Source organism: Pseudomonas putida NBRC 14164 (genome assembly GCF_000412675.1).
GTDB classification, from domain to species: Bacteria; Pseudomonadota; Gammaproteobacteria; order Pseudomonadales; family Pseudomonadaceae; genus Aquipseudomonas; species Aquipseudomonas putida.
Genome location: NC_021505.1, coordinates 455251 through 512921, shown reverse-complemented (window position 1 = coordinate 512921; position 57671 = coordinate 455251). Strand labels below are relative to the sequence as shown.

Below are 57671 nucleotides of genomic sequence, written 5' to 3'. Positions count from 1 at the left end.
CGGGCAGCCTGTACGTGTGGGATACCCCTCTTGCAGCCCCGGTAGTGCCAGGCCAGCTCGACAAAGCCAACGCGGCGTTCGTGCTGGAAACCCTGACCCGCGCCGGGCAAGGCTGCCTGGATGGGCATTTTGCCGGGATGATCACCGCCCCGGTGCACAAGGGCGTGATCAACGAAAGCGGTATCGCCTTCTCCGGGCATACCGAGTTCCTTGCCGAACTGACCCACACCGCGCAAGTGGTAATGATGCTGGCCACCCGCGGCCTGCGTGTGGCCCTGGTGACCACGCACCTGCCGCTGCGTGATATTGCCGACGCAATCACTGCCGAGCGCGTCGAACGTGTAACCCGTATCCTGCATGCCGACATGCGCGACAAGTTCGGCATTGCCAACCCGCGCATACTGGTGTGTGGCCTGAACCCGCACGCGGGCGAGGGTGGCCACCTGGGCCGCGAAGAAATCGACATCATCGAGCCGACCTTGGCCCGCCTGCGCACCGAAGGCATGGACCTGCGCGGGCCGCTGCCGGCCGATACCCTGTTTACCCCCAAATATCTGGAGCACTGCGACGCAGTGCTGGCGATGTACCACGACCAAGGCCTGCCTGTACTCAAGTACAAAGGCTTCGGCGCTGCAGTCAACGTGACCCTGGGCCTGCCGATCATCCGCACGTCGGTCGATCACGGCACCGCCCTGGACCTCGCCGGCACCGGCAACGTCGACACCGGCAGCCTGCGCGTCGCGCTGGAAACCGCCTACCAGATGGCCGAGAACCGACCATGAACGAGCAATACCAACACCGGGCGCGCAAGCGCTTCGGCCAGAACTTCCTGCACGACGCCGGCATCATCGACCGCATCCTGCGTGCCATCAACGCCAAGGCCGGCGAACACCTGCTGGAAATCGGCCCGGGCCAGGGCGCCCTGACCGAAGGCCTGCTGGGCAGCGGCGCACAACTGGACGTGGTGGAGCTGGACAAGGACCTGGTGCCGATCCTGCAGCACAAGTTCGGTAACCGCAGCAACTTCCGGCTGCACCAGGGCGACGCCCTGAAGTTCGACTTCAACCAGCTGGGCGTGCCACCGCGCAGCCTCAAGGTGGTGGGCAACCTGCCCTACAACATCTCCACCCCGCTGATCTTCCACCTGCTCAGCCATGCCGGCCTGATCCGCGACATGCACTTCATGCTGCAAAAGGAAGTGGTCGAGCGCATGGCCGCCGGCCCTGGCGGTGGTGACTGGGGGCGCTTGTCGATCATGGTGCAGTACCACTGCCGCGTCGAACACCTGTTCAATGTGGGCCCTGGCGCCTTCAACCCGCCGCCGAAAGTGGACTCGGCCATCGTCCGCCTGGTACCGCACGAAGTGCTGCCGTTCCCGGCCAAGGACCACCTGCTGCTGGAGCGCGTCGTTCGTGAAGCCTTCAACCAGCGTCGCAAGACACTGCGCAACACCCTGAAAGGCCTGCTCGACAGCGCAGCCATCGAGGCAGCCGGCGTGGATGGCAGCCTGCGCCCCGAACAGCTGGACCTGGCCGCCTTTGTGCGCCTGGCTGACCAGCTGGCTGATCAGCAACAAGCCTGATCCAGCCTGTACTGGCCTCTTCGCGGGTTCACCCGCGAACAGGCCGGCGCTGACAACAAAGACCACAAGCCCCACACCGCTGGCCCTCCCCCCTCCCAATGGCCTAGACTGCATTATTGCGTCAGCTCGCCCAAGGCCATTGCATGTCCGATCCTCGCTATCTGATCGACGTCAGCGTCGTGACCCGCTACCTGAAAGAACAATCCGACCCCGAAAACAGTCGTTTCGCCTTCGCCTACACCATCACCGTGCACAACAGCGGCTCGCTCAAGGCCAAGCTGCTGTCACGCCACTGGCTGATCACCAATGGTGACGGCGAGGTCGAGGAAGTGCGTGGCTCCGGCGTGGTCGGCCAACAACCCAACATCGATCCGGGCCAGAGCCACACCTATAGCAGCGGTGCGGTAATCACCACCCGTGTGGGTACCATGCAGGGCAGTTACCAGATGTTCGCCGAAGACGGTAAGCGCTTCGACGCCGAGATCGCCCCCTTCCGCCTCGCGGTGCCCGGGGCACTGCACTGATGGCAACCTACGCCGTCGGTGACGTGCAGGGCTGCCTGCAGCCCCTCAAGTGCCTGCTCGAACGTGTCAGCTTCAACCCGGCCGTCGACCGCCTGTGGCTGGTCGGTGACCTGGTAAACCGCGGCCCCGAATCACTGGAAACCCTGCGCTTCCTGTATTCGATCCGTCAGTCGCTGGTCTGCGTGCTGGGCAACCATGACCTGCACCTGCTGGCCGCCTGGCACAACGTCGAGCGTCTGAAAAAAAGCGACACGCTGCGCGAGATCATCGAAGCACCGGACGCCGACCTGCTGTTCCACTGGCTGCGCCAGCAAAAACTGCTGCATTACGACGAGGCACGCGGCATTGCCATGGCGCACGCGGGCATCCCGCCACAGTGGACGCTCGGCCAGGCCCTTGATCTTGCGGCTGAGGTGGAAGAGGTACTGCGCGACGATGGCCGCCTGAAGCTGTACCTCGACGGCATGTACGGCAACGAGCCGAACAAGTGGAGCAAGCGCCTCACCGGCATCGAACGCCTGCGGGTCATTACCAACTACTTCACACGCATGCGCTTCTGCACCGCCGAGGGCAAGCTCGACCTCAAGAGCAAGGAAGGCCTGGGCACCGCGCCCAAGGGTTACAAGCCCTGGTTTGCACACAAGGACCGCCGCTCGCGGCATGTGAAGATCATCTTCGGCCATTGGGCCGCCCTCGAAGGCCGCGTCGACGAGCCGGGCGTCGTCGCCCTGGACACCGGCTGCGTGTGGGGCGGCGCCATGACCCTGTACAACGTCGACAGCGGCGAATACCACCGTTGCGACTGCGCCGACGACGGCACCCTGCGCCAGCCGGCACAACCCACTACACTCAACGACCACACCTGAAGGAAGTAGTACCCATGAGCGAATTCAAGCGCATCCCTCCCGAGCAGGCCTTGGAGCTTCGCAAGCAAGAAGGTGCGGTCGTCGTCGACATTCGTGACTCGCAAGCCTTCGCCGCAGGCCACATCACCGGCGCCCGGCACCTGGATAACCATTCGGTTGCAGACTTCATCCGCAACGCCGACCTCGACGCCCCGACCCTGGTGGTCTGCTACCACGGCAACTCCAGCCAGAGCGCTGCCGCCTACCTGGTAGGCCAGGGCTTTTCCGACGTGTACAGCGTGGACGGCGGCTTTGAGCTGTGGCGCGCTACCTACCCGGCCGAGACCGCCCAAGGCACCGCCGAATAAATATTTTCATTTTTACTGCAGCCCGCGCCACGTGCGGGCTTGCGGCTTATCTGACGAACGGTCGTTCGCAACTTCTCCGCCCCCCGCCCTTGAACTTACCGATAACCAACTATTCTTAAGCGCAGGCCATCCAGAAAAAGGGGAGAGCCGGTACACCGGCGTGCGGGTCATCGGTAGCGTTACAGGGTGTTCTGGGGGGTATACAGCAGTCGGCCAAAACCGGTTGCATGCCAGCATCAGCTGACTGATCCGGCGTCGTCTCCACGTATCGAGCGAGGTGACGTCATGAGTATTTTTAGCCACTTCCAACAACGTTTCGAGTCCACGCGCCAGGAAGAACTCTCGCTGCAGGAGTACCTCGAGCTGTGCAAAGGGGATCGCAGTGCCTACGCATCGGCGGCCGAACGGCTGTTGCTGGCCATCGGTGAGCCAGAGCTGATCGACACCTCTACCAACTCCAGGCTGTCGCGCATCTTCTCCAACAAGGTTATCCGCCGCTATCCGGCCTTTGCCGACTTCCATGGCATGGAAGAGTGCATCGACCAGATCGTGTCTTATTTCCGCCACGCCGCCCAAGGCCTGGAAGAAAAGAAACAGATCCTCTATCTGCTGGGCCCGGTGGGGGGCGGTAAATCGTCGCTGGCCGAAAAACTCAAGCAGCTGATGGAAAAGGTACCGTTCTATGCCATCAAGGGCTCGCCGGTATTCGAGTCGCCCCTGGGGCTTTTCAACGCCACCGAAGACGGGGCCATCCTCGAGGAAGAGTACGGCATCTCGCGGCGCTACCTGAACACCATCATGTCGCCTTGGGCCACCAAGCGCCTGCAGGAGTTCGGCGGCGACATCAGCAAGTTCAAAGTGGTCAAGCTGTACCCGTCGATCCTCAACCAGATCGCCATCGCCAAGACCGAACCGGGCGACGAGAACAACCAGGACATTTCCGCCCTGGTCGGCAAGGTCGATATCCGCAAGCTCGAAGAATTCCCGCAGAACGACGCCGATGCCTACAGCTATTCGGGCGCGCTGTGCCGGGCCAACCAGGGCCTGATGGAATTCGTCGAGATGTTCAAGGCGCCGATCAAGGTCCTGCACCCACTGCTCACGGCCACCCAGGAAGGTAACTACAACAGTACCGAAGGGCTGGGTGCCATTCCCTACACCGGTATCCTGTTGGCCCACTCCAACGAATCGGAGTGGCACACCTTCCGCAACAACAAGAACAACGAGGCGTTCATCGACCGGATCTACATCGTCAAGGTGCCGTACTGCCTGCGCGTCAGCGATGAGATCAAGATCTACGACAAGTTGCTGATCAACAGCTCGCTGGCCAAGGCCCATTGCGCGCCAGACACCCTCAAGATGCTCGCCCAGTTCACTGTACTCTCGCGCCTCAAGGAGCCAGAGAACTCCAACATCTACTCGAAGATGCGCGTCTACGACGGCGAGAACCTCAAGGACACCGATCCGAAGGCCAAGTCGATCCAGGAGTACCGGGACTCGGCAGGCGTCGACGAGGGCATGAACGGCCTGTCGACCCGCTTCGCCTTCAAGATCCTTTCCAAAGTCTTCAACTTCGACCCACACGAGATTGCGGCCAACCCGGTTCACCTGCTGTACGTGCTCGAACAGCAGATCGAACAGGAACAGTTCCCGGCCGAAGTGCGCGAACGCTACCTGCGCTACCTGAAGGAGTACCTGGCACCGCGCTATATCGAGTTCATCGGCAAGGAAATCCAGACTGCCTACCTGGAGTCCTACAGCGAATACGGCCAGAACATTTTCGACCGCTACGTGCTGTACGCCGACTTCTGGATCCAGGACCAGGAATACCGCGACCCGGAAACCGGCGAAATCCTCAACCGCATCGCCCTGAACGAAGAACTGGAGAAGATCGAGAAACCGGCCGGCATCAGCAACCCGAAAGATTTCCGCAACGAAATCGTCAACTTCGTGCTGCGTGCCCGTGCCAACAACAACGGCAAGAACCCGAGCTGGCTCAGCTATGAAAAGCTGCGGGTGGTGATCGAGAAGAAAATGTTCTCCAACACCGAGGACCTGCTGCCGGTCATCAGCTTCAACGCCAAGGCCAGCAAGGAGGACCAACAGAAGCACAACGACTTCGTCACGCGCATGGTGGAGCGTGGCTACACCGACAAACAGGTTCGTCTGCTGTCGGAATGGTACCTGCGGGTCAGGAAATCGCAATAAAGCGACAAGCTACACACTGCGCGCCCAAGGCTGGCAAGCCAGCCTTGGGCGGCAGCAACTGCCTTGCTGCCATTAGGTGCAGCGAGCCCGTAGCTTGAAGCGTGCAGCTGTTCCCAGCTACCGGAGGGACCATGAGCTACGTTATAGACCGACGCCTGAACGGCAAGAACAAGAGCACGGTCAACCGTCAGCGCTTTCTGCGACGGTACCGTGAACACATCAAGAAAGCCGTCGAAGAGGCGGTAAGCCGCCGTTCCATCATGGATATGGAACATGGCGAACAAATCAGCATTCCGGGGCGCGACATCGACGAACCCGTGCTCCACCACGGTCGCGGCGGCAAACAGACTGTCGTACACCCGGGCAACAAGGAATTCACTGCCGGCGAACATATCCCCAGGCCACAAGGTGGCGGCGGGGGTGGCGGCGGCCGCGGCAAAGCGGGCAATTCCGGCGACGGCATGGACGACTTCGTCTTCCAGATCACCCAGGAAGAATTCCTCGAATTCATGTTCGAGGATCTCGAACTGCCCAACCTGGTCAAACGTCACCTGACCGGGACCGACACCTTCAAGACCGTGCGTGCGGGCATCGCCAACGAGGGCAACCCGTCACGCATCAATATCGTGCGCACCCTGCGCTCGGCCCATGCCCGGCGTATCGCCCTGACCGGCAGCAGCCGCGCACTGCTGCGCGAAGCACAAAAGGAACTCGACCGCCTGCGGGTCGAGGAGCCGGACAACTTCACCGATATCCAGGAAGTCGAACAGGAAATCGAACGCCTGAAGGCACGCATCAACCGCTTGCCCTTCCTCGACACCTTCGACCTCAAGTACAACCTGCTGGTCAAGCAGCCCAACCCCAGCTCCAAGGCAGTGATGTTCTGCCTGATGGACGTGTCCGGCTCCATGACCCAGGCCACCAAGGACATCGCCAAGCGCTTCTTCATCCTGTTGTACCTGTTCCTCAAGCGTAACTACGACCGCATCGAAGTGGTGTTCATCCGCCACCACACCAGCGCCCGGGAAGTCGACGAGGAAGAGTTCTTCTACTCGCGGGAAACCGGCGGCACCATCGTCTCCAGCGCGCTCAAGCTGATGCAGGAGATCATGGCCGAACGCTACCCGGCCAGCGACTGGAACATCTACGCCGCTCAGGCTTCTGACGGCGATAACTGGAACGACGACTCGCCGATCTGCCGCGAGATCCTGTCCAAGCAGATCATGCCGCACGTGCAGTACTACACTTACGTCGAGATCACCCCCCGTGAGCACCAGGCGCTGTGGTACGAATACGAACGCATCGGCGAAGCCTTCCCCGACACGTTCGCCCAGCAGCAGTTGGTATCGGCCGGCGACATCTACCCGGTCTTCCGTGAACTCTTCCAGCGCAGGTTAGCCACATGACCGCCAGAGCACAGAGACGCCAACCCATTTCCACCGGGTCCGAGTGGACGTTCGAGCTGATCCAGACCTACGACCGGGAAATCGGCCGCCTGGCCGAACGGTACGCCCTGGACACTTACCCCAACCAGATCGAGGTGATCACGGCCGAGCAGATGATGGACGCCTATGCCTCGGTCGGCATGCCTCTGGGTTACCACCACTGGTCCTACGGCAAACAGTTCCTCAGCACAGAAAAGTCCTACAGCCGTGGCCAGATGGGCCTGGCCTACGAAATCGTGATCAACTCCGACCCCTGCATCGCCTACCTGATGGAAGAAAACACCATGTGCATGCAGGCACTGGTGATTGCCCACGCCTGCTATGGCCATAACAGCTTCTTCAAAGGCAACTACCTGTTCCGCACCTGGACCGACGCCAGCTCCATCATCGATTACCTGGTGTTTGCCAAGCAGTACATCGCCCAGTGCGAAGAGCGCCACGGCATCGACGCCGTGGAAGACCTGATCGACTCCTGCCATGCCCTGATGAACTACGGCGTGGACCGCTACAAACGCCCCTACCCCATCTCCGCAGAAGAGGAACGGCGGCGCCAGAAGGAGCGTGAGGAGCACCTGCAGCGCCAGATCAACGACCTGTGGCGCACCATCCCGAAAAGCGCCGAAAGGGGCAACGAACGCGATGAGGGGCGCTTCCCCGCCGAACCACAGGAGAACATCCTGTATTTCATCGAGAAGAATGCTCCGCTGCTCGAACCCTGGCAGCGTGAAGTGGTGCGCATCGTGCGCAAGATCGCCCAGTACTTCTACCCGCAGCGCCAGACCCAAGTCATGAACGAAGGCTGGGCAACCTTCTGGCACTACACGCTCATGAACGACCTGTACGACGAGGGGCTGATCACTGAAGGCTTCATGATGGAGTTCTTGACCTCGCACACCAGCGTGGTGTTCCAGCCCGGCTTCGACAGCCCCTACTACAGCGGCATCAACCCCTACGCACTGGGCTTTGCGATGTACACCGACATCCGCCGCATGTGCGAAAACCCGACCGATGAAGATCGCCACTGGTTCCCCGACATTGCTGGCAGTGACTGGCTTTCTACCATCAAGTTTGCCATGAGCAGCTTCAAGGACGAGAGCTTCATCCTGCAATACCTTTCGCCCAAGGTAATGCGCGACCTCAAGCTGTTCAGCATCCTCGACGACGACCAGCGCGACGACCTGCTGGTGCCCGCCATCCACGATGAAGCCGGCTACCGGGTGATTCGTGAAATGCTGGCCGCGCAGTACAACCTGGGTAACCGTGAACCGAACGTGCAGATCTGGAGCGTTGACCGTCGCGGTGACCGCTCGCTGACGCTGCGCCACCAGCAACACAACCGCAAACCGCTGGGCGACTCAACCGATGAAGTGCTCAAGCACCTGCATCGCCTGTGGGGCTTCGATATCCACCTGGAGACCGTACAGGGCGAGCAAGTGATGAAAACCCACCACATGCCACCCCGTGGCGAGCACGGCGAAAGCGCCGACTACGGGCGCATGGACCTGGCTGTCATTCACCACCTCTAGTGCTACGCCATAACTGCCGACGGGTTATCCTGTCGGCAGTTATGGAGAGCTGCACATGCACATCTACAAAGTCGGCGGCGCCGTGCGCGACCGCTTGCTCGGCCTTCCTGTCAGCGATATCGACTGGCTGGTGGTAGGCGCCACCGTTGAAGAAATGCACGCCAAGGGTTATCGGCCGGTGGGCGCTGATTTTCCGGTATTCCTGCACCCGAAAACCGGCGAGGAATATGCCTTGGCGCGCACCGAGCGCAAGAGCGGGCGCGGTTATGGCGGATTCACTTTTCACGCCAGCCCTGACGTGACACTGGAGGAAGACCTGATTCGCCGTGATTTGACCATCAACGCGATGGCCGAGGACGAGGCAGGTACGGTGTACGACCCCCACCACGGCAAAGACGATCTCGAAAGACGAATTTTACGCCACGTTTCCCCGGCATTCACCGAAGATCCCTTGCGCGTGCTGCGCGTCGCGCGCTTTGCTGCCCGCTATGCACCGCTAGGTTTCCGGGTTGCCGAAGAGACGCTTGAGCTGATGCGCCAGATCAGCGCCTCTGGCGAGCTGCAGGCGCTGACTGCAGAGCGCAGCTGGAAGGAAATCGAGCGGGCGCTGATGGAGGCACAGCCCCAGGTGTTCTTCCAGGTGCTGCGCGATTGCGACGCCCTGCAGGCCCTGCTGCCTGAGCTTGTTGACGATGCCATGGCCCTGGCGGCTCTGGAACAGGCAGCGGCGCATGAACAGCCTCTGCACGTGCGCTGGGCGTGCCTGTTGCGCGGGCTGGCACCGGCATCGATCAAAGCCGTCAACCAGCGCCTGAAGGCGCCACGGGAATGCCAGGAACTGGCCCTGCTGACAGGCGAATGCCTGGCGCAGGCCAATCAGGCGCTGGAACTGCCTGCCAAGGCACTGCTGGAGCTGTTGCAAAAGTTCGATGTTTACCGACGGCCGCAACGGTTCGAGGATTTTGTGGTGGTTTGCCAGATGACATCGCTTGGCGAGGGCAAGCAGGGTTATCCACAGGCCGATTACCTGCGCGGCGCAGCAACAGCGGCGCGAGCGGTGGATGTGAAGCCGTTGGTGCAGGCCGGGCTGACGGGCCAGGCACTGGGCGAAGCGCTCAAGGCCGAGCGGCTGAAAGCGCTAGAGGCTTACCACCTCGACTGACCATACCGGCCCCTTCGCGGCTAGAGCCGCTCCCACAGGTACAGCGTGAGTCCGATGTTGGCACAGCACCTGTGGGAGCGGGCGCGCCCGCGAATGCCCAAACCCGCTGTATGGCACCGGCTTCGCCGGTGTTCGCGGGCATGCCCGCTTCCACAAGTACAGCGTGGGCGCGAAACCTGCGCGGTACCTGTGGGAGCGGCTTTAGCCGCGAAAGGGCCGGAACAGCCTTAAGCGGGTGTCAGCTGCAACCCACGCCACTCGAAGGCGACCGGGGCCAGTACCTGGTCAATCTGTGCCTCTTGCCACAACCGGGCCATGCTCTTGCCTGCCCCCGGATGCACCAGCTCAGGCGCCAGCAACGACAGCGGCCACAGCACAAACGCGTTCTTCAGGATCTCGGCCCGGGGCAGGACCAGCCCGTCGAAGGTGCCGTGCAGATCGTCATACATCAGCACATCGATATCCAGCGGCAGCCCTTTGCGGTCCGGCGCGTAACGGCCATTTTCGGCCTCGATGAACTTCAGCCGACGGTCCAGTTCGATCAGCGGCAGTGCGGTTTGCCCGGTCACTACGAAATTGATGAACGGCCCGCTCTTGATCCCCACCGGCTGGCTTTCGAACACCGGCGAGCAGCGCATGTCGGTGAGGATGCCCGCCAACGCATCGAGCCCGGCGCACAAGTGCGCCTCACGGTCGATGTTGCTGCCAAGGCCAAGGTAAACCGTGCTCAGAGACATCCGCGCTCGATCTCCACGCCAACACCGCCACGGGCCGCCGGTACCGCACCCGGCTTGGTCAGTTTCAACCGCACCCAGGGGATATGGAATTCTTCCATCAAGGTTGCCACCAGGCGCTCGGCAAAGGTTTCCACCAACTCGAAACGGGCCTGCTCGGCAAACGCCTGGATGCGTGCCGAGACACTGGCGTAGTCCAGCGCCAGGTTCAGGTCGTCACCCGCTGCGGCCGGGCGGTTGTCCCAGGCAAAGCTCAGGTCCAGGCGCAAGCACTGGCGAATATCCCGCTCCCAGTCATAGGCACCGATGACGGTATCGACTTCCAGGCCTTCGATGAACACTCTGTCCAAGCACTTCTCTCCACAGCACGACAAGGGCGACTGGCGCCGTTAGAATCAGGGCGTCCTCGCCCGGAATAGTTAGCATGTTTTGGTTACTGGCGTTGCTCGCCTACCTGCTCGGCTCACTGTCCTTCGCCATTCTCCTCAGCCGCCTTTCGGGCAGCCCGGACCCGCGTTCCAGTGGTTCAGGCAATGCCGGCGCTACCAACATGCTACGCCTGGCAGGCCGTAAACTGGCGATCCTGACCCTGCTTGGCGACCTGTGCAAGGGCCTTTTGCCGGTATTGCTCGCCCGCGTTGCCGGGCTGGACCTGCACGCGCAAGCCTGGGTGGGCGTGTGCGCGGTGCTGGGCCACCTGTTCCCCCTGTACTTCCGCTTCCGGGGTGGCAAGGGCGTGGCCACGGCTGCCGGCATGCTCATGGGCCTGTATTTCCCGGCCGCGCTGCTGGCCATCGGCGCCTGGCTGCTGACGTTCTACCTCACCCGCACCAGCTCGCTGGCGGCGCTGATTGCCACGCCGCTGACCTTGCCATTGCTGGCCTGGCGCGAGCCCGAAGCACTGCTGCCGATCACCGTGCTGACCGTGATGATCGTGTGGCGCCACCGCAACAACCTGCGCGACCTGTTCGCCGGACGCGAACGGCACTTCTGAGCGTTCGGCTTCACACGTTACAGCGGCGGCAACTGCTCCATCGGCCAGCGCGCCTGCACGCTGATCGCCAGGTCCTGGTGCTGCCCCGCCAACAGGCGCTGGCAACCGGCGTAGGCGATCATCGCGCCGTTGTCGGTACAGAACTGCGGGCGCGCGTAGTACACGTTGCCCTTGATGCTGCCGAGCATGTCTTCGAGGGACGCTCGCAAAGCCTTGTTGGCACTCACACCACCGGCGATGACCAGGCGCTTGAGGCCGGTCTGCTTGAGCGCCCGCTTGCACTTGATGGTCAAAGTCTCCACCACCGCCTGCTGGAATGCCAGGGACAGGTCGCAACGGGTTTGCTCACTGTCGTCGCCAGCGTTCTTGCATTGCTGCCAGGTGTTGAGGGCGAAGGTCTTGAGGCCACTGAAGCTGAATTCCAGGCCCGGGCGGTCGGTCATCGGCCGCGGGAACACGAAGCGACCAGGTACACCCTGCTCGGCCAGGCGCGCGATTTCCGGGCCGCCGGGGTAGTTGAGGCCGATCAGCTTTGCGGTCTTGTCGAACGCTTCGCCGGCGGCATCGTCCAGGCTTTCGCCCAGCAGTTCGTACTGACCGATGCCATCGACGCGTACCAGCTGGGTGTGTCCGCCTGAAACCAACAAAGCGACGAACGGAAACTCAGGTGGGTTTTCTTCCAGCATGGGCGCCAGCAAGTGGCCTTCCATGTGGTGCACGCCAATCGCCGGAATGTCCCAGGCAAAGGCCAGCGCCTGTGCGCAGGAGGCGCCCACCAGCAATGCGCCGACCAGGCCAGGACCCGCGGTGTAGGCAATGGCGTCGATCTCGGTGGCGACGCAGCCCGCCTCCTCCAGCACCTGGCGAATGAGCGGCAACATGCGCTTCACGTGGTCACGCGAGGCAAGCTCGGGAACAACACCGCCAAACACGCGATGCAGGTCGATCTGGCTGAACAGTGCGTCGGCCAACAAGCCGCGCTCACTGTCGTATAATGCGACGCCAGTTTCGTCGCAGGATGTTTCCAATCCCAGTACTAGCATGGGTTCGTCCCTTGTGGGGGCTGAATTCGAAGGCGCGCATGATAGTCCCCGTGTCGGATGCCGACCAGCGGTTTTCGATCAGAGGCTTTGCATTCCGGCTTGCTAAGGGTTAACATCCGCAACCCTTGAAAACCGACGTTCTCCAGCACACCTTTGTTTTGCCAGGAGCACGTCTACCCCGGTAATGAATTAAGGTAGCCCTGGATGCCAGCCGTCAAAGTTAAAGAGAACGAACCCTTCGACGTAGCTCTGCGTCGTTTCAAGCGCTCCTGCGAAAAAGCCGGTGTACTGGCTGAAGTTCGTAGCCGCGAGTTTTACGAGAAGCCGACCGCCGAGCGTAAGCGCAAAGCAGCTGCTGCTGTTAAGCGTCACGCCAAGAAAGTACAGCGCGAACAGCGCCGCGCCGTTCGTCTGTACTAATACAGACGTTCTACGCAAAGCTTCTGCCCTGCCCGGCTAACCGCCGGGTGATGGCAGCGGTCGTTTCAAACTTGAGCAGCTAGCTCAAGGCCCCGCACAAGCTTCACGCGAAGTGCACAGGGGCAACCTGCCTGAAACGTCAGAGCTGGTCTTTCTTGCTGTATGACCAGACGTGCACGTCCGACTGACGGGCCCTTAGGGGCTGGCGACGAGCACACATTCCCTCGCACTTCCCCAAGCATCACCTGCCCCATTCGGCGCGTGAGCGATTAGACTTGCCAGTTGCCAGATGACGAGACTGCCATGGCCGGGCTGATTCCCCAGAGTTTCATTGACGACCTGATCAACCGCCTCGACATCGTCGACGTGGTGAGTTCGCGCGTCCAGCTGAAAAAAACCGGCAAAAACTACTCGGCCTGCTGCCCGTTCCACAAAGAGAAGACACCGTCCTTCACGGTCAGCCCCGACAAGCAGTTCTACTACTGCTTCGGCTGCGGCGCCGGCGGCAACGCCCTGGGCTTCGTCATGGACCACGACAACCTGGACTTCCCCCAGGCTGTCGAAGAACTGGCCCGCGCCGCTGGCATGGAAGTGCCCCGCGAGCAAGGCCGCCGCGACCAGAAGCCTCGCCAGCCAACCGACTCGCCGCTGTACCCGCTGCTGGACGCCGCCTCGGAGTTCTACCGCCAGGCCCTGCGCAGCCACCCGACCCGCAAGGCCGCAGTGGACTATCTTAAGGGCCGCGGCCTGTCCGGGGAGATCGCTCGCGATTTCTGCCTGGGCTTCGCCCCGCCCGGCTGGGACAACCTGCTCAAGCACCTGGGTGCTGACGCCCTGCAGCAAAAGGTGATGATCGATGCCGGCCTGCTGATCGAAAACGCCGAAAGCGGCAAGCGCTACGACCGTTTCCGCGACCGGGTGATGTTCCCCATTCGCGACAGCCGCGGGCGCATCATCGCCTTCGGCGGCCGGGTACTGGGCGACGACAAGCCCAAGTACCTGAACTCCCCGGAAACCCCGGTGTTCCACAAGGGCCAGGAACTGTACGGGCTGTACGAGGCGCGCAAGCATAACCGCAACCTCGACGAAATCATCGTCGTCGAGGGCTACATGGACGTCATCGCCCTGGCTCAACAGGGCCTGCGCAATGCCGTGGCTACCCTTGGCACCGCCACCAGCGAAGAGCACCTCAAGCGCCTGTTCCGGGTAGTGCCCAGCGTGCTGTTCTGCTTCGACGGCGACCAGGCCGGGCGCAAGGCCGCCTGGCGTGCGCTGGAGTCGACCCTGTCGAACCTGCAGGACGGCCGCCGCGCGCGCTTCCTGTTCCTGCCCGAAGGCGAAGACCCGGACAGCCTGGTGCGCGCCGAAGGCACCGATGCCTTCAGGGCCCGCATCAACCAGCACGCCCAGCCGCTGGCCGACTACTTCTTCGAGCAACTGGGCGTTGAAGCCGACCCGCGATCGCTGGAAGGCAAGGCGCACATGGCGACCCTGGCCACACCGTTGATCGAAAAGATCCCTGGCGCCAACCTGCGCCAACTGATGCGCAACCGCCTGAAGGAAATCACCGGCCTGGACCCGCAGCAGGTCGAGCAACTGGCCCAACAAGCGCCAGCAGCCAGCAGTGTGCCGGACTACGACCCTGGCTACGACTACGACGCCATGGCCAGCTACACCCCTGACTACGGCGACATGCCGCAGCACGACTTCGTCCCCGCTCAGCAGGAGCAGGCGTGGAAGCCGAACAAGGGCGGAGGCAAAAAGCAGTGGAGCGACAAACCCTGGGACAAGAACCGCAAAGGCGGCAAGCCCTGGCAGCAACGAGATGAAGCGCCACCGCGCGTGCCTGCCCCGGTCGAGCCGCCTACCCTGGCCGCCCTGCGCACCCTGCTGCACCACCCGCTGCTGGCCGGCAAGGTGGAAGATGCCAGCCACTTTGCCGACGAAGAACACTTGTACAGCCAGCTGCTGGTGTCATTGATCGAAGCCGCACAGAAAAATCCTGGGCTAAGCTCAATGCAGTTGATCGCGCGCTGGCATGGCACCGAACAGGGCCGCCTGCTGCGGGCCCTGGCGGAAAAGGAATGGCTGATCGTAGCCGACAACCTTGAACAACAGTTTTTCGACACTATAACTAGCTTGTCCGCCCGCCAACGCGAGCGCAGCCTGGAACAACTGCTCAGGAAATCACGTCAAAGTGAGTTGACCAGCGAGGAAAAAACCCAGCTCCTCGCCCTGCTGAGCCGGAATGTTCCCGCACAAACGCCGACCTCATCTGGCGCGTGAGGCCCATGCTCGGGTATAATCCTCGGCTTGTTTTTTGCCCGCCAAGACCTTCAGTGGATAGGGTGTTATGTCCGGAAAAGCGCAACAGCAGTCTCGTATCAAAGAGTTGATCACCCGCGGTCGTGAGCAGGGCTACCTGACTTACGCGGAGGTCAACGACCACCTGCCTGAGGATATTTCAGATCCTGAACAGGTGGAAGACATCATCCGCATGATCAACGACATGGGGATCAACGTATTCGAGAGTGCTCCGGATGCGGATGCCCTTCTGTTGGCGGAAGCCGACACCGACGAAGCCGCGGCCGAAGAAGCCGCTGCTGCGTTGGCGGCAGTTGAAACCGATATCGGCCGCACGACCGACCCGGTGCGCATGTACATGCGTGAAATGGGTACCGTCGAGCTTCTGACCCGCGAAGGCGAGATCGAAATCGCCAAGCGTATCGAGGAAGGCATCCGTGAAGTCATGGGCGCCATCGCTCACTTCCCGGGCACTGTCGATTACATTCTCGGCGAATATGACCGCGTCACCACCGAGGGCGGCCGACTGTCGGACGTGCTCAGCGGTTACATCGACCCTGACGACAACATCGCCGCGCCGACCGAAGAGGTGCCGATCCCTGGCGCCAAGGCCGCAGCTGCGAAGGAAGAGTCTGACGACGAAGAGGAAGAAGCCGAGAGCAGTGACGACGAGGAAGAGACCGAGAGCGGTCCGGACCCGGTAGTCGCAGCCCAACGTTTCGGTGCGGTATCCGACCAGCTTCAAGCGACCTTCAAGGTCGTGAAGAAGCACGGTCGTGCCCACAAGGAAAGCATCGCGGCCCTGCAAGCCCTCGCCGACCTGTTCATGCCGATCAAGCTGGTACCCAAGCAGTTCGAGGTCCTGGTAGAGCGTGTTCGTGATGCCCTGAACCGTCTGCGTCAGCAAGAGCGCGCCATCATGCAGCTGTGCGTGCGTGATGCCCGCATGCCGCGTGCCGACTTCCTGCGCATGTTCCCGAGCAACGAAACCGACCAGACCTGGAGCGGTGACCTGGCCAAGCGCAACACCAAATGGGCTGCTGCCCTGGGTGAAAAGGACGCCGCCATCGTCGCTTGCCAGCAGAAGCTGATCGACCTTGAGACCGAAACCGGCCTGACCGTTGCCGAGATCAAGGACATCAACCGTCGCATGTCGATCGGTGAAGCGAAGGCCCGTCGCGCCAAGAAAGAAATGGTCGAGGCGAACCTGCGTCTGGTGATCTCCATCGCCAAGAAGTACACCAACCGTGGCCTGCAGTTCCTCGACCTGATCCAGGAAGGCAACATCGGCTTGATGAAAGCGGTGGACAAGTTCGAATACCGTCGCGGCTACAAGTTCTCGACCTACGCCACCTGGTGGATCCGCCAGGCGATCACCCGTTCGATCGCCGATCAGGCACGCACCATCCGTATTCCGGTGCACATGATCGAGACGATCAACAAGCTCAACCGTATTTCCCGCCAGATGCTGCAGGAAATGGGTCGCGAACCGACCCCGGAAGAGCTGGGCGAGCGCATGGAAATGCCTGAGGACAAGATCCGCAAGGTACTGAAGATCGCCAAAGAGCCGATCTCCATGGAAACCCCGATCGGTGACGACGAAGATTCGCACCTGGGCGACTTCATCGAGGACTCGACCATGCAGTCCCCGATCGACGTGGCCACGGTCGAAAGCCTCAAGGAAGCCACCCGTGACGTGCTCTCGGGCCTGACTGCACGCGAAGCCAAGGTGCTGCGCATGCGCTTCGGTATCGACATGAACACCGACCACACCCTCGAAGAGGTGGGTAAGCAGTTTGACGTAACGCGTGAGCGGATCCGTCAGATCGAAGCGAAGGCGTTGCGCAAACTGCGCCACCCGACTCGCAGCGAGCATCTGCGCTCCTTCCTCGACGAGTGATGACAAAACCCCGGCCCAGGCCGGGGTTTTTCTTTTCTGTCTTTTGAAACACTCGCGGTCCCTGTAGGGCAGCCTTGTGCTGCGAAGAGGCCATCCGGGTCACCGTACACCTGCGCCCATACCGGCCCATTCGCAGCACAAAGCTGCTCCTACACGTATCTCGCTTACCCCACGCTTGCGCAATGCCCGTCTACACTCGACGTCAGACCCCAAAAATGCGAGGCCGCTATGCCGCTCATGCCGGCCATTCTGCTGCTGCTCCTGATTTTGTGGAACACAACGGCCGGCGCCCTGACCCTGACAGACGAGGAGAAAGCCTGGCTGGCTGCCCACCAACAGCTGAGCCTGGGCGTAGACGCCTCTTGGCCACCGTTCGAGTTTCGCGACCAGGAGGGCCGGTACCAGGGATTGGCCGCCGATTACATCGCCGCGATCCAGCAACGCCTGGGCGTGACGCTCAAACCGGTCGAGCCCAGCAGCTGGACCGAGGTATTGGCGCAAGCGCGGGAAAACCGCATCGACCTGCTGCCCGGTATCATGTCCACCCCCGAACGCCAAGGCTACCTGGCCTTCACCCGCCCGTACCTCGACTTCCCCATCGTCATCCTCGCCCACAAAGGCGGCGCACAACCGCGCAAACTGGACGACCTGTACGGCCTGAAGATAGCCGTGGTCGAAAACTACGCCCCGCACGAACTGCTGCGTACGCATCACCCCGACCTCAACCTGGTGGCACTGCCCAATGTGAGCTCCACCTTGCAGGCCTTGGCCACCGATCAGGTGGACGCCGTGGTCGGCGACCTCGCTTCAAGCATCTGGAGCCTGCGCCAGCTCAAGCTCGATGGGCTCTACGTCAGTGGCGAAACGCCCTACCGCTACCAGTTGGCCATGGCCGCACCACGCGACAACAAAGTGCTGGTGGGCATTCTGGACAAAGTCATGGCCGACATGAGCAGCGGCGAAGTCAGCCAGATCCAGCAGCGCTGGGTGGGTAATGTGGTCGACCAACGGATGTTCTGGTCTGACCTGCTGGTGTATGGCCTGCCAACGGTGCTGTTGCTGATGGCCGTGCTGGCCGTGGTGATCCGTATCAATCGTCGGCTCAGCTCGGAAATTTCCCGGCGTATCGCACTGGAGCAGGAGCTGCGCAGCAGCGAGTACCACTACCGCGGCCTGGTCGAGAGCCTGTCCGCCATCGCCTGGGAAGCCGATGCCAACGACTTCACCTACAGCTACGTCTCCCCACATGCCGAAGACTTGCTTGGCTACCCGCTGAGCGACTGGCTCAGGCCGGGCTTCTGGCGCAGCATCCTGCACCCGGAGGACGCCCTCTGGGCCCAGGCCTACTGCGACAGCGAAACCGCAGCCGGACGCGACCATAGCCTGGACTATCGGGTAATCCGGGCTGACGGCCAGCCCCTGTGGGTACGCAATATCGTCAGCATGATCGAACACGGGCACCAGCCAGTGATGCGCGGGCTGATGATCGACATCAGCGAAACCAAGCGTACCGAGGACGCCCTGCGCCTTTCCGAACAAAAGTTTGCCTCGGTGTTCCAGCAGTGCCCCGACATTCTGCTGATCGCCCGCCACAGCGACGGCTGCCTGCTGGAGGTGAACGAAGCCTTCGAAGAGCAGATCGGCCTGACCGCGGGACAGGTGCTTGGCCGCAGCGCTACGGATCTGCACCTGTGGGGTGTCGAAGGCTCCGGCCCCCCGCTGCTTGAGCGCCTGCACCAAGGCGGTATCCGCAACCTGGAAATGAGCTTCCGGCGCAGCAATGGCCAACTGTTCACCGGCCTCACCTCGGCCGAAACCTTCGAACTCGACGGCACCCCGGCACTGGTGGTGGCGGTGCGCGACATCAGCCAGCTCAAGGAAACCCAGGGGCAGTTGCAAACCTCGGAAGAGAAATTCGCCAAGGCCTTCCACGCTTCGCCCGACGGCCTGCTGCTGTCGCGCCAGAGCGACGGTTTGCTGCTCGAGGTGAACGAAGGCTTCTGCCGCCTCACAGGCTACGACCTCAACCCGACCATCGACCAGACCTCGCTTGACCTGGGTATCTGGGTCGACCTCAACGAACGCAAACGCATGGTCGACCAGCTCAACCGCGACGGCTTCGTGCGCGATTTCACCTGCCACATCCGCCGCAGCGACGGGCAGATCCGCCTGTGCGAGCTGTCCGCCAGGCCCCTGCCGATTGGCGGCGTCGATTGCATGCTGACCATCGCCCGCGACATCACCGAGCGCCACCTGATGCAGGAAAAACTGCAGCTGGCCGCCACCGTGTTCGAGAACACCGCCGAAGGCGTGCTGATCACCGACATCGACCAACGCATCAGTGCCGTCAACCGCGCCTTCAGCGAAATCACCGGCTACAGCGAGATCGAAGCCCTCGGCCAGACCCCTCGCCTGCTTGCCTCCGGCCAGCATGACAGCGCCTTCTATGCCGCCATGTGGCACCAGCTTACTGCCGAGGGCCACTGGCAAGGTGAGATCTACAACAAGCGCAAGAACGGCGAACTGTACCCCGGCTGGCTGACCATCAGTGCGGTGCGCAACAGCGAACGCGAGATCACCCACTTCGTTGCCGTGTTCGCCGACATTTCCAGCCTCAAGCACGCCCAGGCCAAGCTCGACTACCAGGCCCACCACGACCCGCTGACCGGCCTGCCGAACCGTGCCTTGTTCGAGAACCGCCTGCAGGCCGTGCTCACTTGCGCTCAGGTGTCCAACCGCCAGGGCGCGGTGCTGTTCCTTGACCTCGACCGCTTCAAGCACATCAACGACAGCCTTGGCCACCCGGTCGGCGACCTGCTGCTCAAGGGCATTGCACAGCGCCTGAAAGAACAGGTGCGGGACGTCGACACCGTAGCCCGCCTGGGCGGCGACGAGTTCATCATCCTGCTGCCCGGCCTGCACAAGCCCAGTGACGCCAGCACCATCGCCAACAAGCTGCTGGCCTGCTTTGTCGCACCGTTCCAGGCCGGTGAGCACGAGTTCTTCACCAGCGCCAGCATCGGCATCAGCCTGTATCCGCAGGACGGCACCGACGTGGCCACGCTGATCCGCAACGCCGACGCTGCCATGTACCGCTCCAAAGCCAAAGGCCGCAACCGCGTTGAAGCCTACACCCGCGACCTGACCGCCCAGGCCAGCGAGCGCATCGCCCTGGAGCACGAGCTGCGCCGAGCCGTCGAACGCAACGAAATGAGCCTGTGCTTCCAGCCCAAGCTCAGCCTCAAGACCCAGAACCTGGTAGGCGCCGAGGCGCTGATCCGCTGGAGCCACCCGACCTTTGGTGAAGTGCCGCCAGAGCACTTCATCCACCTGGCAGAAGAGAACGGCACCATCCTCCAGCTCGGCGACTGGGTACTGGAACAAGCCTGTCGGCAGATGCAGGCCTGGAAGCAGCACTACGAACCCTTCGGCCCATTGTCGATCAACCTCGCCGGCGCCCAGCTACGCCAGCCACACCTGGCCCGGCGCATCGAACAGTTGCTCAAGCACTACCAGCTCAAGGCGGGTGACCTGCAACTGGAGATCACCGAAAACTTCATCATGAGCCAGGCGGAAGAAGCACTGGCCGTGCTGTACCAGCTGAAAAAACTGGGCGTGCAGCTGGCCATCGACGACTTTGGCACCGGCTATTCATCGCTGAGCTATCTCAAGCGCCTGCCGCTGGACATTCTCAAGATCGACAAGTCGTTCATCCGTGGCCTGCCCGACGACCCCCACGACGCCGCCATCGCCCGTGCGATCATTGCCCTGGGGCGCAGCATGCAACTGACCATCATTGCCGAGGGCGTGGAAAACCAGGCTCAGCAACGCTTCCTGGCGGCCGAGGGCTGCGAGCAGATCCAGGGCTACATCGTCAGCCTGCCGCTGCCGCCAAGCGAGTTCGCGGCAACGTTTCTTCGCATAGCACTATCGGATCTTTCAGATGGCACAGGTGCGAAACCCTCGTTATAATCCGGCCACTTACTGAGGGCCTATAGCTCAGTTGGTTAGAGCAGAGGACTCATAATCCTTTGGTCCACGGTTCAAGTCCGTGTGGGCCCACCAAATACGAAAGCCGCGCAAATGCGCGGCTTTTTTTGGCTGTGGATCGGCTACGCAGTTACGCTCTCTTCTTCCGTACATGCCCCGCCCCCACCAAACTGTCTGTGTACTTGCCAGACGTGTGACGAGATGCGCTGTTTGCTCGCGCCTCAGCCAACCGAAGTGCTTCCCATCCTTTCATAGCCAGGGCCACAGTCTTCGGCACGGGTTTTTCGCCACTACGGTAATAAGCCAACATCCGCCTGCTCAGCCCGAGCTCCTGTGCAGCACGATCCAACGTCAACTCATGCTTGGCCATCCAATTCCAGATGAGTTCATGTGAACACTCCCCTGCCTGTTCAACCGCTCGTGCACGCAGGTTGTCAGCAGCAAGTTCAAGATTGTCGTTGTTGGCCCAGATGACCGTGTCATTCCACTCGCCAATGGCAGCCGTTGCGAATACCTCGGGGTCGGCAAGCGGGGCCAACGTCGTGTGTTTCCCGATGATTTCATCCAGCGCCACCGTGAATTGCTGCCCGTCCGCAAAGGTCAGCAGCAATGAAGCGGGGGCCACCGCGGCGACCTCTGTCAGCTGGAATTGTTTGTTGGTCATGGATTCAGCTCCTCCCAAATTGCTAGCAGTCGAGCCCTGTTCCGCGACGCCCATTCGAGCGCTTCGCTCATCTCGCGCTGGGAAACCCGCGAACCACCAAAGCCGGCCACCGGAGTCAAGTCATTGATCGCGATCAGTGCCTGACGACCATCACTGAATCGCAGATGGAAATGCGGGGGCAGATGATCATTTGCATACAGGCAGATTACGCAATTGGACAATCGATGGATCGTGGGCATGGGCTAATCATACAGTGCAATGGTTGCACCAGACAGTACCATTCGAGCAACACGCCTACAGCCTCAAAAATGTAACGTTTCTGGTTACGTCTCTCTCGGCCGCATCTCGACCTGCCGCGGGTTGTAGAACGTCATGCCATCCGGAATATCCCGCGTAACCAGCGACATCGCTCCGATCACCACGTCGTCACCAATCTCGATACAGTCGGCAACGATGCAACTGTTGGCGCCCATGCTCACGTTGTCGCCAATGCGCAGCGCGTATTCCGCCAAGCCGAGGGTCTTGATGCCGATCGAGCAGTTTTGCCGAACAAAGAAATTGCGCCCGATGCTCACGTGCCGGGTGATCACCACCCCAGGCAGGTGTGCGATGCGCAGGCCGGGCGCGATCTGTGCGCCGATGTCGATGTCCACCGCGTACTTGAGATTGAGCCGCTGTTGCATGCGCCGCGCGTGACGCCGGAGCAGGCCGCCGCGGGCGTCGAGGTACTGGGCCAGGCGGAAGGCAAACAGAAAGCGCAGCTTGTTGTCCTTGCGTGCACGGCGCAGCACGTTGAACAGCAGGCTGGTACGGCGTCCGGGCCTTTTCTTGTTGGAGACTTCCAGTCGCCAGCATTCGAGCAGGTGGTCGAGGTTCACGCTGAGTTTCCCGTTGGACTGGCGCTTCATCATGCCGAAGGCACAGCCACCAGGCCAGCGCGGTCGCTGTAGGAGCGCGCCGGATTGTTCAGCTGTGCCCGGCCTTGCCCTGATTGGCACTCGCTGGCTAGGCTAGCAGGCCAACCGTAGAGACTCGCCATGTCGGATTCCCGCTCCATCACGCTGGATGAAATCGATCGCCAGCTGATCGCCCTGCTGCAAATCAACGCCCGCGAAAGCGTCGCCACCCTCGCGCGCCAGCTGGGCATCGCCCGCACCACCGTCAACTCGCGCCTGGAACGGCTGGAGAAGAACAAGGTCATCTCAGGCTATGGCGTGCGCTTGGGTCAGAGTGTGATGGGTGGCGGGCTGCAAGCGTACGTGGGGATCAAGGTGCAGCCGCGCTCCGGGAAGGAAGTGGTACGCCGCCTGAGTGCCATGGGCCAGGTGCAGCAGCTGTGTGCGGTAAGCGGCGAATTCGACTATGTGGCCTGGCTGCGTACAGACTCGCCCGAACAACTGGACCAGCTGCTCGACCAGATCGGTAGCGTCGACGGGGTGGAGAAGACCACCACATCGATCATTCTCAGCAGCAAGGTGGACCGTGGGCAGCCGGTCTAAGCGGGCTGGCGGTCAGGCTTCCTGGCCGTCGAGCAGGCCATCGAGGATTGCCGAAAGGCTTTCAGCAGAATGCTGCATCGACCAGACGATGTCACGGCTGCGCTCGGGGGCGTGGTGCTGGGCGTAGTCGGTGGCGACCTGATTGAGGCCACGGGCCAAAAAGCGGGTTCTCACGCCCGATCGCCGAATTTGCGGCGACCCGGTGAAGTTAACTGTGAAGCGATTCCCGCGATGCCAGACCGAGGCGATAGCGGCCGTAGGGTAATTCTTTAAATTGTGCTGAGCCGTAAGAATTTTCTGATCAGCCCTACCTAAAGCTCACTGATGTCAGGCCGACAGATCGCATAAAGGCCAAAGGGTGCCCGCCTTGCGATTTGCAGCGCCTATAAGATCGAGCCCCGCCCGCGCGGCGCATCGCGAGATGGCGCTCGCTCCTAAGTTTGTTTCGGCCAGTCATGCCTATGAGGATTTCGCGCGACCGCCTTGTTTGTCCCACTCGATATCGCGTCGTGTGCCATGGCGGTCGTGCGAAAACCTACCAGCCTCTGTCCGGGTTACATTCCGCAATTCAGTAGCACTCAGATAACCCGCCAATGTGTATAGGCTGGAAAGCGAATGGATTGACAGACCTCGCCTCCCCCACCAAACTATACGCAGGTTACGTACAATAAATGGAAGCAGTTTTTGTTGAGCTCCCCCCGTTCGAACGTCACCGAGCGAGTTATCTGAATGATCAGGACTTTCGTCTCTTACAGCTGCTCTTGATGAAGGATCCCTTCGCCGGGGATGCGATCAAGGGCACCGGAGGTCTTAGCTGTCAATTCTGGTTATTCACGGTGTACGGCAAAGACATGCAGGATGACTTGACCGATTCCCAGCGAAAAGCGCTGAGAACGATGCTTGAACGCGAATACCTGTTGAGGAAAAACCATGCCCCGCAACCTGTTCACTGAACTCACGGAAGGCTTCGACGCCCTGGCCGAAGAACGCCAAGGCAAAAAAACCCTACGCTCGCACAAAGCCAGCCTCACCGAACTGGCCCCATTGGTCCCCAACGAACTGCTGGAGCTGCGCCAGCGCCTCAACATGTCCAGGGCACTGTTCGCAAACCATCTCCGAACCAATGCCAGAACGCTGGAAAACTGGGAGCAAGGCCGCTCCAGACCCAATGCGCAAGCAGTCGCACTGATTCGTCTGGTACAGAAATACCCTGAGACGGTGGATCATTTGGCATCTTTGGCTTGATTCGTCAAAAGCAATGAAAAATCGGCTAATACGACGAGCAAAGCTACTTTCAGACAACACTATGCTCCTTAATAACGAATCCCCAAACCCCTAAAATGACCGCCAGGCATCTCCTATACTCAGGCTCCGCTCCCTGCGCAGCCTCTCTGGCAAGGTCACTTCATGAACAAGAAAAACCGCCACCCCGCCGACGGCAAGCAGCCCATCACCATCTTTGGCCCGGACTTCCCCTTCGCCTTCGACGACTGGCTGGAACACCCCGCAGGCCTGGGCAGCATCCCAGCAGATCGCCAAGGTGAAGAAGTGGCCATCGTGGGTGCCGGTATCGCTGGACTGGTGGCGGCGTACGAGCTGATGAAGCTGGGCTTGAAGCCGGTGGTGTACGAGGCCTCCAAGCTGGGTGGCCGGCTGCGTTCGCAAGCCTTCAACGGCACCGACGGGATCATCGCCGAACTCGGTGGCATGCGTTTCCCGGTGTCGTCCACGGCGTTCTATCACTACGTGGACAAGCTGGGCCTGGAGACCAAGCCCTTCCCCAACCCGCTGACCCCGGCCTCGGGCAGCACGGTGATCGACCTGGAAGGCCAGACCTACTACGCCGAAAAAACCACCGACCTGCCCAAGCTGTTCCACGAAGTGGCCGACGCCTGGGCCGATGCGCTGGAAAGTGGCGCCCAGTTCGCCGACATCCAGCAAGCCATCCGCGACCGCGATGTACCGCGGCTCAAGGAGTTGTGGAACAAGCTGGTGCCGCTGTGGGACGACCGCACCTTCTACGACTTCGTGGCCACCTCGCGCTCGTTTGCCAAACTGAGCTTCCAGCACCGCGAAGTGTTCGGCCAGGTCGGCTTTGGCACCGGCGGATGGGACTCGGACTTCCCCAACTCGATGCTGGAAATCTTCCGCGTGGTGATGACCAACTGCGACGACCACCAGCACCTGGTCGTCGGCGGTGTGGAGCAGGTGCCGCAAGGTATCTGGCGCCATGTGCCGGAGCGCTGCGCCCACTGGCCGGAGGGCACCAGCCTGAGCGGCCTGCATGGCGGCGCGCCGCGCACCGGGGTCAAGCGCATCGCCCGTGCCGCCGATGGCCGCCTGGCGGTCACCGACAACTGGGGCGACACCCGGCACTACGGCGCCGTGCTCGCCACCTGCCAGACCTGGCTGCTGACCACCCAGATCGACTGCGAGGAATCGCTGTTCTCGCAAAAAATGTGGATGGCCCTGGACCGCACCCGCTACATGCAATCGTCGAAGACGTTCGTCATGGTCGACCGGCCGTTCTGGAAGGACAAGGACCCGCAAACCGGCCGCGACCTGATGAGCATGACCCTCACCGACCGCCTCACCCGCGGCACCTACCTGTTCGACAACGGCGACGACAAGCCGGGGGTGATCTGCCTGTCCTACGCCTGGATGAGCGACGCGCTGAAGATGCTGCCGCACCCGGTGGAAAAGCGCGTGCAGCTGGCCCTGGATGCGCTGAAGAAGATCTACCCCAAGACCGATATCGCCGGGCACATCATCGGCGACCCGATCACCATTTCCTGGGAGGCCGACCCGCACTTCCTCGGCGCCTTCAAGGGCGCACTGCCGGGCCACTACCGCTACAACCAGCGCATGTACGCGCATTTCATGCAGCAGGACATGCCTGCCGAGCAGCGCGGCATGTTCATCGCCGGTGACGACGTGTCGTGGACCCCGGCGTGGGTGGAAGGCGCGGTGCAGACGTCGCTGAATGCGGTGTGGGGTATCATGAACCACTTCGGTGGCCAGACCCACCCGGACAACCCCGGCCCGGGCGATGTGTTTGACGAGATCGGCCCGATCGCCCTGGCAGACTGACTCAAGGAGGCACCATGCGCATTGCTCTGTTCCAGGGCGCCCCCAAGCCACTGGACGTGCCCGGCAACCTGCAACGGCTGCGCCACCAGGCGCAGCTGGCAGCCGACCGCGGCGCACAGTTGCTGGTGTGCCCGGAAATGTTCCTGACCGGCTACAACATCGGCCTGCCCCAGGTCGAGCGGCTGGCCGAAGCCGACGATGGCCCGGCGGCGATGGACGTGGTGGAAATAGCCCAGGCGCACCGCATCGCGATCGTCTATGGCTACCCCGAGCGTGGTGATGATGGGGCGATCTACAACAGTGTGCAGTTGATCGACGCGCACGGGCGCAGCCTGTGCAACTACCGCAAGACTCACCTGTTCGGTGAGCTGGACCGCGCGATGTTCAGCGCCGGCGCCGATCACTTCCCGGTGGTGGAACTGGACGGTTGGAAAGTCGGCCTGCTGATCTGTTACGACATCGAGTTCCCGGAGAACGCCCGGCGCCTGGCGCTGGGTGGTGCCGAACTGATCCTGGTGCCGACGGCGAACATGGCCCCGTACGACTTCGTCTGCCAGGTGACCGTGAGGGCGCGGGCGCAGGAAAACCAGTGCTACCTGGTGTATGCCAATTATTGCGGCTCGGAAGACGACATCCAGTATTGCGGGCAGAGCAGCATCATAGGCCCTGATGGCAGCCTGCTGGCCATGGGTGGGCGGGATGAATGCCTGCTGCTGGCGGAGCTGGAGCATGAGCAGGTGGTGCAGGGGCGTGAGGCATTTCCTTACCTGACAGACCTGCGCCAGGAACTGCACCTGCGTAAAAGCTGACGTCCCATTCGCGGGCGCGCCCGCTCCCACAGGATTGGTGTCAGTCTGCAAGCCACACCATACCTGTAGGAGCGGGCGCGCCCGCGAAGAGGCCGGGCCTGCTCATACAAATGGGTTAGCATGAACACCTACCCGGAGTTTTCATGCCTGACACCACCCGCCACCTCACCCTCGCCAACGGCCTGCAGCTCACCCTGCGCCACGCCCCGCGCCTTAAGCGCTCGGCCGCCGCATTGCGGGTGCACGCGGGCAGCCATGACGCTCCCGCCAGGTGGCCCGGCCTGGCCCACTTCCTCGAACACCTTTTCTTCCTCGGCACCGCGCAGTTCCCCCTGAACGATGGCCTGATGCGCTACGTCCAGGCCCTCGGTGGCCAGGTCAACGCCAGCACCCGGGAACGCGCCACCGATTTCTTCTTCGAAGTGCCGACCAATGCCTTGGCTGGGGGCCTTGAGCGCCTGTGCCAGATGCTGGCCGAACCGGACCTGGGCATCGAGCGCCAACGCCGCGAACGCGAAGTGATCCACGCCGAGTTCATCGCCTGGTCGCGCAACCCGCAGGCTCAGCAGCAGTTCGCCTTGCTGCAATCGGTGTCGCCGGGGCATCCGCTAGGGGCTTTTCACGCCGGTAACCGGCACACCCTGGCCTTGCAGAACCCCGCCTTTCAGCAAGCCCTCGAAGGCTTTCACCAACGCTATTACCAGGGAGGCCAGATGACCCTGAGCCTGTGTGGCCCACAGGCGCTGGATGAACTGGAACAGCTGGGCAGGCAGCATGCCAGCCTGTTCGCGACGGGTACGCAGGCGCTACAAACGCTGCCACCACTACTGTCGCCTACGAACACGCGCCTGGTGTTCACCCATGAAAAGCTACCGGCAGGTGCCGAGCAGGCCCTGGAATTACTGATCAGTTGCCTGGGCGACAACCGCCCGGGTACCTGGCTGCATGCGCTGCGCCAACGCGGCTGGCTGCAAAGCTTCAAGGCCGAGAGGGTGTACAGCTTCGCCGGGCAGTTACTTTGGCACATCGACCTGCAGCTCAGCGCAAGCGCCAAACCGGACGAAGCAGATGCCCTGCTGCAGGGTTGGTTCAGCTTCATCCGCCAGGCCGACCTTGAGCAGATGAACCACGCATTCGGCCTGCTGCAGCTCAGCCGTGAACGCAGCGCCGGCGCGCTTGAGCTGGCTCGCCGGGACAGCACGGGCCAGCCGTTCGCCAAGCTGGATGCGCAAGGCCAGCAGGCTTTGGGCGCGCTGCTCCAGGGCCTGCCGGGCCAAGCGCATGGGCAATGGCAACTGCCCCCCGTCGACCCCTTGCTGATGGCAGATTTGCCCAATGCCCCGGCGCAACCTCTACCGGCGGCCCTGAAGACCAGCGACCTGCTGCCTGGCACCCGTCAGTACGCCGCGCTTTACCTGCGCTGGCACCTGCCTTCGCCCCTGCGCCAGCGTTTGCAGGCCGTGCTGGAACAGGCGCTGGCCCCACTGCAGGAGCGCTGCGAGCGCGCGTCGGTGCAACTGCTGTTCAGTGCCGTTGGCGAATACTGGCAATTGCGCTGCGCCGGGCAACCGGCAGCGGTGCTTCGGGCAGTGGAGCAGGCCTTGGCCCTGATGCTCAAGCCAGCAACCAGTTGCTGGCAGCCCAGCACGGCGACGCCACCGCCACTGATCCCCATCAGGGCCTTGCTCAAGCAACTGCCCGACGCGGTAGTGGGCGCCCACCCCGCAAGTGCGCCTGCCAGCATGCCGACGCAGTCGCAACTCGACAGCCTGTGGCAGCACGCCCGCTGGCATGGCCTTGCCACAGGTTTCGACGCTGCTGCGCTAAGCGCTTTGGGCACTGCGTTACAGCACTGCCCTGGGCAAGGCTCGCTGCCTGCCCCCCCGCCTACATGGGCCAGCCACCGTTGGCAGCACGCCGAAGTACCCGGCAGTGAACACGCCCTGTTGCTGTTCTGCCCGCTCCCTGCGGCCAGCGAAGCCAGCGGCCGCGTGCTTGCGCAATTGCTGCAAGGGCCGGTTTACCAACGGCTGCGGGTAGAGCTGCAACTCGGCTACGCGGTGTTCAGTACCTTTCGTCAGGTCGAGGGTGTCGGCGGCCTGTTGTTCGGGGTGCAGTCGCCACATACCCGCCAAGCGCAGGTCCTCGACCACCTGCTCACCCTGCTGCGGCAAGGCATCACGCTGGATCCGGGCGCTCGCGTGGCGTTGGCCGAGCAATTCGACGAGCCCGCCATGGCCAACGCCGACGTTGCCGAATGGGCATGGCAGACACACCTGGCTACACAACCCGGCACGCTAGATGAGCTGCGCAGGGCTATCTTGAAGACGCGGCAGACGGATATGGACCAGCTGCTGGGCACCCTGCTCGATAAGGATTGCCCTTGGCTCTGCTTGGCCAACGCTGCCGCGCCAACCCTTGAATGGCAGTGAACAACCTCGCGATTGTTACGCCAATTGCAACGGCGCTTTTCGAATAATTAACCTTTCGGTACAAATTTTTCTTGTAAGATAGCGCAATCCCAGTTTCAGGGAACTGCCGGCCCATGGCGGTACCCAAGTAGTAGCTGAGCAACCCAACCCTCATTCGGAAGGAGTAATTCCATGTGGACCAAACCTGCTTACACTGACCTGCGTATCGGTTTCGAAGTCACCATGTACTTCGCAAGCCGCTAAGCCAGGCTTGCGCCTCAACGCCTCGGCCCGCCGGGGCGTTTTCGTTTTTACGACACGGTTTTCTGCATAGAGAGTGGCCATGTACATCCAGGTTCTCGGCTCCGCCGCCGGTGGCGGGTTCCCGCAGTGGAACTGCAACTGCGTCAACTGCAAGGGCTACCGTGACGGCACCCTGCGTGCCACGGCGCGCACCCAATCGTCCATCGCCCTGTCCGACGACGGCGTGCACTGGGTGCTGTGCAATGCCTCGCCCGACATCCGCGCCCAGCTCCAGGCCTTTGCGCCGATGCAGCCGGCCCGTGCCCTGCGCGACACCGGCATCAACGCCATCGTCCTGCTGGACAGCCAGATCGACCACACCACCGGCCTGCTCAGCCTGCGCGAAGGTTGCCCGCACCAGGTGTGGTGCACGGACATGGTCCATCAGGACCTGACCACCGGTTTCCCGCTGTTCAACATGCTCAGCCACTGGAACGGTGGCCTGCAGTGGAACCGCATCGAGCTGGAAGGCAGCTTCGTGATCGACGCCTGCCCAAACCTCAAGTTCACCCCGTTTCCGCTGCGCAGTGCCGCGCCGCCCTACTCCCCGCACCGCTTCGACCCGCACCCGGGCGATAACCTGGGTTTGATGGTCGAAGACACCCGCACCGGCGGCAAGCTGTTCTACGCACCGGGCCTGGGCCAGGTAGACGAAAACCTGCTGGCGATGATGCACGGTGCCGACTGCCTGCTGGTCGACGGCACCCTGTGGGAAGACGACGAAATGCAGCGCCGTGGCGTGGGCACCCGCACCGGCCGCGAGATGGGTCACCTGGCCCAGAACGGCCCTGGCGGCATGCTGGAAGTGCTCGACGGCTTCCCGCGCCAGCGCAAGGTACTTATCCACATCAACAACACCAACCCGATTCTCGACGAAGACTCACCCGAGCGCGCCGAAGTCCTGCGCCGTGGCGTCGAAGTTGCCTTCGATGGCATGAGCATCGAGTTGTAAAACCGAGATCGCACAAGCAACACAGTTCCCCTGTGGGAGCGGGTTCACCCGCGAAGAATCCAACACAGTGTATGGCACCGGCTTCGCCGGTGTTCGCGGGTAAACCCGCTCCCACAGGGATCGAGCCGAGACTCAGCTTTACAGGAGCCAGCCGAATGAGCGACGCACTGCCAATGTCCCCTGCCGAATTCGAGCAGGCCCTGCGCGCCAAGGGCGCCTACTACCACATCCATCACCCGTACCACGTGGCGATGTATCAGGGCCGCGCCACCCGTGAGCAGATCCAGGGCTGGGTAGCCAACCGCTTCTACTACCAGGTCAACATCCCGATGAAGGATGCCGCGATCCTGGCCAACTGCCCGGACCGGGAGGTACGCCGCGAGTGGATCCAGCGCCTGCTCGACCACGACGGCGCACCCGGCGAGGACGGTGGCATCGAAGCCTGGCTGCGCCTTGGCCAGGCGGTCGGCCTCGACCCGGACCAGCTGCGCTCCCAGGACCTGGTACTGCCCGGCGTACGCTTTGCCGTGGACGCCTACGTCAACTTCGCCCGCCGCGCCAGCTGGCAGGAAGCGGCCAGCAGCTCGCTGACCGAACTGTTCGCCCCGCAAATCCACCAGTCGCGACTGGACAGCTGGCCACAGCACTACCCGTGGATCGACCCGGCCGGCTACGAGTACTTCCGCACCCGTCTGGGCCAGGCCCGGCGTGACGTGGAGCACGGCCTGGCGATTACCCTGCAGCACTACACCACCCGCGCGGGCCAGGAGCGTATGCTGGAGATACTTCAGTTCAAGCTGGATATCCTCTGGAGCATGCTCGACGCCATGAGCATGGCCTACGAGTTGAACCGCCCGCCTTATCACTCCGTCACCCAGGACCGGGTGTGGCACAAGGGGATCACCCTATGAGTCTGGATCGCAATCAGGTGCCGAGCTGGCGCCCCGGCTACCGCTTCCAGTACGAGCCGGCACAAAAGGGCCATGTGTTGCTGTACCCCGAGGGCATGATCAAGCTCAACGAAAGCGCCAGCCTGATCGGTGGCCTGATCGACGGCCAGCGTGACGTGGCAGCCATCATCAGCGAACTCGAACAGCAATTCCCCGATGTCCCGGAAGTGGCCGATGACATCGAGCAGTTCATGGAGGTGGCCCGTGCCGAACACTGGATCGTCCTCGCCTGATTTGCCGCCTACGCCCGAGGTCGGCCTGCCGCTGTGGCTGCTGGCCGAGCTCACCTACCGCTGCCCGCTGCAGTGCCCGTATTGCTCCAACCCGCTGGACTTTGCCGCCCAGGGCCAGGAGCTGAGCACCGCACAATGGTTCAAGGTGATGGCCGAAGCGCGGGAAATGGGCGCCGCGCAAATCGGCTTTTCCGGCGGTGAGCCGCTGGTGCGCCAGGACCTTGCCGAGCTGATCGGCGAAGCCCGCCGGCTGGGGTACTACACCAACCTGATCACCTCGGGCATCGGCCTGACCGAAGCGCGCATCGCCGATTTCAAGAAGGCCGGCCTGGACCATATCCAGATCAGCTTCCAGGCCAGCGACGAGCAGGTCAACAACCTGCTTGCCGGCTCGAAGAAGGCCTTTGCGCAAAAGCTGGAGATGGCCCGTGCCGTAAAGGCCCACGGCTACCCGATGGTGCTCAACTTCGTCACCCATCGGCACAACATCGACAAGACCGACCGCATCATCGAGCTGTGCATTGCCCTGGAAGCCGACTTCGTCGAGCTTGCCACCTGTCAGTTCTACGGCTGGGCGCACCTCAACCGCCTGGGGCTGCTGCCAACCCGCGAGCAACTGGAGCGGGCCGAGCGCATCACCAACGAGTACCGGGAAAAGCTCAAGGCCGAGGGCAACCCGTGCAAGCTGATCTTCGTCACTCCGGACTACTACGAAGAGCGCCCCAAGGCCTGCATGAATGGCTGGGGCAACCTGTTCCTCACCATTACCCCGGACGGCACCGCGCTGCCCTGCCACGGCGCCCGCCAGCTGCCCGTGAAGTTCCCCAATGTACGCGACCACGACCTGCACCATATCTGGTATGAGTCGTTTGGCTTCAACCGCTTCCGTGGTTATGAGTGGATGCGCGAACCGTGCCGCTCCTGCGACGAAAAAGAAAAGGATTTCGGCGGCTGTCGCTGCCAGGCCTTCATGCTGACCGGCGATGCCAGCAACGCCGACCCTGTGTGCGCCAAGTCGGCCGAGCACGGCATCATCCTCAAGGCCCGCGAGGAGGCGGAAACCGCCCAGCTCGCCATTGAACAGATGACCTTCCGCAATGATCGAAACTCCCGTGTCATCGCCCGCGGCTGAATTCAGCGCGGCCCAGGCAGTTGCCGCCGGTACCGACTTCACCGAACTCAAAGTCAGTGCCGACGGGCTGTTCTGGATCGAATTTCGCCCCGCCGACGGTGCTTGCCGTATCTGGCACTGGCTGTACCACCAGGCCCGCTGCCTGACCCCGGATGGTTTCAGCGTGCGCAGCCGGGTCTACGAATATGGCGGTGGCAGCTTTTGCCTGGGTGGCGACGGGCTGGTGTTCGTCAACGAAAAGGACCAGCAGGTCTACACCCAGCCGCTGGACGATGTGCCACCGCGTGCGCTGACCCAGGATGCCAGCTGCCGCTACGGCGATGTGCAGTGGCACCATGGCCAGGTGCTGGCCGTGGAGGAGCGCCATGCCGAGCAGGTAGAGCATCGCCTGGTGGCTTTGGCTGAAAGCAGCCGCGAAGTGCTCGCCGAGGGCGCCGATTTCTACGCCTCACCCACGGTGAGTGACGATGGCATGCGCCTGGCGTGGATCGAATGGGACCGCCCGGCACAGCCCTGGACCCTCACCCGATTGATGTGCCGCGTACGCGACAGCAGTGGCCACTGGGGCCCCGCGCAGTGCGTGGCCAGCGATGGTGAGTCGCTGCAGCAGCCGCGCTTCGATGCCGAAGGCCGGCTCTACTGCCTGTCCGACCGCAATGGCTTCTGGCAGCCCTGGGGGGAAGTCGATGGCCACTGGCAGGCGTTGCCTGCCGGGCCTGCCGACCACGCGGCTGCGCCTTGGCAACTGGGCACCTGTACCTGGTTGGCGCTGGGGCCGCAAAGCTACCTGGCCAGCTGGTTCAAAGATGGCTTCGGGCAACTGGGGCTGCGTCATGAAGATGGCCGCATGGCGCGTTACGCCAGTGCCTACACACGCTTTCGCAGCCTGGCCATGGACAGCGAAAACCTGTATGCCATTGCCGCCTCGCCCATCAGCCCGCCGGCAGTGATTGCCATCGACCGCCGCAACCACGAGGTCCGCGTGCTGGCCGGTGGTGTCGAGATGCTGCCGGCGGAGCAGATCAGCCTGCCGCAGCCTATCCGCTATGGCAGTGACGGCGAGCAGGCCCATGGTTTCTTCTACCCGCCAGCGCAGGCGCAAGGCGCCGCCCCGCTGGTGGTGTTCATCCACGGCGGGCCGACGTCGGCCTGCTATCCCGTGCTCGACCCTCGCATCCAGTACTGGACCCAACGCGGCTTTGCCGTGGCCGACCTGAACTACCGGGGCAGCACCGGCTATGGCCGGGAATACCGACAGGCATTGCACCTGCGCTGGGGCGAGAGCGATGTGGCCGATGCTTGCGCAGCGGTCGAATACCTGGCTGCTCAAGGCCTGGTCGACAAGCACAAGGCGTTTATCCGCGGCGGTAGCGCCGGTGGCTACACCACCTTGTGCGCCTTGGCGTTCCATGACGTGTTCCGCGCCGGCGCCAGCCTGTACGGGGTCAGCGACCCGGTTGCCCTGGGCCGTGCCACCCACAAGTTCGAAGGGGATTACCTGGACTGGCTGATCGGCGACCCGCTCCAGGATGCCGAACGCTATCGCCAGCGCACGCCGCTGCTGCATGCAGGGCAGATCAAGGTGCCGGTGATTTTCTTTCAGGGTGAGCTGGATGCTGTGGTGGTGCCAGAGCAGACCCGCGCCATGCTGGCGGCGTTACAGGCTAACGGCATCGAGGCTGAAGGGCACTTCTATGCGGGGGAGCGGCATGGGTTCCGCAAAGCGGATAACCTGGCGCATGCGTTGGAAGAGGAGTGGAAGTTTTATTGCCGGGTGTTGGAGACCTGAGATTTTGGGGCCGCTTTGCGGCCCCAGAAAACTTCACCGCTTGGCGATGATGTACACCGCGTGCACGATCCCCGGAATGTAACCCAGCAAGGTCAGCAGAATATTCAGCCAGAACGCCCCGCCAAACCCCACCTGCAGAAACACGCCCAGCGGTGGCAGAAGAATGGCGATGATGATGCGAATAAAGTCCATGCGAGTCTCTCCTGAAGGGTTACATCAAAGACTAGCCGCCCGCCACAGAGGTTCCACAGGCAAAAAAAAACGCCCCGGGCCGAATAAAACAGGCCAGGGGCGATGCGCAGGAACGCCAGACGGTTCGTAGAATTCTCGGTCTTGCCAAACAGCTACGCCGGCATTTCGCGGTGGGCCTGCTGCTGGGCATGCAGGCGGGCAAAGGCGCGGGCCAGGCGCAGCAGCATTTCGTCGATGTTGCCCTTGCTCACGGTCAGCGCTGGCGACAAACGCACCACATCCGCTTGCGGTGCATTGAGCAGCAGGCCTTCATGCAGGGCCGCTGCCACCAACTCTTTGGCCAGGTTTTCTTTCAGTTGCAGTGCCCACAGCAGGCCTTGCCCGCGCACCTCACCCTGCCCATAGCGCCCAGCCAGGCGGCTCAGGCCTTCACGCAGGTGGCGGCCGTTATCCTGCACCTGGGCGAAGAAGCCAGGCTCCAGCACGGTGTCCAGCACAGCCAGGCCGGCGGCGCACATCAGCGCATTGCCATGGTGGCTGCCTTCCAGTTCGCCAGGCTCGGCGCAGCATGCCGTGCCCCGGGCGAGCAAGGCAGCCAGGGGCACACCGCCGCCCAGTCCCTTGCCCAAGGTGATGATGTCGGCGCGCACGCCATACAGCTCCTCGGCCAGCAGCGCGCCACAGCGGCCAATACCGGTCTGCACCTCATCGAGGATCAGCAGGATGCCCAGTTCACGGCACAGTGTTTCCACGCCCTTGAGGTATTCCTGGGTGGCGGGGATAACACCCGCCTCGCCCTGGATTGGCTCAAGCATGATGGCCACGGTGCGCGAATCCACGGCGGCGTGCAGGGCGGCCAGGTCGTTGAACGGCACTTTGCTGAAGCCCGGCAGGCCAGGCTCACAGCGGTTGCACGGCAGCGGGTCGGACGCCGACAGGGCGCCCAGGCTGCGGCCATGGCAGGCCTGGGTGGCAGTGATGATGTGATAGGCGCCGTTGCGGTGCAGCTGGCCCCACTTGCGCGCCAGCTTGATCGCACCTTCACAGGCCTCCGCACCGCTGTTCAGCAGGTAGGCCTGCTCGCTGCCGGTGCTCTGGCACAGGCGGTTGACCAGCCCCAGCAGGCCCCGGCTGTGGAAGCCCGAGCCCGGGTTGATCAGCGCCTGGGCCTGGTTGCCCAGTGCCTTCACCAGCACGCTGGGGCTATGGCCCAGGCTGTTGACTGCACCACCCTGGGTAAAGTCCAGATAGGCACGCCCTTCGTTATCCCACAACCAAGAGCCCTGACCACGTACGAACACCTGCGCTGCCCGTTCGGCGCTGGGCATCAGGCGATCACGCGACAGCTCATCAGCGTGCGGCACGATCACCGGCGCGCGCTTGGGCTCGGCGACAGCGGCAGGGGCCGAGCGGCGCAGGTTGAACAGGTTCATCAGGGCTCCAACCAATCACGGTAAAGGGCGGCTACGGTGCGGTCTTGGTGCCGACACTCGATATTTTGCCTTGCCTATCAAAAGTGTTTTTCATCCGGGGTAACAATCGACCCAATGATCGCTGTAACCCGTTGGAATACGGCGATAGACTAGGCTTCGCGAGGGTTTTCGACCATTTCGTTTTTCCAGCATTTTCGATAAGTGTTACTTATGGATTTCCGCCAACTGCGTTATTTCGTCGCGGTGTATGAAGAAGGCCACGTGGGCCGCGCCGCCGAGCGCCTGTCACTGTCCCAGCCCGCACTCTCCCAGCAGATCCGCCAACTGGAACACAGCCTCGACCTGAGCCTGTTCGAGCGCAGCAACAAGCGCCTGCTGCCCACCCTGGCTGCCCACACCCTGTACAACCACGCCTTGCCATTGCTCGATGGCCTGCAGCGCGCCCACGAGGCCATGCGCAACTTCAAGGGCCAGTCGCTTCGCACCTTGGCTATCGGCGTGTTGCAGACCGTGCGGCCAAGCCTGGTGCCACAGCTGCTCGAACGGCTGCGCAAGGCACAGCCGCACCTTGTGGTGCAGATCTACGAGTTGTCGGGGCTGGAGATCGAACGGCGGCTGCTCAACGGCAGCCTGGACATCGGCATCAGCTACCTGCCACCGCGCCAGCCCGGGCTGCATGGCCTGCTGCTGTACGAAGACGAGCTGCAGCTGGTGATCCCCGATACCCACCCGCTGAAGGATTTCAAGAAGGTTTCCATCCGCCAGGCAGCCGAATTGCCCATGCTGATGCTGGGCGAAGAGTTCCAGATCCGCCAGATCTGGCAGGCGCAGCTGGCCAGCCAGGGGCGGCGGCCACACGTACAGGCAGAGATGAACAACATGGCGGGGATTCTCGACAGCCTGGCGCACACGGCACTGGCCACCATTCTGCCGGGCCGGGCCAAAGAAGCCGCCGAGGATGATCAGGGCCTGCTGTGGAAGCCGTTGAGCGAACCGCGGGTGCCGCTGAAGGTTGGCCTGGTGTTTCGCGATGTCCAGCGCCAGCAGGCGTCTGTAGAGCTGCTGCGCACCCTGCTGGAGGAAGAGACGGACGCCCGCCTGTTGGGCGCATCGCCGCTGGATGTGCTGGCCTGAAAAACACGCGCACAAAGAAAACCCCGCCGAAGCGGGGTTTTCCAGACTGTTTCCCTGTGACATCCGTATCACCCCGCCATCCTGGGCAGGTGGTCCTTCGTCGTCTTCCTTGATCTGTCCTTTGCGCTTCCTGCGCAACGTCCATGTGATAAAGATTAACCGTGGATCCAATCTGAGAACAGTGGTGAAAAGTCACCACGTCGTGTAGGAAAAAGCTTACAAAGAAGATTCATGCCGTGAATTGGGGTGCTGCGCAGCCCATCGCGGGACAAGGCCGCTCCCACATGGGACCGCGCAACTGTCCAACTCTACGCGATACCTGTGGGAGCGGCCTTGCGTCGCGATGGGCCGCAAAGCGGCCCCAGAATCCGTCAGAACTGCTCGGCATCCAGCAGGTAAAGCGACTCGCTCCCCGCCTTCACCGATGCCACCAGCGAATCCACCCGTGGCAGCAACCGCGCAAAGTAGAACCGCGCCGTCCCCAGCTTGCCCGAGTAGAACGCCTCGTCCCCCTCACCCGCCTTGGCCGCCCGCGCCATCAGCGCCCACATGTAGGCATAGGCCACATAACCAAAGGCATGCAGGTACTCGACCGACGCCGCGCCAATTTCATTCGGGTTGCCCTTGGCCTGTTCCAGCACCCATTCGGTCAGCCCGTCGAGCTGGTCGAGGCTGGCAGCCAACGGCTTGGCAAACTCGTCCAGTTCGCTACCAGCACTGGCAATGAACTGGCGGATCTCATCAGAGAACAGCCTGTAGTACGCGCCACCGCTGGCCACCACCTTGCGCCCCATCAGGTCGAGGGCCTGGATGCCGTTGGTGCCTTCGTAGATCTGCGTAATGCGCACATCACGCACCAGCTGCTCCTGCCCCCACTCACGGATATAACCATGCCCACCGAACACCTGCTGGCCATGCACCGTGCTCTCCAGCCCCAGGTCGGTGAGGAACGCCTTGGCCACCGGTGTCAGCAGTGCCACCAGCTCTTCGCTGCGCTTGCGCACGGCGGCGTCTTCGCTGTACTTGGCACTGTCCAGTTGCATGGCTACATAAGTGGAGAAGGCGCGGCCACCCTCGATCTGCGCCTTCATGGTCAGCAGCATGCGGCGCACGTCCGGGTGGACGATGATCGGGTCGGCGGCCTTGTCCTTGGCATGCGGGCCGGTCGGGGCGCGGCTCTGCAGCCGGTCGCGAGCGTATTCCACCGCGTTCTGGTAGGAGCGTTCGGCGGAGGCCAGGCCCTGGATGCCAACACCCAGGCGCTCGTAGTTCATCATGGTGAACATGGCCGCCAGGCCTTTGTTCGGCTCACCGACGATGTAGCCCACCGCTTCGTCGAAGTTCATCACACAGGTAGCCGAGGCCTGGATGCCCATCTTGTGCTCGATCGAGCCGCAAGTAGCCGGGTTGCGCGTCCCCAGGCTACCGTCTTCATTCACCAGGAATTTCGGCACCAGGAACAGCGAAATGCCTTTCGGCCCCGCCGGGGCATCCGGCAGCTTGGCCAGCACCAGGTGGATGATGTTCTCGGTCAGGTCGTGCTCGCCACCGGTGATGAAGATCTTGGTGCCGCTGACCTTGTAGCTGCCGTCGGCCTGCGGCTCGGCCTTGGTGCGGATGATACCCAGATCGGTACCGGCATGCGGCTCGGTCAGGCACATCGACCCCGCCCAAACGCCGGCGTACATGTTCGGCAGGTACTTGGCCTTCAGCGCTTCGCTGGCGTGGGCATTGATCGACAGGCAAGCGCCAGCAGTCAGCATCGGGTACAGGCCAAAGGCCAGGCTGGAAGCATTGACCATTTCCTCGACCTGAGCCGAGATGGCCTTGGGCATGCCCATGCCGCCGAACACCGGGTCACCGCCCACGCCCACCCACCCGCCTTCGGCGTATGTGTTGTAGGCCTCGATGAAACCGGCCGGTGTGCTTACCGCACCGTTGTCCCAGTGGCAGCCTTCTTCATCGGCGCCGCGGCTGAGCGGCGCGATGGTCTTGGCGGTGACCTTGCCGGCTTCTTCCAGCACGGCCATGGCCGTATCGGCATCGACTACCTCAGCCAGCCCGGGCAACTGCGCCCACTGCTCGGCCACATTGAAGACTTCATTCAGTACGAAGCGCATGTCGCGCAGGGGCGCTTTATAGTCAGCCATGACAACCTCTCGCTAGTCGGGTCGGGGCGGTCTCGGGGAACCGCGACACTGGGGTTACCGGCAGTGTAACCGAACAACTTTTACGAGACATAGGGTCATCAACTGACCGCCCAGTCTTGCCCAGTCACGCCGTACGCACTGCACCGCGCTGCGATTGTTGCCCATGCACCATGACACAATTGCGCCCTGCGCCTTTGGCGCTGTACAGCGCCTGGTCAGCGGATTTGAGCACCGCCTCAGGGTTACGGTGGTCAACCTGGCGCTCGGCCACACCGATGCTGATGGTGACCGAAACCGTCCCGCCGCTGTTGCCCGCCCGGCGCTGGCGCCCGCTTGTATCGTCCTGTGGGCGGCTGCTCTGGTCGCGCAGGTGCATCACATAGTTGGCAATCACCTCGCGCACGGCCTCCACGTGGGGCACACATTCCTCGGCGGTCTTGCCGGCGAACACCAGGGCGAACTCCTCACCACCATATCGATAAGCGCGCCCACCGCCGGTCACCTTGGACAAGCGGCTGGCGACCAGGCGCAACACCTGGTCGCCCACGTCGTGCCCGTGGGTATCGTTGAATTTCTTGAAGTGGTCGACATCGGTCATGGCGATCACGTAGTTACGCCCCAGGCGCTGCATGCGCTCGTTAAGCGCACGGCGCCCCGGCAGGCCGGTCAGCTCGTCACGGAAGGCCATCTGGTAGGCCTCGTGCGCAACCGCTGCGGCAATCATCAACATCACCTGGCTGCACATGATGTTCAGTGTGAACGGCAGGATGAAGGTTTGCGGCAGCATCCAGAAAATGCCCAGCAGGCCGGTTATCAACGCAGCGTGCAGCGGCCGCGGTGCGCGCAGGTATTGCACCACCAGCAGGATGAACACGCCGAGGAACAAGGGGTAGACCATCTGGATCAGGCTCATCCACTGGCCATGCAAGGTTGGCCAGCGTATCTCCGCCAGCCAGGTCAGCAGCGCTTCGGGGTAGCTTTGTTCGAGGGCTACCGCCACGCTGCCCACGGCAAACAGCACGGCACCGCGGGCGACCATGTCCTGAAGCAGGTGGGTACGTTCCTGCCAGGCACCGTACAGCCCGAACAGGGCGGGCAGCAGCAGGCACACCAGGTGGAAGATCACGGCCGCGTCCTCGCGCACGCGGCCATGGTCACGGTAGAAGTCGGTCTGGGTGTCGAGCAGGTAGTAGGCGATGTACACCGTGAGCATCATGAACAGCTCACGCTGGCGGCGGTACACCGCGCAGTAGGCACCGCCCAGCAGCAGCACCAAGGTAGGCAGGACGTTGAACAGCGATGTGAAAAAGACGCTGAGGTCTCTCACATAGGCTGCGGCGAGCCCTGCCAGCAACAGGATCAGCGAAGGCAGGAAGTGGCTTGCGCGAACAGCGTTAAGACGAAACAAGGGTAATCTCCAACCCGGCAGATCAATAGTGGCATTGTGCCCTTACTTCATCGGCAGTGCACATGAACAGTTGAATATCAGTTCCGACGCGGCCCCCGTAGGAACAGCCTTGTGCTGCCCCTACAAGGGATAGGCATCCGGCTGCAGAATGAAAAAACCCGCCTGCCGGTGACGGCAGGCGGGTTTTGGGTACAGCGGCTGAATCAGTACGACAGGCCGAAGTGCTCTTCGTCCATCGCCATCAGGTTGTTGGCGCCCGACAGCATGGTCGCCACATGCGTACGGGTACGCGGCAGGATGCGCTGGAAGTAGAAGCGCGCAGTCTGCAGCTTGGCGGTGTAGAACGCCTCTTCGCTGGTGCCGGCAGCCAGCTTCTCGGCTGCAAGGCGGGCGATGTCGGCCCAGAAGTAGGCCAGGCAGGCGTAGCCGGAGTACATCAGGTAATCCACCGAGGCCGCACCCACTTCTTCGCGGTCCTTCATGGCGGCCATGCCCACTTTCATGGTCAGCTCGCCCCACTCCTTGTTGATTGCCGCCAGCGGTTCAACGAACTCCTTGACCGCTTCATTGCCTTCCTGCGCCTGGCAGAACTTGTGCACGATCTTGGTGAAGCCCTTCAGGGCCTCGCCTTGGGTCATCAGCACTTTACGGCCGAGCAGGTCGAGGGCCTGAATGCCGGTGGTGCCTTCGTACAGCATGGAGATACGGCTGTCGCGCACGTTCTGCTCCATGCCCCACTCGGCGATGAAGCCATGGCCGCCGTATATCTGCACGCCGTGGTTGGCCGCTTCGAAACCGACTTCGGTCATGAACGCCTTGGCGATCGGGGTCAGGAACGCCAGCAGGGCGTCAGCCTTTTTGCGCTCTTCTTCGTCCTGGCTGTACTTGACGATGTCCACCTGCTTGGCAGTGAAGTACACCATCGCACGGTTGCCTTCGGCGAAGGCTTTCATGGTCAGCAGCATGCGGCGCACGTCCGGGTGGACGATGATCGGGTCGGCAGCCTTGTCCGGCGCTTTCGGGCCAGTCAGGGAACGCATCTGCAGGCGCTCACGGGCGTACTTCAGGCCACCCTGGAAGGCCACCTCGGCATGCGCCAGGCCTTGCAGCGCGGTACCCAGGCGCGCAGTGTTCATGAAGGTGAACATGCAGTTCAGGCCTTTGTTGGCCGGGCCGATCAGGTAGCCGGTTGCCGCATCGAAGTTCATCACGCAGGTAGCGTTGCCGTGGATGCCCATCTTGTGCTCGATGGAACCGCAGCTCACGCCATTGCGCTCGCCCACGCCGCCTTCGGCATTGGGCAGGAACTTCGGCACGATGAACAGCGAAATGCCTTTGGTGCCGGCTGGTGCGTCCGGCAGGCGGGCCAGGACGATATGGACGATGTTGTCGGCCATGTCGTGTTCACCGGCCGAAATGAAGATCTTGGTGCCCGACACTTTGTAGCTGCCGTCGGCCTGTGCTTCGGCCTTGGTGCGCAGCATGCCCAGGTCGGTACCGCAGTGAGGTTCGGTCAGGCACATGGTGCCGGTCCACTCACCGGAGACCAGTTTGGTCAGGTAGGTGTGCTGCTGCTCGGCAGTGCCGTGTGCGGAGATGGTGTTCATCGCGCCATGCGACAGGCCTGGGTACATGCCCCACGACCAGTTCGAACCGCCGACCATTTCGCTCAGGGCCAGGCCCAGCGATTCCGGCAGGCCTTGGCCGCCATGCTCGACGTCATGCGCCAGGCTCGGCCAGCCGCCTTCGACGAACTGCTCATAGGCTGCCTTGAAGCCAGTCGGGGTTTTAACGCCCGATTCGCTCCAGGTGCAGCCTTCCTGGTCACCGACACGGTTCAGCGGGGCCAGCACCTGCTCACAGAACTTCGCGCCTTCTTCGAGGATCGCATCGACCATGTCGGGCGTGGCGTCCTGGCAGCCCGGCAGGCTCTGATAGTGCGCCTCATAGCCAAGCAGTTCGTCGCGAACGAAGCGGATATCACGCAAGGGGGCTTTGTAATCAGGCATTGCGATGAACCTCTGGGTCAGTTCTGTGGGGGTGACCAGCTCTTGGCGGCCGTCTATCAAACAGTTGTTTGAAACTTACGTTTAGCTCTGGCTTATGTCAAGGAGGGACTATGGTGCCATTTACGCCACGAAAAATGGCGTTTACGCCACGACCAGAAAAAACGCCGCCTCTGTGGGAGCGGGCGTGCCCGCGAAAGGGCCCGGCCAGACAAAAGAGATGCCTGACCTGACGCATTCGCGGGCACGCCCGCTCCCACAGGGGCTGTGTTTAATTTGAGGGTTGCCTGTCAGGCGTAGGTGTCGATGATCCGACCGAGCATTTCGTCGGATGCCTTGACCACCTTTGCACCAAGCTCGACTTCGGTTTTGCCAACAACCATTTGCACGGTGCTGGTGGCCAGGTCCATCTGCTGGCTGCGATCTACTGCGCGCAGGCGTTCAGCCTGAAAATCGCTGGACTGGCTGGTGGCGGTACGTTCGGCTGTGGTGTTGGCGATCTGGCCTGCGGCCTGATCGACGCGGTTCTGGCCGGTTTGAATCGCACTCAGGCCCGCGTAATAGGCGGAGCTACCGGTGATTTCCATGTCAGGACTCCATTGACGCTGGATAACGAACAGCCCCAATTAAAGCAGGCTGGGCGCGAAAAGGCCCGTTTAAAACCCTAATGGCCTGGTGCCAGTTGATAGGCCTTGGGTATTCCTGCACCGGCCCTATCGCCGGCAAGCCAGCTCCTACAGGTACCACGTAACCCTTGTGGGTGCTGGCTTGCCGGCGATAGGGCCGGGGCTGGGCAAGGCTAATCCAGCAGATCCAGTTGCAGATGCTCAGCCACCATATCGGCACTGGCTTGCTTCAGTTTGGGCACCCGCCCAAGGCAAGGCGCAGGCAAGCGCTCTGCCAGGCTGGCAAGGTTCTCTTCAAGACGCGAAGTACGGGGCTCGATGATGTTCGCCACCCACCCGGCCAATTGCAGCCCATCCCGCTCGATCGCCTCGGCGCTGAGCAAGGCATGGCTGATGCAACCCAACCGCACCCCCACAACAAGAATCACCGGCAACTGCAGGGCAACGGCGAGGTCGGAAAGGTTCTCCAGGCCCGACAGCGGCACACGCCAGCCACCGGCCCCTTCGACCAAAGTGAAATCGGCATTTTGTTGCAGCACATTGCGCATTGCCGCGAGCAACTCCGCAACAGCCAGCGTCACCCCCGCCTCACGCGCCGCCACATGCGGGGCAATGGCAGGCTCGAAGGCAAACGGGTTGACCTGGTCGTATGGCAACTTGATCGTGCTTTCGTCGATCAGCGCCTGGGCATCACTGTTGCGCAAGCCCTTCGGTGTCATGGTGCAGCCGGAGGCCACCGGTTTGGCACCCAGAGTGCTCATGCCCTGCAAGCGCGCCGCGTGCAAAAGCCCGGCGGCGATGGTGGTCTTGCCGACATCGGTATCGGTACCGGCAATGAAATAGGCCTGGCTCATCTCGCTCCCCTTACGCCTGTGGCTTGCGCAACACACCATAGACCACCTGATAGGTGGCTGGCAGCCCCTCAGGCTGGCGAAATGCTTCGTAGGCCTGCAACAGGCCGTGCATGCGGGCCCGACCGGTGAGGCCTGAAGGGCGGCCCGGGTTGAGGTTGTGCGCGCCCAGTGCCTTCAGCTCATGGGTGAGGCTGCGAACATCCGGGTAGTGCAGCACATGCGGGCAGCGCTGCAGCCCAAGTTGTTCAAAGCCGCTGCCGGCACACAGGCGCTGGTAATCCTCGAACCGGCGGAAGCGGTTCACATGCACCAGGCCATCCACGGCCTGCCAGCTGGCACGCAACTCGTCGAGGGTACCCACGCACAGGCTGCTGAAAGCCAGCACGCCACCCGGGCGCAGTACTCGCAACGCCTCTGCAAGCACACAGGCGAACTGGTCGCACCACTGCACGGCCAGGCTGGTGAACACAAGGTCGACACTGGCATCGCGCAGCGGCAAGCGCTCGGCGTCACCGGCCACGTGGTAGTGCGCCCCACCTTGTTCATCCCGCGCGTGGCGCAGCATGCCTTCGGCGATGTCCACTGCCACACCGCTGGCCTGTGCGAAACACTCGGCCAGTTTTCGGCTGAAATGGCCGGTTCCACTGCCCAGGTCCAGCCAGTGCGAGGGTTGCAAGCCGGCTGGCAACTGCTCCAGCAGGTTCAAACCTACGGCGCGCTGCAAGGCCGCCACGCTGTCGTAGCTGGCCGCAGCGCGGGAGAACGAAGCCGCCACCTGGCGTTTGTCGGGCAATGCGCCGGGCAGGGTCGGACGGGAAAGGTCAGTCATCGCCACTCTCATGCAGGAAACTCTTGATGCCCGCCGCCAGCTCCTGCGGGTACTCCAGCAGGAACGCGTGGGAACTGTCTTCGACCAGGCCCACTTCCACATCCGGCAGCAGCTCGCTCAACGCCTTGGCTGCCTCTGCCGGCACCAGCGCATCGCTGCCGGCAAACAGGTGCAATTGCGGGCCGGCATATGCCTGCAGTGCTTCGCGGGTGTCCAGCTTGGCCAGCACCTCAAGGCCGGTTGCCAGGTACAGCGGGTCGGTCTCCGGCACCCCGACACCCAGTTGGCGCAGCAACGTACGTGGCTGCTGGGCACCATCACTGCACAAGGTACGGAAGCGTTTGAGGGTGACCTGGGTATGGCTGCGGCAGCCGTCGAGGAAGGTGCCGAAGGTGTCTTCGGGCATGCCGTGAGGCCAGTCTGGCCGGGCGACGAAGCTGGGGTTGCTGGCCAGGGTCAGCAGGCCACAGCAGTGGTCGCCGCGCTGGTGCGCCAGCGCGCTGGCCAGCATGCCACCCAGCGACCAGCCACCCAGCCAGACATCGCTGGGCACCTTGCGGTCCAGGTGGTCGACCCAAGCCTGCACATCGCTGTGGTCCAATTCCGGCAGGGGCATCAGCTCTACCTGCAAGCGGGCATCCTGGGCGCGCAGGCTGGCTGCCAGCGGCTCCAGTGAGGCAGTGCCCAGGCCCCAGCCGGGCAGCAATACAAGACGATTACGCATCGGCGTTCTCCAACTGTGGATAACACTCGGCCAATGCATTCAACAATAGCTGCACCTGCGCCTCGCTGTGCGCGGCGCTCAAGGTCACCCGCAGGCGTGCGCCGCCCGCCGGCACGGTGGGTGGGCGGATGGCCGTTACCAGCAAGCCGCGCTCGCGCAGCATGCGCGACAGGCGCAGGGCCTGTGCGCTGTCGCCGATCATGATCGGCTGGATCGGCGTCGGGCTGTCCATCAACGCCAGCCCGATCTGCTGTGCGCCTTCGCGGAACTGGCGAATCAACGCCGCCAGGTGCTCGCGGCGCCAGGTTTCGTGACGCAACAGTTCCAAGCTCTTGAGCGTGGCACAGGCCAGCGCCGGTGGCTGGCTGGTGGTGTAGATGTAAGGGCGGGCAAACTGCACCAGCGCCTCGATCAGCTCTTCGCTGCCGGCAACAAAGGCACCCGCAGTACCGCAAGCCTTGCCCAGCGTACCGATCAGCACCGGTACGTCATCCACGCTCAGGCCGAAGTGCTCGACGATGCCGCCGCCCTGTGCGCCGAGTGTGCCCAGACCATGGGCGTCATCGACCATCAGCCAGGCACCGCGGGCGCGAGCGACATCGGCCAGTGCCGGCAGGTCGGCCAGGTCGCCGTCCATGCTGAACACACCATCGGTCACCACGAGCGTATTACCGACCGCCTTGTCCAGGCGGCTGGCCAGGCTGGCCGCATCGTTATGCAGGTAGCGGTTGAAGCGTGCACCGCTGAGCAGCCCGCCATCCAGCAGCGAGGCGTGGTTCAGGCGGTCTTGCAGTACGGTATCGCCCTGTCCCACGAGCGCGGTGATGGCGCCCAGGTTGGCCATGTAGCCCGTAGAGAAGAGCAACGCGCGCGGGCGGCCAGTGAGTTCGGCCAACGCTTCTTCAACCTGGTGGTGCGGCGTGCTGTGGCCGACCACCAGGTGCGAGGCACCGCCACCGACACCCCAGCGCTCGGCACCGGCCTGCCAGGCGGCGATGACTTCGGGGTGGTTGGCCAGGCCCAGGTAGTCGTTGCTGCAGAAGGCCAGCAACCGCTGGCCGTCGACCACCACTTCCGGCCCCTGCGGGCTCTCCAGCAGTGGCCGCTGCCGATACAGGTCTGCGGCGCGCCGTTCGGCCAGGCGCGCCGCCAGGTCGAAGGCCATGTCAGGCCGATGCAGCGTTGTAGAACATCTCGCTGCTGCGCTGTTCGACCAACGCCTGCTCGATGGCCGCCTGATGCACTTCGTCGGCGTGCTCTTCACGCGCTTCGGGCTTGATGCCCAGGCGTGCGAACAATTGCATGTCCTTGTCGGCCTGCGGGTTGGCGGTGGTCAGCAGTTTTTCGCCGTAGAAGATCGAGTTGGCACCCGCCATGAACGCCAGGGCCTGCATCTGCTCGTTCATCTGCTCCCGGCCGGCGGACAGCCGCACGTGCGACTTGGGCATCAACAGGCGGGCGACGGCCAGCATGCGGATAAAATCGAACGGGTCGACGTCCTCTTCCTCGGCCAGCGGCGTGCCGGCAACCTTGACCAGCATGTTGATCGGCACCGACTCGGGGTGCTCGGGCAGGTTGGCCAACTGGATCAGCAGGCCGGCGCGGTCGTCCAGCGATTCGCCCATGCCCAGGATGCCGCCGGAGCAGATCTTCATCCCAGCATCGCGCACGTAGGCCAGGGTCTGCAGGCGCTCGCTGTAGGTGCGGGTGGTGATGATGCTGCCGTAGAACTCCGGCGAGGTGTCGAGGTTGTGGTTGTAGTAGTCCAGGCCAGCCTGAGCCAGGGCTGCGGTCTGCTCCTGGTCGAGCTTGCCGAGGGTCATGCAGGTTTCCAGGCCCATGGCCTTCACCCCTTTGACCATCTCCAGCACGTAAGGCATGTCTTTGGCAGACGGGTGCTTCCACGCCGCGCCCATGCAGAAGCGGGTGGAACCGATGGCTTTGGCGCGGGCAGCCTCCTCCAGCACCTTCTGCACTTCCATCAGCTTCTGTTTTTCCAGCCCGGTGTTGTAGTGGCCGGACTGTGGACAATATTTGCAATCTTCCGGGCAGGCGCCGGTCTTGATCGACAGCAGGGTCGAAACCTGTACCCGATTAGGGTCGAAATGCGCGCGGTGCACGGTCTGCGCCTGGAACAGCAAGTCATTGAACGGTTGCTGGAACAGCGCCTTGACCTCGGCCAGGGACCAGTCGTGACGTGTTGTTGCAGTTGTGCTGGCGCTCATCGGCGTTTCCTTGTTTAGGCTGTAGCTGGCGCCGGGACAGGAAAGCCCACAAGCGCATCACGGATAGCCCGCATAGTTACGGAAGGCCCATGAACTGTCAACCACACTGGAAAAGACTGGTTTACAAGTGCTCACTTATTAATCAAATGTGTTTATTGTGTGACGAGCCTGCCGATCAGGCCTACCCGATGTGCATCGCCTGCGAGGAGGAACTGCCTTGGCTGGGCGATCACTGCCTGCAATGCGCCCTGCCCTTGCCGATGGCCGGCCTGATCTGCGCCCAGTGTTCCCGCCGCTTGCCGGCGTTCGAACAGGTCATTGCGTTGTGGCATTTCGGTTTTCCGGTGGACACGTTGATCAGCCGCTTCAAGCACAATCGTCAATGGCCTTTGGGGCGCTTGATGGCCGAACTGCTGGGGTATGGGCTGCTGCATCGCTTTGCAGAAGGCCTACCCCGCCCTGACCTGCTGTTGCCTGTGCCCTTGGCCAAGCGTCGACTGCGCGAGCGCGGGTTCAACCAGGCCGGGATGCTGGGGCGGTGGTTGTCTACGCAACTTGGGCTACCGTGCGATGAGCGATTGTTGCTGCGCACGCGCGAGACGCCTGCGCAGCAAAAGCTGGATGCCCGGGCGAGGCGGCGCAATTTGCGACAAGCGTTTGCGCTCTCGGGTGAACTGACGGGCAAACATGTCGCTATTGTCGATGATGTGTTCACCACCGGTGCCACCGCGCAGGCCATCGCCGAGGTGCTGCGCAAGGCCGGAGCGCGGCGGGTAGATGTTTATTGCCTGGCGCGCACCCCCAAGCCGGGGTATGCATGACCCTGCGCAGTCCTCCACAATCCGCTTTCAGGACCATCACCTACAACGACTCAATGCCCATGCCCCTACCCACCCTGCTTACCCAGCACATCGCCCGCCGCCCCCAGCGCATCGCCCTGCTGCAGCACATTGCCGAACAAGGCTCGATCACCCGCGCCGCGAAGGCTGCGGGTGTCAGCTACAAGGCGGCCTGGGATGCCATAGACGAGCTCAACAACCTGGCCAGCCAGCCGCTGGTAGAACGCAGTACCGGTGGCCGTGGCGGTGGCGGTGCGCGTTTGTCGCCGGAAGGCGAGCGGGTGTTGCGTCTGTATCAAAGGTTGCAGGCCCTGCAGGCGGAAATTCTTGAGGCCGCCGAAGAATCCAGCGACCTCGACCTGCTCGGTCGCCTGATGCTACGTACCAGTGCGCGCAACCAGCTCCAGGGCCAGGTCAGCGGCCTGCGCCGCGAGGGCCGGTTTGACCGCGTCAGCCTGGCATTGGGCGGTGGGCTGGAGATTGATGCGCTGATCACCCACGACAGTACCGCGCGGCTGGAGCTGACACTGGGAACGACGGTGGTGGCGCTGCTCAAGGCGGGGTGGGTACGGTTGCTGGCGGAGGGGGAGGCAGCCGACGCGGGCAGCAACTGCTTGAGTGCAACCGTGGAAGAAGTGTTGGCAGAGGATGAGGGGCCCAGTGAGGTGCGGCTGGCGTTGGGCAATGGGCAGACGTTGTGTGCCATCGCCGATGCGGATTGGTTGGCTGGGCAGCAGGTGGCGGCGGACAGTGCGGTGCGAGTGCAGTTTCATCCGTCCTATGTGTTGATTGGGGTTCCTGCATAGCTTGGCCGCGCATTGCGCGGTTCGCGGGCGCGCCCGCTCCCACAAATCTTGAAAACTGCGCTGTGCCTGTGGGAGCGGGCATGCCCGCGAAGAGGCCGGTACAGGCATAACGCGTTACCATGGCCCCACGCTGCCTACCCTCCGGAGTCACCATGTCCCACCCCTTCGACACCCTCACCCCCGACCTGGTCCTGGACACAGTGGAAAGCATCGGCTTTCTCAGCGACGCCCGGGTGCTGGCACTGAACAGCTACGAGAACCGCGTCTATCAGGTGGGCATCGAAGACGCGCAGCCGCTGATCGCCAAGTTCTACCGCCCAGGCCGCTGGAGCGATGCGGCCATCCTCGAAGAACACAGCTTCACCGCCGAACTCGCCGACTGCGAGGTGCCGGTGGTTGCGCCGATGCAGCACGACGGCCGCACCTTGTTCGAGCACCAGGGCTTCCGTTTCACTCTGTTCCCGCGCCGCGGCGGCCACGCTCCGGAGCCGGGCAACCTCGACCAGCTCTACCGCCTTGGCCAGTTGCTCGGCCGCCTGCATGCCGTGGGCGCCACCAAACCATTCGAGCACCGTGAGGCCCTGGCTGTGGACAACTTCGGCCACGCTTCGCTGAACACCCTGCTGGACGGTGGTTTTGTCCCTCGCGAACTGTTGCCCGCCTTCGAGTCCGTGGCCCGCGACCTGCTAAAACGTGTCGAGGATATCTACGCACGCACACCGCACCAGCTGATCCGCCTGCACGGCGACCTGCACCCCGGCAACCTGATGCACCGTGACGAGGTGTACCACGTGGTCGACCTCGATGACTGTCGCATGGGCCCGGCGGTGCAAGACCTGTGGATGATGCTGGCCGGCAGCCGCGAGGAGCGCCTGGGGCAACTGGCCGAGCTGATCGACGGCTACAACGAGTTCCACGACTTCGACCCGCGCGAACTGGCCCTGATCGAGCCCCTGCGCGCCTTGCGCCAGCTTCACTACAGCGCGTGGCTGGCACGGCGCTGGAGCGACCCGGCGTTCCCGCCCAGCTTCCCGTGGTTCGGCCAACCCCGCTACTGGGGGGACCAGATTCTCGCCTTGCGCGAACAAATGGCCGCGCTGGATGAAGCACCGCTGAAATTGTTCTAGAAGCATGCCTACGTCTGTCTACAATAGGCGTCGCTTTATTTAGCTACCTAAGCAAGGATTCTGCATGCACGCCGCAAACCCGCGTCGCGGGTACATCCTGGGCCTGAGCGCCTACATCATCTGGGGCCTGTTCCCCATCTATTTCAAGGCAATCCAGAACGTCCCGGCGGTCGAGATCATTGTCCACCGGGTGCTCTGGTCGGCGCTGTTCGGCTCGCTGCTGCTACTGGTGTGGAAACACCCGGGCTGGTGGCGCGAACTGCGCGACAACCCGCGCCGGCTGGGCATCCTGGCGCTGAGCGGAGCATTGATTGCGGGTAACTGGCTGACCTATGTGTGGTCGGTAAACAACGGCCGCATGCTCGAAGCCAGCTTGGGTTACTACATCAACCCGCTGATCAATGTGGTACTGGGCATGCTGATTCTTGGCGAGCGCCTGCGCCGCCTGCAATGGCTGGCGGTGGGCATGGCCGCCGTAGGCGTAGCCCAGCAGGTGTGGCAGGTAGGCAGCCTGCCTTGGGTGTCGCTGGTGCTGGCGCTGAGCTTCGGCTTCTACGGGCTGATTCGCAAACAGGCGCCAGTGGCGGCATTGCCGGGCCTGGTGGTGGAAACCTGGATGCTGGTGCCGCTGGCCCTTGGCTGGCTACTACTGCACCCGGCGGCGATGAGTGCCCAGGGGGCGTTTTACACCAGCAGCGAAGCACTGTGGTTGATGGCGGCCGGGCCGGTGACGCTGATACCGCTGGTGTGCTTCAACGCTGCGGCCCGGCACCTGCCATATACCACCCTGGGCTTCCTGCAGTACCTGGCGCCGACGCTGGTATTGCTGCAGGCAGTGCTGTTGTTCGATGAGCATTTGTCGTCGAGCACGTTGGTGGCGTTCATGTTCATCTGGGCGGGTTTGGCGATCTACAGCGTCGATGCGTGGATGAATTTGCGCAAGCGCAGCTGATCAAAAAACGATCAAAACTCTGCAGGCCATGCGGTTCGCGGCCTGCAGCGACATCTCCAAAGGTTATCCACACCCTCGTCCCCGTGCTTTGTGCACAAGCTCCTGATTACTGGATGTTTTTTGATCAAAACTGCGCAGGGCACAGAGGGCCTGGGGTAGAGAGGTACACCCCCAGGTTATCCACAGGGCCTTCCCCGTGATATCGGGATAACCGCAAGGGGCTGCGATGCGGCCCCGGCGATCCCGAATCAATCCTCCGCCCGCAACTTCAACTCCACGATCAGATCATCCGCCAGCCTCTCCAGCCGCTGCTGCAGTTCTTCCAGCGGCAAGGTCAACGGCAGCGCCAGCAATGCATCGGCATGAAACAGCGGCTCGCTGCTCATCGGTGCCGGCCGCACCTCAGTGGTAAACCGCTCAAGGTTCACCCCAAGATCCGCCAGCAACCGGGTAATGTCCCGCACGATCCCCGGCCGGTCATTCCCCACCAGTTCCATGGCAATCGGCTTCCAGGTACACGACGGCTCGATGCCGCTCTCGGCAATCAGCACGCGAATGTCATACCGGGCCAGCCCCTGCAACGATGCCACCAGTTCAGCGTAATTCTCAGCCGGCACCGCCACCCGCAGGATGCCGGCAAACTGCCCGGCCATACGCGACATGCGGCTTTCCAGCCAGTTGCCACTGTGGTCGGCGATGCACTGGGCAATGCGTTCGACCTGGCCAGCCTTGTCAGGGGCGATAACAGTCAGTACAAGATGATCCACAAGCCCTTCCTCGTGTCGGACCGCGCCCGGCGGCAGAAAATCGGGGGATCGACTCAGTATAGGCAAGGCGCGGCAACCTGCCGCAGGGCGGCCAGCACAACGAATCGTGTACTGTTTCAAGATTTATCTGGAACAATCCACCTGTTTTTTGCGAACATACCCACTCCCAGCGTGACCATACGCGACCAACGGGTCGCATAACGGCGCTTTTAGTCTGATTTTGCCCCGCCTACTGCTTCATGTAGTATCCCGTGGCGCGGACTACAAAACGTCGTTTGGATGTCTGCCAAGGCGCCTGTGAAAATACGCACACTGCCTGCCGGCCCGTCTGGCAAGCCGCACCCAGCCGCGCCCGGTACAACCCGGGGGCACGCACTGGTGCCGTGTTTAGAGAAGCGCTACAGGCTTAATACAGAAGAGCGAAATAGCTGAGCAGAGTGAGGCAAGCAATGACTGGATACGTTCAAGTCGGTGGCCTTCAGGTCGCCAAGGTCCTGTACGACTTCGTGAACAACGAAGCCATTCCCGGGACCGGCATCGTCGCCGAGCAGTTCTGGGCGGGTGCAGAGAAGATCATCAATGACCTCGCTCCAAAGAACAAAGCCCTGCTCGCCAAGCGCGACGAGCTGCAAGCCAAGATCGACGCCTACCATCAGGCACGCAAAGGCCAGGCCCACGACGCCGTCGCCTATAGAGCATTCCTCCAGGAAATCGGCTACCTGCTGCCACAAGCCGACGATTTCCAGGCCACCACCCAGAACGTGGACGAAGAAATCGCCCACATGGCCGGCCCGCAGCTGGTGGTGCCGGTAATGAACGCCCGCTTCGCCCTGAACGCCGCCAACGCACGCTGGGGTTCGCTGTATGACGCCCTGTACGGTACCGACGCCATCAGCGATGAAGGCGGCGCCGAAAAAGGCCAGGGTTACAACAAGGTCCGTGGCGACAAGGTCATCGCCTTCGCCCGCGCCTTCCTCGACGAGGCTGCGCCACTGGCTGCCGGCTCGCACGTCGACTCCACCGGCTACCGCATCGAAGGCGGCAAGCTGGTTGTTGCCCTGAAAGGCGGCAGCAACAGCGGCCTGCGTGACGACGCCCAGCTCATCGGCTTCCACGGTGACGCCGCCGCACCAACCGCCGTGCTGCTCAAGCACAACGGCCTGCACTTCGAAATCCAGGTCGATGCCAACACCCCGGTTGGCAGCACCGACGCCGCCAGCGTGAAAGACATCCTGATGGAATCGGCACTGACCACCATCATGGACTGCGAAGACTCGGTTGCCGCCGTCGACGCCGACGACAAGGTTATCGTCTACCGCAACTGGCTGGGCCTGATGAAAGGCGACCTGGCCGAAACCGTGAGCAAGGGTGGCAAAACCTTCACCCGCACCATGAACCCGGACCGCGAGTACGCCGCGCCCAATGGCGGCAGCGTGACCCTGCACGGCCGTTCGCTGCTGTTCGTGCGTAACGTTGGCCACCTGATGACCAACCCGGCGATCCTCGATGCCCAGGGCAACGAAATCCCCGAAGGTATCCAGGACGGCCTGTTCACCAACCTGATCGCCCTGCACAACCTCAACGGCAACACCAGCCGCAAGAACACCCGCACCGGCAGCGTGTACATCGTCAAGCCGAAGATGCATGGCCCGGAAGAAGTCGCTTTCGCCGCCGAAATCTTCAGCCAGGTCGAAGGCCTGCTGGGCATGCCACGCAACACCGTCAAGGTCGGCATCATGGACGAGGAGCGCCGTACCACGGTCAACCTCAAGTCCTGCATCAAGGCTGCCGCCGAGCGCGTAGCGTTCATCAACACCGGTTTCCTCGACCGCACTGGCGATGAAATCCACACCTCGATGGAAGCCGGCGCCGTGGTGCGCAAAGGCGCCATGAAAAACGAGAAGTGGATCGGTGCCTACGAAAACAACAACGTCGACGTTGGCCTGGCCACCGGCCTGCAAGGCCGTGCGCAAATCGGCAAAGGCATGTGGGCCATGCCCGACCTGATGGCTGCCATGCTCGAGCAGAAGATCGCCCACCCGCTGGCCGGTGCCAACACCGCCTGGGTGCCGTCGCCGACTGCCGCCACCCTGCACGCCCTGCACTACCACAAGGTGGACGTACAGGCGCGCCAGCGTGAGCTGGCCTCGCGTACCCCGGCATCGGTGGACGACATCCTCGCCATCCCGCTGGCCGCCGACACCAACTGGTCGGACGAAGAAATCCGCAACGAGCTGGACAACAACGCCCAGGGCATCCTCGGCTACGTGGTGCGCTGGATCGACCAGGGTGTGGGTTGCTCGAAGGTGCCGGACATCAACAACGTCGGCCTGATGGAAGACCGTGCCACCCTGCGCATTTCTGCCCAGTTGCTGGCCAACTGGCTGCGCCATGGCGTGGTCAGCCAGGATCAGGTGCTGGAAAGCCTCAAGCGCATGGCCGTGGTGGTCGACCAGCAGAACGCCGGTGACGCCCTGTACCGCCCGATGGCGCCGAACTTCGACGACAACGTCGCGTTCCAGGCGGCTGTAGAGTTGGTGGTGGAAGGTGGCAAGCAGCCGAACGGCTACACCGAGCCGGTGCTGCACCGCCGTCGCCGCGAGTTCAAGGCGCGTAACGGGTTGTAAGTAACACCTGCGAACGAGGGCCGCTGTGCGGTCCTTTCGCCGGCAAGCCAGCTCCCACAGGAACTGCACAGGCTTTGAAATCTGTGCGGTCCTTGTGGGAGCTGGCTTGCCGGCGATGAGGCCGGAGCAGGCCACTACTTACTCGATTTTCAGTTCCTTCTTCACCAGTTCCAGCAGCTTGCCCAGGTCGACCGGCTTGAGCAGGAAATCCACCACCCCCAGGTGCATCACGTCCACGGCCTCTTTCACATCAGTGTCGCCCGACACCACGATGATCGACAACGCTGCCCACTTCGACTCCCTTACCTGGCGGATCAAGTCGATCCCGTCCCAGGGCTCCATGCGCAGATCCGTGATCATCAGTGCGATCCTCGGCTCCCAGTGCAGCTTCCATAATGCCTCTTGGGCACCATCGGCGATCATGCTGTCGATACCCCTGCTTTTCAGGAAATAGCCAAGGGCCTCGCTGTTCACCGGATTGTCATCAACGATCAGCACCAACGGCCTGGGCGCCACAGGCGCACTTACCACGGCCAAGGCCTCACGCTCGGCGTCGCTCAGGATGTCGGTGTGCTCAGGCATGCTCATCTCGTCAAAAAAAATTCCGCTTCAGCCTTAGGACCACATTACTCGCGTAACCCGTTTCGCCTTTCGTCGGGTCTTTGACAGGGGCGTTCATAGACTTACGTCCAATGGGCACCACCCCGCCGCAAGCCGACCATGGAGGCAGAGAACAACAAGGCCGGCACCTATATATAGATATATATAGTTCGGCGTAGCGATACGGTCAGTTTCATGAGCAAAAAGGACGCCTACAGCCAGGCGGGCAGGACAGCAGTACTGCAGAACATCCAAGGCACCCTGCAGTTCCTGCAGCGCTTTCCGCCGTTCAACCAGATGGAGCACAGCCACCTGGCCTACCTGGTCGAGCAGTGCCAGCTGCGCTTCTATGCCTGCGGCGAAAGCATCGTCAAACCTGCCGACGGGCCGGTTGAGCACTTCTACATCGTTAAACAGGGCCGCGTGGTTGGCGAGCGCCAGCACCTGGTCAAGCCTGGCGTGGAAACCACCTTCGAAATCACCAGTGGCGAGTGCTTCCCGCTCGCCGCCCTGCTGGGCGAGCGAGCCACACGCACCGAGCACCTGGCCGGCGAAGATACGTTCTGCCTGCAGTTGAACAAGGCCGCGTTCATCCGCGTGTTCTCGATGTCTGAAGTGTTTCGGGATTTTGCCCTGCGCGGGGTCAGCAGCCTGCTCGACCAGGTCAACCAGCAGGTACGACAGCGCGCTGTGGAAACCCTCGGCACCCAGTATTCGCTGAACACGCCCTTGGGTGAGCTGGCCATGCGTCACCCGGTGGTGTGCACGGCACAAACCCCGCTGCGCGAAGCCGTGCGGCTGATGCACGAGCAGCAGGTCGGCAGCATCGTGGTGGTCGACGCGCAGCGCTACCCCACCGGCATCTTCACCCTGCGCGACCTGCGCCAGGTGGTGGCCTCGGCGGATGCCGACCTGGGCGCGCCCATCGAGCGGCACATGACGGTCAAACCCTTCTACCTCAGCCCTCAGGCCAGCGCCTTCGACGCGGCCATGGCCATGACCGAGCGGCATATCGCCCACGTGTGCCTGGTGGAAAACCGGCGCTTGTGCGGGGTGGTTTCCGAGCGTGACCTGTTCTCGCTGCAACGGGTCGACCTGGTGCACCTGGCGCGCACCATCCGCCATGCGCCTCGGCTGGACACTCTGGTCTCGCTGCGCGGGGAAATCAGCCAGCTTGTGGAGCGCATGCTGGCCCATGGCGCATCGTCCACGCAGATCACCCAGATCATCACCCTGCTCAACGACCACACCGTGTGCCGGGTGATCGAGCTGGCGCTGGCCGAGCGCGGCGACCCGGGCATGCCGTTCAGCTGGTTGTGCTTTGGCAGCGAAGGACGCCGCGAGCAGACCCTGCACACCGACCAGGACAACGGCATCCTCTTCGAAGCCGCCGACAGCGCTGAAGCCGACGCCATCCGTGCCCGCCTGCTGCCGCTGGCGCAGTACATCAACCAGTGCCTGGCCCAGTGCGGCTTTACCCTGTGCAAGGGCAACG

52 protein-coding genes, 1 tRNA gene and 1 pseudogene (2 of these 54 only partly in view) are annotated in these 57671 nt (G+C 62.7%); 34 read left to right on the top strand and 20 right to left on the bottom strand.

From position 1 onward, the window contains the following. From pdxA to PP4_RS02165, 9 genes are all read left to right on the top strand, one after another. On the top strand, positions 1-782 hold the 3' portion of the coding sequence (gene pdxA / locus PP4_RS02205; RefSeq protein ID WP_016497707.1) for a 4-hydroxythreonine-4-phosphate dehydrogenase PdxA. It extends 208 nt beyond the left edge of the window; only the last 782 of its 990 coding nucleotides appear in the window; its start codon lies beyond the left edge, outside the window; the stop codon is at positions 780-782. After that, positions 779-1582 (top strand): 16S rRNA (adenine(1518)-N(6)/adenine(1519)-N(6))-dimethyltransferase RsmA, encoded by an 804-nt coding sequence (gene rsmA / locus PP4_RS02200; RefSeq protein WP_016497706.1) that lies wholly within the window; start codon positions 779-781, stop codon positions 1580-1582. Before pdxA ends, rsmA begins: the two co-directional genes overlap by 4 nt. Positions 1583-1725: 143 nt before the next feature. Beyond that, positions 1726-2106: a Co2+/Mg2+ efflux protein ApaG gene (gene apaG, locus PP4_RS02195; protein WP_016497705.1), complete on the top strand. Its 381-nt coding sequence runs from the start codon at positions 1726-1728 to the stop codon at positions 2104-2106. Continuing rightward, positions 2106-2972, top strand: coding sequence for a symmetrical bis(5'-nucleosyl)-tetraphosphatase (locus tag PP4_RS02190; RefSeq protein WP_016497704.1), 867 nt, complete (start codon positions 2106-2108; stop codon positions 2970-2972). Before apaG ends, PP4_RS02190 begins: the two co-directional genes overlap by 1 nt. 14 nt (positions 2973-2986) lie before the next feature. After that, positions 2987-3319 carry a thiosulfate sulfurtransferase GlpE gene (gene glpE / locus PP4_RS02185; protein ID WP_016484609.1) on the top strand — a complete coding sequence of 111 codons (333 nt, stop codon included), beginning with the start codon at positions 2987-2989 and terminating at the stop codon, positions 3317-3319. A gap of 285 nt (positions 3320-3604) precedes the next feature. Beyond that, a complete protein-coding gene (locus tag PP4_RS02180; protein WP_016497703.1) occupies positions 3605-5527 on the top strand; it encodes a PrkA family serine protein kinase in 1923 nt (640 codons plus the stop codon). Positions 5528-5658: 131 nt separating this feature from the next. Beyond that, a complete protein-coding gene (locus PP4_RS02175) occupies positions 5659-6933 on the top strand; it encodes a YeaH/YhbH family protein (RefSeq protein ID WP_016497702.1) in 1275 nt (424 codons plus the stop codon). Then, a complete protein-coding gene (locus PP4_RS02170; RefSeq protein WP_016497701.1) occupies positions 6930-8498 on the top strand; it encodes a SpoVR family protein in 1569 nt (522 codons plus the stop codon). Before PP4_RS02175 ends, PP4_RS02170 begins: the two co-directional genes overlap by 4 nt. A 55-nt stretch (positions 8499-8553) precedes the next feature. Further along, positions 8554-9660, top strand: a complete 1107-nt coding sequence (locus PP4_RS02165) for a multifunctional CCA addition/repair protein (protein ID WP_016497700.1) — start codon at positions 8554-8556, stop codon at positions 9658-9660. A gap of 227 nt (positions 9661-9887) precedes the next feature. Here the strand turns inward: PP4_RS02165 and folK are convergent, their stop codons facing one another. Further along, positions 9888-10397 (bottom strand): 2-amino-4-hydroxy-6-hydroxymethyldihydropteridine diphosphokinase, encoded by a 510-nt coding sequence (gene folK / locus PP4_RS02160; RefSeq protein WP_016497699.1) that lies wholly within the window; start codon positions 10395-10397, stop codon positions 9888-9890. Continuing rightward, on the bottom strand, positions 10388-10744 hold the full coding sequence (gene folB / locus PP4_RS02155; protein WP_004375185.1) for a dihydroneopterin aldolase: 357 nt from the start codon (positions 10742-10744) through the stop codon (positions 10388-10390). Before folB ends, folK begins: the two co-directional genes overlap by 10 nt. 74 nt (positions 10745-10818) lie before the next feature. Between folB and plsY the strand changes: the two genes are divergently transcribed. Beyond that, positions 10819-11388, top strand: coding sequence for a glycerol-3-phosphate 1-O-acyltransferase PlsY (gene plsY, locus PP4_RS02150; RefSeq protein WP_016497698.1), 570 nt, complete (start codon positions 10819-10821; stop codon positions 11386-11388). A 17-nt stretch (positions 11389-11405) separates the two neighbouring features. Here plsY and tsaD read toward each other — a convergent pair whose 3' ends face one another. Further along, positions 11406-12431 (bottom strand): tRNA (adenosine(37)-N6)-threonylcarbamoyltransferase complex transferase subunit TsaD, encoded by a 1026-nt coding sequence (gene tsaD, locus PP4_RS02145; protein ID WP_016497697.1) that lies wholly within the window; start codon positions 12429-12431, stop codon positions 11406-11408. A 204-nt stretch (positions 12432-12635) separates the two neighbouring features. Between tsaD and rpsU the strand changes: the two genes are divergently transcribed. The 5 genes from rpsU to PP4_RS02120 all read left to right on the top strand — a co-directional run bounded on the left by rpsU (position 12636) and on the right by PP4_RS02120 (position 21120). Next, on the top strand, positions 12636-12851 hold the full coding sequence (gene rpsU / locus PP4_RS02140; protein ID WP_003255575.1) for a 30S ribosomal protein S21: 216 nt from the start codon (positions 12636-12638) through the stop codon (positions 12849-12851). Between the two features lie 303 nt (positions 12852-13154). Continuing rightward, the gene (gene dnaG / locus PP4_RS02135) at positions 13155-15137 is read left to right on the top strand and encodes a DNA primase (protein ID WP_016497696.1); all 1983 of its coding nucleotides are present in this window, start codon (positions 13155-13157) and stop codon (positions 15135-15137) included. Between the two features lie 67 nt (positions 15138-15204). Next, positions 15205-17055 carry an RNA polymerase sigma factor RpoD gene (gene rpoD, locus PP4_RS02130; protein ID WP_016497695.1) on the top strand — a complete coding sequence of 617 codons (1851 nt, stop codon included), beginning with the start codon at positions 15205-15207 and terminating at the stop codon, positions 17053-17055. 228 nt (positions 17056-17283) lie between these two features. Next, complete coding sequence (locus PP4_RS02125) at positions 17284-21027, top strand: bifunctional diguanylate cyclase/phosphodiesterase (RefSeq protein ID WP_016497694.1); 3744 nt, start codon at positions 17284-17286, stop codon at positions 21025-21027. 16 nt (positions 21028-21043) lie between these two features. Beyond that, positions 21044-21120, top strand: a tRNA-Ile gene (locus PP4_RS02120). Between the two features lie 55 nt (positions 21121-21175). On the opposite strand, the gene PP4_RS02115 is transcribed toward PP4_RS02120, so the two are convergent. The 3 genes from PP4_RS02115 to PP4_RS02110 form a co-directional block, all read right to left on the bottom strand. Then, positions 21176-21709 carry a DUF2442 domain-containing protein gene (locus PP4_RS02115; RefSeq protein ID WP_016497693.1) on the bottom strand — a complete coding sequence of 178 codons (534 nt, stop codon included), beginning with the start codon at positions 21707-21709 and terminating at the stop codon, positions 21176-21178. Beyond that, positions 21706-21948: a DUF4160 domain-containing protein gene (locus PP4_RS27705; protein WP_016497692.1), complete on the bottom strand. Its 243-nt coding sequence runs from the start codon at positions 21946-21948 to the stop codon at positions 21706-21708. The genes PP4_RS02115 and PP4_RS27705 overlap by 4 nt, the downstream gene beginning before the upstream one ends. 84 nt (positions 21949-22032) lie before the next feature. Further along, positions 22033-22587 carry a serine acetyltransferase gene (locus PP4_RS02110; RefSeq protein WP_041167953.1) on the bottom strand — a complete coding sequence of 185 codons (555 nt, stop codon included), beginning with the start codon at positions 22585-22587 and terminating at the stop codon, positions 22033-22035. Between the two features lie 159 nt (positions 22588-22746). On the opposite strand from PP4_RS02110, the gene PP4_RS02105 reads away from it, so the two are divergent. Beyond that, a complete protein-coding gene (locus tag PP4_RS02105) occupies positions 22747-23208 on the top strand; it encodes an Lrp/AsnC family transcriptional regulator (RefSeq protein ID WP_016497690.1) in 462 nt (153 codons plus the stop codon). A gap of 12 nt (positions 23209-23220) precedes the next feature. Here the strand turns inward: PP4_RS02105 and PP4_RS29250 are convergent, their stop codons facing one another. Beyond that, positions 23221-23382, bottom strand: coding sequence for a hypothetical protein (locus tag PP4_RS29250; protein WP_016497689.1), 162 nt, complete (start codon positions 23380-23382; stop codon positions 23221-23223). Positions 23383-23879: 497 nt separating this feature from the next. On the opposite strand from PP4_RS29250, the gene PP4_RS02100 reads away from it, so the two are divergent. The 11 genes from PP4_RS02100 to PP4_RS02055 all read left to right on the top strand — a co-directional run bounded on the left by PP4_RS02100 (position 23880) and on the right by PP4_RS02055 (position 34877). Next, a complete protein-coding gene (locus tag PP4_RS02100) occupies positions 23880-24161 on the top strand; it encodes a hypothetical protein (protein WP_041167506.1) in 282 nt (93 codons plus the stop codon). Further along, on the top strand, positions 24139-24453 hold the full coding sequence (locus PP4_RS02095; protein ID WP_016497688.1) for a helix-turn-helix domain-containing protein: 315 nt from the start codon (positions 24139-24141) through the stop codon (positions 24451-24453). The genes PP4_RS02100 and PP4_RS02095 overlap by 23 nt, the downstream gene beginning before the upstream one ends. Positions 24454-24615: 162 nt before the next feature. Continuing rightward, a complete protein-coding gene (locus tag PP4_RS02090) occupies positions 24616-26298 on the top strand; it encodes a flavin monoamine oxidase family protein (protein WP_016497687.1) in 1683 nt (560 codons plus the stop codon). A 14-nt stretch (positions 26299-26312) separates the two neighbouring features. Beyond that, on the top strand, positions 26313-27107 hold the full coding sequence (locus PP4_RS02085; protein WP_016497686.1) for a carbon-nitrogen hydrolase family protein: 795 nt from the start codon (positions 26313-26315) through the stop codon (positions 27105-27107). 143 nt (positions 27108-27250) lie between these two features. Then, a complete protein-coding gene (gene pqqF / locus PP4_RS02080) occupies positions 27251-29539 on the top strand; it encodes a pyrroloquinoline quinone biosynthesis protein PqqF (RefSeq protein ID WP_016497685.1) in 2289 nt (762 codons plus the stop codon). 171 nt (positions 29540-29710) lie between these two features. Then, on the top strand, positions 29711-29782 hold the full coding sequence (gene pqqA / locus PP4_RS27700; RefSeq protein WP_008365141.1) for a pyrroloquinoline quinone precursor peptide PqqA: 72 nt from the start codon (positions 29711-29713) through the stop codon (positions 29780-29782). Positions 29783-29861: 79 nt separating this feature from the next. Then, positions 29862-30773, top strand: a complete 912-nt coding sequence (gene pqqB / locus PP4_RS02075; protein ID WP_016497684.1) for a pyrroloquinoline quinone biosynthesis protein PqqB — start codon at positions 29862-29864, stop codon at positions 30771-30773. Between the two features lie 155 nt (positions 30774-30928). After that, positions 30929-31684, top strand: coding sequence for a pyrroloquinoline-quinone synthase PqqC (gene pqqC / locus PP4_RS02070; protein WP_016497683.1), 756 nt, complete (start codon positions 30929-30931; stop codon positions 31682-31684). Further along, the gene (gene pqqD, locus PP4_RS02065; protein WP_016497682.1) at positions 31681-31956 is read left to right on the top strand and encodes a pyrroloquinoline quinone biosynthesis peptide chaperone PqqD; all 276 of its coding nucleotides are present in this window, start codon (positions 31681-31683) and stop codon (positions 31954-31956) included. Before pqqC ends, pqqD begins: the two co-directional genes overlap by 4 nt. Further along, positions 31928-33088, top strand: a complete 1161-nt coding sequence (gene pqqE / locus PP4_RS02060) for a pyrroloquinoline quinone biosynthesis protein PqqE (protein WP_016497681.1) — start codon at positions 31928-31930, stop codon at positions 33086-33088. Before pqqD ends, pqqE begins: the two co-directional genes overlap by 29 nt. After that, positions 33054-34877 (top strand): alpha/beta hydrolase family protein, encoded by a 1824-nt coding sequence (locus PP4_RS02055; RefSeq protein ID WP_016497680.1) that lies wholly within the window; start codon positions 33054-33056, stop codon positions 34875-34877. The genes pqqE and PP4_RS02055 overlap by 35 nt, the downstream gene beginning before the upstream one ends. Positions 34878-34910: 33 nt before the next feature. Here PP4_RS02055 and PP4_RS27560 read toward each other — a convergent pair whose 3' ends face one another. Together PP4_RS27560 and PP4_RS02045 are read right to left on the bottom strand one after the other, a co-directional pair. Then, positions 34911-35069, bottom strand: coding sequence for a YqaE/Pmp3 family membrane protein (locus PP4_RS27560; RefSeq protein WP_003177654.1), 159 nt, complete (start codon positions 35067-35069; stop codon positions 34911-34913). 152 nt (positions 35070-35221) lie between these two features. Continuing rightward, entirely contained in the window at positions 35222-36502 is a 1281-nt protein-coding gene (locus PP4_RS02045) for an aspartate aminotransferase family protein (protein ID WP_016497679.1), read from the bottom strand. A 210-nt stretch (positions 36503-36712) separates the two neighbouring features. Between PP4_RS02045 and PP4_RS02040 the strand changes: the two genes are divergently transcribed. After that, the gene (locus PP4_RS02040; protein WP_016497678.1) at positions 36713-37636 is read left to right on the top strand and encodes a LysR family transcriptional regulator; all 924 of its coding nucleotides are present in this window, start codon (positions 36713-36715) and stop codon (positions 37634-37636) included. Positions 37637-38007: 371 nt separating this feature from the next. On the opposite strand, the gene PP4_RS02035 is transcribed toward PP4_RS02040, so the two are convergent. The 9 genes from PP4_RS02035 to bioB all read right to left on the bottom strand — a co-directional run bounded on the left by PP4_RS02035 (position 38008) and on the right by bioB (position 48458). Continuing rightward, a complete protein-coding gene (locus PP4_RS02035) occupies positions 38008-39786 on the bottom strand; it encodes an acyl-CoA dehydrogenase C-terminal domain-containing protein (protein WP_016497677.1) in 1779 nt (592 codons plus the stop codon). Between the two features lie 124 nt (positions 39787-39910). Next, entirely contained in the window at positions 39911-41194 is a 1284-nt protein-coding gene (locus PP4_RS02030; protein WP_016497676.1) for a GGDEF domain-containing protein, read from the bottom strand. Positions 41195-41397: 203 nt separating this feature from the next. Next, complete coding sequence (locus PP4_RS02025) at positions 41398-43203, bottom strand: phenylacyl-CoA dehydrogenase (protein WP_016497675.1); 1806 nt, start codon at positions 43201-43203, stop codon at positions 41398-41400. A 287-nt stretch (positions 43204-43490) separates the two neighbouring features. Then, a complete protein-coding gene (locus PP4_RS02020; RefSeq protein ID WP_016497674.1) occupies positions 43491-43787 on the bottom strand; it encodes a hypothetical protein in 297 nt (98 codons plus the stop codon). A 212-nt stretch (positions 43788-43999) separates the two neighbouring features. Beyond that, entirely contained in the window at positions 44000-44680 is a 681-nt protein-coding gene (gene bioD, locus PP4_RS02015) for a dethiobiotin synthase (RefSeq protein ID WP_016497673.1), read from the bottom strand. Between the two features lie 10 nt (positions 44681-44690). Beyond that, positions 44691-45509, bottom strand: a complete 819-nt coding sequence (gene bioC / locus PP4_RS02010; protein ID WP_016497672.1) for a malonyl-ACP O-methyltransferase BioC — start codon at positions 45507-45509, stop codon at positions 44691-44693. Next, positions 45502-46233 carry an alpha/beta fold hydrolase gene (locus PP4_RS02005; RefSeq protein ID WP_016497671.1) on the bottom strand — a complete coding sequence of 244 codons (732 nt, stop codon included), beginning with the start codon at positions 46231-46233 and terminating at the stop codon, positions 45502-45504. The genes bioC and PP4_RS02005 overlap by 8 nt, the downstream gene beginning before the upstream one ends. Continuing rightward, complete coding sequence (bioF, locus tag PP4_RS02000; RefSeq protein ID WP_016497670.1) at positions 46226-47398, bottom strand: 8-amino-7-oxononanoate synthase; 1173 nt, start codon at positions 47396-47398, stop codon at positions 46226-46228. The genes PP4_RS02005 and bioF overlap by 8 nt, the downstream gene beginning before the upstream one ends. A gap of 1 nt (position 47399) precedes the next feature. After that, positions 47400-48458 carry a biotin synthase BioB gene (bioB, locus tag PP4_RS01995; protein WP_016497669.1) on the bottom strand — a complete coding sequence of 353 codons (1059 nt, stop codon included), beginning with the start codon at positions 48456-48458 and terminating at the stop codon, positions 47400-47402. A gap of 89 nt (positions 48459-48547) precedes the next feature. Between bioB and PP4_RS01990 the strand changes: the two genes are divergently transcribed. From PP4_RS01990 to rarD, 4 genes are all read left to right on the top strand, one after another. Continuing rightward, positions 48548-49279 (top strand): ComF family protein, encoded by a 732-nt coding sequence (locus PP4_RS01990; RefSeq protein WP_041167503.1) that lies wholly within the window; start codon positions 48548-48550, stop codon positions 49277-49279. 59 nt (positions 49280-49338) lie between these two features. Then, entirely contained in the window at positions 49339-50103 is a 765-nt protein-coding gene (locus PP4_RS01985) for a TOBE domain-containing protein (RefSeq protein ID WP_041167502.1), read from the top strand. Positions 50104-50255: 152 nt separating this feature from the next. After that, positions 50256-51230 (top strand): serine/threonine protein kinase, encoded by a 975-nt coding sequence (locus PP4_RS01980; protein ID WP_016497666.1) that lies wholly within the window; start codon positions 50256-50258, stop codon positions 51228-51230. Positions 51231-51294: 64 nt separating this feature from the next. After that, positions 51295-52182 (top strand): EamA family transporter RarD, encoded by an 888-nt coding sequence (gene rarD, locus PP4_RS01975; RefSeq protein WP_016497665.1) that lies wholly within the window; start codon positions 51295-51297, stop codon positions 52180-52182. A 248-nt stretch (positions 52183-52430) separates the two neighbouring features. Here rarD and PP4_RS01970 read toward each other — a convergent pair whose 3' ends face one another. Continuing rightward, positions 52431-52949 (bottom strand): glycine cleavage system protein R, encoded by a 519-nt coding sequence (locus PP4_RS01970; RefSeq protein ID WP_016497664.1) that lies wholly within the window; start codon positions 52947-52949, stop codon positions 52431-52433. A 449-nt stretch (positions 52950-53398) separates the two neighbouring features. Here PP4_RS01970 and PP4_RS01965 point away from each other — a divergent pair, with 449 nt between their 5' ends. After that, the gene (locus tag PP4_RS01965; RefSeq protein WP_016497663.1) at positions 53399-55576 is read left to right on the top strand and encodes a malate synthase G; all 2178 of its coding nucleotides are present in this window, start codon (positions 53399-53401) and stop codon (positions 55574-55576) included. Positions 55577-55714: 138 nt separating this feature from the next. Here PP4_RS01965 and PP4_RS01960 read toward each other — a convergent pair. Beyond that, positions 55715-56255: pseudogene (locus PP4_RS01960) on the bottom strand (response regulator). Between the two features lie 116 nt (positions 56256-56371). Here PP4_RS01960 and PP4_RS01955 point away from each other — a divergent pair. Next, on the top strand, positions 56372-57671 hold the 5' portion of the coding sequence (locus tag PP4_RS01955; RefSeq protein ID WP_016497661.1) for a DUF294 nucleotidyltransferase-like domain-containing protein. Its footprint extends 638 nt past the window's final position; only the first 1300 of its 1938 coding nucleotides appear in the window; the start codon lies at positions 56372-56374; its stop codon lies off the right edge, out of view.

Coding starts and splice junctions, on each gene's coding strand:
- PP4_RS01990 (WP_041167503.1), top strand. CDS start 48,548: ATGAACTGTCAACCACACTGGAAAAGACTGGTTTACAAGTGCTCACTT.
- bioB (WP_016497669.1), bottom strand. CDS start 48,458: ATGAGCGCCAGCACAACTGCAACAACACGTCACGACTGGTCCCTGGCC.
- PP4_RS02025 (WP_016497675.1), bottom strand. CDS start 43,203: ATGCCTGATTACAAAGCCCCCTTGCGTGATATCCGCTTCGTTCGCGAC.
- rarD (WP_016497665.1), top strand. CDS start 51,295: ATGCACGCCGCAAACCCGCGTCGCGGGTACATCCTGGGCCTGAGCGCC.
- plsY (WP_016497698.1), top strand. CDS start 10,819: ATGTTTTGGTTACTGGCGTTGCTCGCCTACCTGCTCGGCTCACTGTCC.
- PP4_RS02175 (WP_016497702.1), top strand. CDS start 5,659: ATGAGCTACGTTATAGACCGACGCCTGAACGGCAAGAACAAGAGCACG.
- PP4_RS02090 (WP_016497687.1), top strand. CDS start 24,616: ATGAACAAGAAAAACCGCCACCCCGCCGACGGCAAGCAGCCCATCACC.
- PP4_RS02170 (WP_016497701.1), top strand. CDS start 6,930: ATGACCGCCAGAGCACAGAGACGCCAACCCATTTCCACCGGGTCCGAG.
- PP4_RS01965 (WP_016497663.1), top strand. CDS start 53,399: ATGACTGGATACGTTCAAGTCGGTGGCCTTCAGGTCGCCAAGGTCCTG.
- bioD (WP_016497673.1), bottom strand. CDS start 44,680: ATGAGCCAGGCCTATTTCATTGCCGGTACCGATACCGATGTCGGCAAG.
- apaG (WP_016497705.1), top strand. CDS start 1,726: ATGTCCGATCCTCGCTATCTGATCGACGTCAGCGTCGTGACCCGCTAC.
- bioC (WP_016497672.1), bottom strand. CDS start 45,509: ATGACTGACCTTTCCCGTCCGACCCTGCCCGGCGCATTGCCCGACAAA.
- pqqD (WP_016497682.1), top strand. CDS start 31,681: ATGAGTCTGGATCGCAATCAGGTGCCGAGCTGGCGCCCCGGCTACCGC.
- PP4_RS01980 (WP_016497666.1), top strand. CDS start 50,256: ATGTCCCACCCCTTCGACACCCTCACCCCCGACCTGGTCCTGGACACA.
- PP4_RS02095 (WP_016497688.1), top strand. CDS start 24,139: ATGCCCCGCAACCTGTTCACTGAACTCACGGAAGGCTTCGACGCCCTG.
- tsaD (WP_016497697.1), bottom strand. CDS start 12,431: ATGCTAGTACTGGGATTGGAAACATCCTGCGACGAAACTGGCGTCGCA.
- PP4_RS02085 (WP_016497686.1), top strand. CDS start 26,313: ATGCGCATTGCTCTGTTCCAGGGCGCCCCCAAGCCACTGGACGTGCCC.
- PP4_RS02040 (WP_016497678.1), top strand. CDS start 36,713: ATGGATTTCCGCCAACTGCGTTATTTCGTCGCGGTGTATGAAGAAGGC.
- rpoD (WP_016497695.1), top strand. CDS start 15,205: ATGTCCGGAAAAGCGCAACAGCAGTCTCGTATCAAAGAGTTGATCACC.
- glpE (WP_016484609.1), top strand. CDS start 2,987: ATGAGCGAATTCAAGCGCATCCCTCCCGAGCAGGCCTTGGAGCTTCGC.
- PP4_RS02100 (WP_041167506.1), top strand. CDS start 23,880: ATGGAAGCAGTTTTTGTTGAGCTCCCCCCGTTCGAACGTCACCGAGCG.
- PP4_RS27560 (WP_003177654.1), bottom strand. CDS start 35,069: ATGGACTTTATTCGCATCATCATCGCCATTCTTCTGCCACCGCTGGGC.
- PP4_RS02035 (WP_016497677.1), bottom strand. CDS start 39,786: ATGGCTGACTATAAAGCGCCCCTGCGCGACATGCGCTTCGTACTGAAT.
- PP4_RS02005 (WP_016497671.1), bottom strand. CDS start 46,233: ATGCGTAATCGTCTTGTATTGCTGCCCGGCTGGGGCCTGGGCACTGCC.
- PP4_RS02045 (WP_016497679.1), bottom strand. CDS start 36,502: ATGAACCTGTTCAACCTGCGCCGCTCGGCCCCTGCCGCTGTCGCCGAG.
- PP4_RS02190 (WP_016497704.1), top strand. CDS start 2,106: ATGGCAACCTACGCCGTCGGTGACGTGCAGGGCTGCCTGCAGCCCCTC.
- PP4_RS02055 (WP_016497680.1), top strand. CDS start 33,054: ATGATCGAAACTCCCGTGTCATCGCCCGCGGCTGAATTCAGCGCGGCC.
- pqqC (WP_016497683.1), top strand. CDS start 30,929: ATGAGCGACGCACTGCCAATGTCCCCTGCCGAATTCGAGCAGGCCCTG.
- PP4_RS27705 (WP_016497692.1), bottom strand. CDS start 21,948: ATGCCCACGATCCATCGATTGTCCAATTGCGTAATCTGCCTGTATGCA.
- PP4_RS02125 (WP_016497694.1), top strand. CDS start 17,284: ATGCCGCTCATGCCGGCCATTCTGCTGCTGCTCCTGATTTTGTGGAAC.
- PP4_RS02105 (WP_016497690.1), top strand. CDS start 22,747: ATGTCGGATTCCCGCTCCATCACGCTGGATGAAATCGATCGCCAGCTG.
- rpsU (WP_003255575.1), top strand. CDS start 12,636: ATGCCAGCCGTCAAAGTTAAAGAGAACGAACCCTTCGACGTAGCTCTG.
- folK (WP_016497699.1), bottom strand. CDS start 10,397: ATGTCTCTGAGCACGGTTTACCTTGGCCTTGGCAGCAACATCGACCGT.
- PP4_RS02165 (WP_016497700.1), top strand. CDS start 8,554: ATGCACATCTACAAAGTCGGCGGCGCCGTGCGCGACCGCTTGCTCGGC.
- bioF (WP_016497670.1), bottom strand. CDS start 47,398: ATGGCCTTCGACCTGGCGGCGCGCCTGGCCGAACGGCGCGCCGCAGAC.
- PP4_RS01985 (WP_041167502.1), top strand. CDS start 49,339: ATGCCCCTACCCACCCTGCTTACCCAGCACATCGCCCGCCGCCCCCAG.
- dnaG (WP_016497696.1), top strand. CDS start 13,155: ATGGCCGGGCTGATTCCCCAGAGTTTCATTGACGACCTGATCAACCGC.
- PP4_RS02180 (WP_016497703.1), top strand. CDS start 3,605: ATGAGTATTTTTAGCCACTTCCAACAACGTTTCGAGTCCACGCGCCAG.
- PP4_RS02020 (WP_016497674.1), bottom strand. CDS start 43,787: ATGGAAATCACCGGTAGCTCCGCCTATTACGCGGGCCTGAGTGCGATT.
- PP4_RS02115 (WP_016497693.1), bottom strand. CDS start 21,709: ATGACCAACAAACAATTCCAGCTGACAGAGGTCGCCGCGGTGGCCCCC.
- pqqF (WP_016497685.1), top strand. CDS start 27,251: ATGCCTGACACCACCCGCCACCTCACCCTCGCCAACGGCCTGCAGCTC.
- rsmA (WP_016497706.1), top strand. CDS start 779: ATGAACGAGCAATACCAACACCGGGCGCGCAAGCGCTTCGGCCAGAAC.
- pqqB (WP_016497684.1), top strand. CDS start 29,862: ATGTACATCCAGGTTCTCGGCTCCGCCGCCGGTGGCGGGTTCCCGCAG.